Origin of the sequence: Oculatella sp. FACHB-28, from assembly GCF_014696015.1 — a bacterium.
In the GTDB taxonomy this organism is placed as follows: domain Bacteria; phylum Cyanobacteriota; class Cyanobacteriia; order Elainellales; family Elainellaceae; genus JAAUTN01.
The window spans coordinates 115,344-159,228 of record NZ_JACJPJ010000072.1 but is presented as its reverse complement, the minus strand read 5'-3'; the positions used below and the strand labels follow the sequence as shown (position 1 = coordinate 159,228).

The following is a 43,885-nucleotide window of genomic DNA, read 5'->3' as shown; positions in this document are numbered from 1 at the left end:
CACCGTAAAACCTTGTGCTACTCCAAATCCCTTGAGATGTTGAAATGTTCACTCCGTTTGCTGCTTCACTATTTGAAGTATCGAGCTATTCCTCTACCTACTTAACCATTACGGTTTCAGCAACGCCGAAAAAAGTTGCGGAGTTTTTGAATATTATTGCGATCGCCCCTGCCATTGCTTAGGGGTCATGCCAAGCGCACGTTTAAAGCATCGAGTAAAATGACTTTGATCAGCGAAGCCTACCCGAGTTGCGATTTGGGCAATGCTAAGTTCACTGTGCTGCAATAGAGATTTAGCTCTCTCAACCCGACGCTGCAAAATGTATTGATGGGGTGTGAGTGTTGTGCTTTGCTTAAACAGTCGCAGAAAGTGATAAGGACTGAGTTGGGCGATCGCTGCTATCTCACTCAGCTTCAAGTCTTGATGCAACTGTTCGTTGATGTAATCTGTCACCTGCCGCAGCTTTGCTTGGGATAGGCTACCAGAATTGTTAGAAAGGTTAGGTTTTGTGGTGCAATAGTGTCGCAACAGGTGAATTGCCAGTGTAGTTTTGAAACTATCTACCAATAAATGGCTACCTATACCCTCTATTTCTGCTTCTGCTTTTAAGGTAGAAATAATACTTTGAATCAAAGCATCCGATTCAGTTGCAAAACGTGGAATTAATTCAATTTGATCTGGATTAACCTAGTCCTGTCCTACCCGTTGAAGCAATGTAGGCTCTATCGCCAGAACAACAAATTGCACTGGGGTGTCCCAACTACAGCGATGGGCAGTTCCCGCTGGAATAATCGCAATGTCACCTACGTGGCGGGGTTCTTGCTGACGTTTGCCATCCAACCATCTTGATCCCGCTCCGGTTAGTTCATTTTCACGTTCAGCGGAGTATAGATATTACCAGGGGCTACCAACCAGGGTAAATGCTGACCAGTAGTAGGGAGCAGATAAATCGAGGTTTTGAAACTGCTCCAGGTCTTCGGGCAAAGGTAGTATTCCTGCTGAGGTGAAAATTTGTCCATCCTCAATCCTCACATTTCCACTCAGCATAGCAATTTGTGTTCTTCGTAGGGCTTCTGTTTTGGTCGTGACTTCTGGGTTCGCCAACTGCCAATAAAACTCTCGCATTAATGCCAAGGTACCCAGATCGCTCACCTGCCACAGGCTTGCAACGGAAGACTTCACCCCTGCCTGAAACGCCAGTCCGGCAAACCCTAGCTCTGCCTGGCGATCGCCCAAAGCAGTCTGGCAAGCACTTAACACCAGTAGCTCAACGGGCAACTCACTCCAGTCTAACTGGCGCAGTTGATCTAAAGTGAGTTTATCGTTTTGCCAAAGTTGAATGTATGAGTTTTCTGGCGTTCCGGGTCGAAACTGAGCGTGAGTTGCCAGGTGAACGATGCCAAATTCCCCTGATTCAAGCTGTTCAGCCAGATTGTTCAACGTAAACTCTTGATTCAAAAACACTTCACTTTGCCAGATATCTTGTGTGATAGTGGAAAGCTCTAAAGGAACAGCGTGAAGTGTGGGCATTGCCTGAAACTCAGAGGCACCCATTGCCAGTACTTTCTCGTTCCTAAAGTTGCTGTGCTGCTGGTTGATCAGGTTAAAAGCTGGCACCAGTCCAAGATTGTATTTTTCTACTAAGAACTGTTGTCCATCATGGAGGGCTGCGAAGGGAAGCGATCGCAAAATTGCTCCACCGCACACAATTAGAGTATCAATATTTTGGGCTTGAAGCTGCGGTTCCAGAGGCGCAATCAGCCAATCATAAAGCTGTTTTGCAGAAGTTAAGTCCCTTCTTGCACCAGTTGGTCGAGAGACTGCTGTCTTAAATTCATTTGCCACTTCTAACAATTCTTGCTGTCCAGCTTCTGGCACTGTTACCCGCACGGATGGTGTTTCAGGAATGACTAATAACAGCTCTAACTCTTCAGGCTGGGGGAAGGCATAGATCAACGCGAAGTTTTTGTCCGTCTCACTGTTGAGTCGTCCTAACGTTGCTGAAATTTGCTCGGCTGTTAAAGGAGTACCAACAAGCTGATTGCCGAAATAAGTTTCGTACTGTCCGCGCCAAAGCTGCTCAACTTCTGCAATGCGAGCGCCCGCTTCTGGCACGACGGCCACTTCTGTAGAGTAAGCGGGCAGAGATTGGCTGCTAATCCCAACGGTTAAGATAAAGCCGAGTATAAACAGACATATTCTACAGATGGAGGCTTTCATGGTGCAGCGTGAAGTAGCGATCTATATCTACATCCACAGTAGATCACTCCTTCCCCTTGATCTGCATGAAAAAGTAGGAGAAAGTCAGGAGCTATAGAAAAGGTTACAAATAGAAGGGCAAACCACGAGGCGGCTTGCCCTTCTATTTGTAACCTTAATCTCTTGAAATAGATCTGAGAGGGTTAAACGTTATCTGTGCTTACCCATCCATTTTGCAGCAACCGCCCCCAGCGCAGCCCCGACAACGGGGTTACTGAGAAACTTAACGATTGCAGGCTGGTCTGCCAGAACCTCATGGAAAATATCTGGGTGGCTATGGTAGGAAAACGCGATAAGACGACTCACATCATCAGCCGACATCTTGCTGGCGTGGTGAGTTGAGAGTCCCAACTGGCGCTCTAGATCGCGGTCGTGCAAACCACGCTCTTTAAAGTGCTTAAGCAAGTCGCGTGCTACGTCGTCCCGTTCGTTTGGCTTAATCTGGGCGATCGCTTTTTGCAATTCAGGTTCCATCTGGCTAGACGGAACCCGTTCAGAATTAAATGAACGGCTAAACAGTTGCCGTCGCTCATCTCGGGAAGAGCGCTGAGCAAAATCGTCAAAGCTTTGATAATTATCAGCAACTTTTTCAGAGTCACTGTCTAAGGGCTCTACATTGCCCTTCGCCAAATCATTCATGATCTGACGCTTATATTCATTGCTACTTGTCATGCAAATGACCTCTTTTTCAAAACCTGTTTGAACAATTCCTGAAGGATTGCCCTCTCAAATGGGTTGAACTAATGATCAAACCCTTAAACTACTGATACTCAATCTGATGAGATTGATTATCGTACTTTGCAGTTAAGATCAACTGCTTGTCGGGGGCATACATCAAGACCGTCAAATTGCGATTGGGGAAGTTATTGTGGAACCCCTGCGCGAGCGATCGCGCTAAAGTACGAACTTCATTGGGACGAACATCAGACGAAATTACTGCGCCTAGCTTGTCGTTATCCCGCACATAGGCATCTCGAATCAAACCGTGACTGGTTTGGATTACCCAATCCCCAAAGCTCTGACCGGAGGTCGTATTGCCCCGCTCAAGCTGAGAATATGCCACGTTTGGCTGGGTAGCAGATGGGCTTTGGCGGGCTTGAGTTGCTGTTCCGCAGGCTGTCGTAAAAGTAAGTACTAGAGCGAGCACCAAAGCTGTAAAGACTTTCCGACCATGTTGAAGAAAGCTCATCAACATCTCCTATTAAAAACTGACTTCAATGTTGTTGTATGAAATTGCGTAAGAAGCTCAGATGATAGGTTCAGAACTTAATCAGGTTGGGTAGGCAAAGTACCTACCCAACATCCTAAGGGCTAAGCTTCAAACTGATTAAATTCGCGTTTAGTCGATATTGCGCTTAACAGCGTCTTTTACGTCTTCCACGGAGTGGCGAGCTTCGGATTCGGTTTGCTTTGCCTTACCTTCAGCTTGATCTTTGGGGTCGCCACTTATGTTTCCCATTGCTTCTTGGGCTTTACCCTCAATGTTTTTGCCAGTTGCTTTTGCTCTATCTTCTAAACTCATAACATTTCCTCGCTTTTTGTTATTTTGCCTGTGAAGTCAAGAACGCCTGCAATTGAATGCCTGGACATCTGAAACTTCTAGCTTGATTCAAGGCAACTTTGTTTACCTTGTTATTTACTAGCTTATCGGACGCGCTTCGTTTAACCCTCTACCCCAGGCCATAATTCAAAGTTTCAAGTTCTTCAAGAAATTTATTAGATTCAAGTATTTCTAAAGAGCTAATTAAATAGATGGACTTAATTAAAAGTAATTCGTATTAAAAATAGTAGAACCCAGATTGGCAAGGAGCTTCGCACTTCAACCCAATTCACCAAGCTCTTCATATGTTGCAAACTTCTCGTTGAAGAAGGATAACGTGAAAATCAAAAACCAAAAGCCTTTATCTCACAGAAAATTTTGTTTCTCACAAAAAGAAGTTTGAAGAGACTAATAGGTTCCCCTCCTACGTGTAGAGGCATCCTAGCAGAGCAAGAATTATTGATTAATTAAACTGTTATCTCATTAGTTGTAGAGCCAGTTGTAGAGCTGCCGTTTTGGGCGGCAGGCTGGTCTCAAAATGAATTTAACTGAATGCAAATCTACAGATTTGTATGAAAATATTTCTTTCCTGAGAGCGATGAGGGCTCAGCATGAAACTCCTACCCTCTTTAATGAGGAACGGTTGGTAGTGTCTTAAACCCCCATAAAAACAATGTTTTCTACAAAAAAAGGGCAGATCGCTCTCATTTCTGTTCACGGCGATCCTGCTGTGAAGATTGGAAAAGAGGAAGCTGGTGGACAAAATGTCTACGTTAGACAAGTTGGAGAAGCATTAGCTAAACAGGGTTGGCAGGTAGACATGTTTACCCGTCGAGCTGAGCCAACCCAGGAAGCAATTGTTGAGCATAGCCCTGGCTGTCGCACAATTCGCCTGACGGCTGGACCACAGAAATTTGTGGGACGTAATAAGTTATTTGATTATTTACCAGAGTTTGTAGAAGCGTTTTTGAGTTTTCAGCAGCAGGAGGGCATCGTTTATCCGCTGGTTCACACAAACTATTGGCTCTCTTCCTGGGTCGGAATGGAATTAAGGAAGCGGCAACCTATTAAACAGATTCACACTTACCACTCTCTAGGAGCGGTAAAGTATCAGGCTTCCACGACAGTTCCTTTAATTGCCAGCACTCGTTTATCCATTGAGAAAACTTGTCTAGAAACGGTAGATTGCGTGGTGGCAACCAGCCCTCAGGAGCGAGACCACATGCGATCGCTTGTTTCCACCAAAGGCAACATCGACATCATTCCCTGTGGAACAGACATTCGTCGCTTTGGTGCAGTCGATCGCCAAACTGCTCGACAACAGTTAGGCATTTCACCCGAAACCAAAGTAGTGCTTTATGTCGGACGCTTTGATCCGCGCAAAGGCATTGAAACTCTGGTGAGAGCGGTCAATTATCCTGAAGTCCGGCAGCACTCTGATTTCAAACTGATGATTGCAGGTGGCAGTCGCCCCGGACAAAGCGATGGAGATGAGCGGGAACGGATTGAGGGAATTGTGAATGAGTTAAAGTTGGGCGATCGCACTGAGTTTGTCGGTCGCCTTGACCATACTCAACTCCCCACCTACTATGCCGCCGCAGATGTCTGTGTGGTGCCCAGTCACTATGAACCGTTTGGTTTAGTGGCGATCGAGGCAATGGCAAGCGGCACGCCCGTTGTTGCGAGTGACGTGGGTGGGCTACAGTTTACCGTTGTACCAGAGGAAACAGGATTGCTGGCTCCTGCTCAGGATGAAGCTGCGTTTGCAGCGGCGATCGGTCGCATTTTGGCTGACCCAACCTGGCGCGATCAGTTAAGCAAAGCTAGTCGGCAACGGGTCGAGGCGCGCTTTAGCTGGGACGGCGTCGCCAGTCAGTTGAGTGAGCTTTATCTCTCTCATCTCAGTCAGCTTCACAATGAGTTCTTCTCAGCCAGCGTGAGCTAAAAAGCGTAGATGGACTGTAGGGGCACGGCATTGCTGTGCCCCTACGAAAATCATTCGTCAAATATGAAAGGCGCAAATTCGTATCAAGCATCCTTTTATATGCAACAGTGACCTCAGCACCTCATGAACGCTACACAAGAGTGGACAACGCCCATTGGATTATGTTTATCTAATCCTTTGAGTAGTATTCATGTTCTGATTCCGAAGTCGTACTCGTGCCAGACCTGCCTCTTCCTGACCTGACCTCATCGGCTCGCGCCCAATCTGCTCGTGCCAGACAGCCCCAATCACAGGCGATTCGGGCGCTGCGGCGATGGCCCATTCCTCAACAGCGATGGCAGATTGCAGCACAGCAGGCAGAGCAGGCGGCAAGGCTAGCTCAGATGACGCAACTCTCGCCCCTGCTGGCACAGGTTTTAATCAACCGGGGAATTAAGACAGCAGAGGCGGCTCAGACATTTCTCAACCCGGAGGCCCAACTGTTGCCTTCACCGATTGAGGAGTTTCCTGACCTGACGATCGCTCTGGAACTGCTGATGTGGGCGATCGCCACTCAACAAAGAATCGCGATCTGCGGCGACTATGACGCAGACGGAATGACCAGCACGGCACTGCTGATGCGATCGCTCAAATTCCTCGGTGCCGACGTAGACTACGCCATTCCCAGTCGAATGCAGGAAGGCTACGGCATCAACCAGCGCATCGTCGAGGAATTTCACGAGGAAGGGGTGAAGCTGGTTCTCACCGTAGACAACGGCATCGCTGCCTATGAGCCGATCGCTAGAGCCAGAGAACTGGGGCTAATCGTCATCGTCACCGACCACCACGACATTCCAGAACAACTGCCGCCCGCCAACGCTATCCTCAACCCCAAGCTGATCCACGAAGAGTCGCCCTATCGAGGCGTTGCAGGTGTGGGTGTAGCTTATATTCTGGCGGTTTGTCTAGCGCAATGCTTGAAAAAAACGCAGGACTTGACCACGCCACTGATTGAGCTTTTCACCCTGGGCACGATTGCTGACCTAGCTCCGCTAACGGGAGTGAATCGCCGCTGGGTGAAGCGAGGGCTAAAGCTATTGCCCAAATCTAAACTGACGGGCATCCGGGCGCTAATCCAAGTAGCAGGGCTGAGTAATGAGAAGGCGCTGAAGCCAGAAGCGATCGGGTTTCGCTTAGGTCCACGCATCAATGCGGTCGGGCGTATCTCTGATCCCCAGATGGTGATTGAGTTGCTGACTACGGACGATGAGGGGCGATCGCTCGAACTAGCGATGGCGTGTGAGCAGGTCAACCAACTGCGTCAACAGCTATGTGAACAAATTGAGCAGGAGGCGATCGCCTGGTGTGAGCAAAGCCAGTTTGACCCACAGCGCGATCGCGTACTGGTAGTTGTGCAACCGGACTGGCATCACGGCGTAATCGGCATCGTCGCATCACGGCTGGTTGAGCGCTATGGAGTGCCCGTCTTCATTGGCACCTACGAGGATGACGAGCGAGAAAAGATCCGGGGATCAGCCCGCAGCATTCCCGAATTCCATGTGTTTGAGGCGCTTCAGTTTTGTGGAGACGTGCTGGAAAGGTTTGGTGGACATCGGGCAGCAGGTGGCTTTTCCATGAAGGCAGCGAATCTGGACGAGTGGCGATCGCGCCTGCAACTTTATGCCAGCCATCAGCTTCAGCCCGAACATTTGAAGCCGCTAGTCTCTGTTGACGTGCAGGCTGACCTGAGCCAGTTAAACCTGAATTTGTATGAGCAAATTGACGCACTTCACCCGTGCGGCATTGAAAACCCTGACCCGATCTTCTGGACACCCAACTTGCGCGTGGTCGATCAGCAGACAATCGGGCGAGAGCAAGCGCACCTGAAGCTAACGGTTACTCAGGATGGACAAACGCAGGGAAAGAAGATGAAGGCGATCGCCTGGCGCTGGGGCGAATATTATCCACTGCCAGAGCGACTTGATGCCGCTTACCGACTGCGCCTAAATGAGTGGAATGGCGAAAAAAACGTTGAGCTAGAACTGGTTGGAATCAGGCTGCCTGAGGGTTCTGACTTGCCCCCAGTGCTGCCCCATAGAACAGAGGGAAATGGGACAGGGGGAAGTGAAAATGTGGGAAATGGAAATGGGGTGACCTCAGCAGTTTCTCCCGCCCAGGCACTTTCCAGGAAGCTAACCGAAGCTTTTTCTCGAAAGCAACAGCCCCATTCCAACAACCCCGAATCTTTGATTCGCTACACGATTGAGTCTCACATTCACAGGGAAGCCCAATACACGATTGAGCCGCTTGATCCAGCAGTTCCATCAGGTTTTTTTCAACCTGCAAATGAAAATTCTACCGATTTAGATAGTGAGACAGACTCAGAACCAGATGAAGCAGATTCAGCTTTACCCAATCAGGTTGAGTTTTACTACAGCAAGCGCAAATATAGCTGCATCATTTCTCGCACTAGTGACTTCAAAGAGTTAAGAATCAAGAACTCCGAAGGTCAAGTATTAGCCGTTCAACCGCGCCAAAGAATTGGACTGTTAGGCAAAAGACGCGAAGAGGCAAAAGAAGTAGACGTTTCTTTACCGCACTACTTTAACTTAATTAGAGCCGCTCTAAGCGCATTAGAACTATCCGAAAAAAGCCAGTTAATTCAAGGAAAAGATCAGCTTTTGATTGAAAAGAATCGGCAAATCGAAACACTCCATCAGCAGGTCGAATTGCTCAACCAGGAACTTAGCCAGCTTTCCAGCGAGCAGCAGCACCAGTTTCAAACGTTGCAAACCGACTTGCAGGCAAGGGAAGCGGCAATTCAAGCACACGAATCTCACATTGCTCGCTTGCAGACTGAACTGAGCCACTCCACACAGCTTGACCTGGAACACATTCGCCGTCAGGTTAAATCAAAAGTAGGAGAACTGATCTGGTCTTCTCTCGATCAGCGCAGCCAAAAAGATCTCTACTTTGCGTATAAGAATCACGAAATTATTCGCTCAGAAGGCTTCACTGCACAAATTGCCGATTACTCAGAAGCAGGATTGCGATTGGGTTTTGCCGTTGAGCGAGAGATCATTCATCCCTTCTTCAAATCTCTACACCAGTTCCTCTTAACTAATGGTGGCTCAGATGAAATTGGTGGTGTGGTATTGGGTAATCGCAAAAAATACACATTGGGTATGTTACCCCCTCTAATTGCCGCTCAGTGGTACTCCTTTCGAGACGATGCACTAAAGCGCAGTAGTGAGTCTGAAGATGATGACTTGTACTGTATGGTGTCCTTTGGTAAACAAGTGAGTCAAAGCGATCGCCAAAAATTAACAACCTTTCTCACCCGCTGGAAACATCCTTTAGCAGAATGGTTCAATGCCGGATCGATCGCTGCTGCATCCGCCATCGACCAGATCAACAAGTTGAGAAACATTGCTGCTCACGCTGAAAGCTCTCTCTATCAGTGGCAGTTTGAAATCTTGGACGCACTGGTGATCGGCAGCGAAACCAAGAACGGAATTTTTAGAGAGATCTATTCCAAAAACCAGAAGTAGTCGGCGATCGCCACTCCTTCTGCCGAGTCCTCATTCACCAGATCTTCGGGTGGGTGAAGTAGGAGCGATCGCTGGCTAAACTCCGCCCCTGCAAGCCGACGCGCCACCCGATCTGGAATCCCATAGCCGTAAACAATGTGTCCTCGCCCCGCCAACACCACCACCTGATGGTCTGGATTTTCTGCCACAAAGTCGGCAACTCCCTCCGCCATCGTCTCATCCCAAAGCACCTGCGCCAAAAAGAAGTTGTCAAAGCTGCCACCATTGCCGTGCCCATGATGAACGCCTGCAAAAACCTCCTGGAGCATTTGCCGATACTGATCATTGTCCGTCCGAATCTCTGACTCAGGCGGAATCCACTGGCGATCGCTTTCCAACAATCCACCCAAACCTTTGTCTGCCACCCGACGAGTAACTTCGGTAGGCGTATTCAAGGCAATCACAGGCAACCCGTTAGCCTGAGCAAATTCCAGAATTGGCTCATAGTACCCCCAGGAGAACCCCCACCGCTGGTCAAACTCACTCTGCTGCCGCAACTCCTCTGCTGAAATTTCTCCCGCTAGATACTGATCCAGCACCAATTGATAAGGACGCTGAAACATTTCCAGAGCGATCGCCATTCTCGGATTCTGCTCATGCAGCGATTGAATAATCTGCAACTGTGCTTCATGGTCTGCCGCACTATCATGCGTTTCCCCTAGATACACCACGTCTGCCTGAGACAGATCTTGCAAAACCGCCTGCACATCACAAGGCTGTGCCGCCGAAACAATTTCCTCAGATACAAGCTGCGGACTCAAAACCCGCTGAGCATTAGTAGGCACCGCTAGAAACAGCAGCAGTCCCAAAGACCAGACGCAAACAGCAGTTTGTACAGATTGTTCAGTTCTCATGCTCACCATTATGACGAAACTTAGGCAACGGTACTAGATAACCTTCCTCAGATTACCTGTCATTAAGATAAACCCAGTCACACAAACGTTGTGGCTTGAGTAACGAACGTTGTGATGCCTGCAACTTTGATGTTGCTCTATGACAGCAAAGGAAACCATAGACGACTTAAAAGAATGCGCGATCGCACTAAAGGGTTGTCGAAGCAATGGAATGTTTGTGGCGATCGCACTAAAGGTCTGTCTCAGCAAACAAAAGGATTAGCTGCTGACAATAAAGGAGTGCCTCATGACAACAAAGGAGTGTCAGCAAACAGGAAAGGTTGAGCCTGACACAACAAAGCTGTGAAGAGACAACACAGCAAAATCGGTCACAAAATTAAAGGAATCAACATGTGATGACGTTGGAGCAGAAGAATCCAACAGACTATCTGCTCCGATATCCAACGTTAAGCTGCTGTTAGACTGACCTATGGGGAAAGGGGGGCAATCGCACCAAGGGAGGCGAGGCAAATCTACAGAGCCTCGCTGTAAATTCACGGCATTGAGGAAGATAAACAACAACTTTACTGTAGATCAATTGAAATCAATGGATCAATAGCAATGAGTTCGTTGATTCACCTTGATTAGGATGGCTTAACAGCAAAGCTCTATACAAAATTATTAAAACGCTCTACTTCTGTTGGGGTAGGGACTGAAAATTATCTGTGGAGTAAGGCGCAAAGAGGCAGAAATGCTCTATTGAGGCATTGCTTAAAAGTACCCAGAGGAATGTCAGCTTTGATACCAATCTCAAATATTGAAGAAGGCAAGTGAGGCTATAGTTTACTCAGTTCCAACCAAAAATCACCTGCTTCGGGCTTGCTTTTACTGTTAGTTTGCATATCATAAACCTGAATGGTCAAACCAATCTTCCATTAAAGATTGTATTTAACAGAGGTGAATATGAAAAGCGATTCTACCCTTAAACTGACGTTTAATTTTAATGACTCGGATTTAACCTCAGATGAGCGAGATGAGCAAGCTCAACGGCTTATGAAAGAACTCAGAGAGGTAGATGAAGTAGAGTCAGTCAATCGTGTACTTGATCCTAACCCTCCTGAAGGCAACAAAGCATTGGGTGGAATTTTAGTGGGGCTGTTAACAGCAGAAGTGAATGTTGGCAACGCCAAGCAGTTATTTGGATTCTTGAGCGATCGCCTTGGAGGCAAAGCGATCGAATTAGAAGTTGAAGCGAATGGCAAAAAGCTCAAAGTCAAAGCTCAGAGCCGTGAGGAGTTAGAAACGGCTATCAAAGCAGCCCAGGATTTTGTAGCTGCAACAATCTAGTTCTGTGGGTGCATCACACAAAGGAGGCTAAGGTGGCTAAGGTTGCATTGTTGATCGGGGTCAGCGAGTATGGGCAGGGGTTGAATCCGCTTCCTTCAGCAATTAAAGATGTAGAAGCGATGCAGCGAGTGTTACAGAATCCAGAGATTGGTCAGTTTGATCAAGTCAAAACGTTAACGAATCCTGACCCGCAAGCAATTCAGAGAGAAGTGGAGGCTATATTTAGAGACCGCACCAAGAATGACTTGATACTTCTGTTCTTCTCGGGTCATGGCATCAAAGATGACAATGGCAGGCTGTACTTTGCAACCAGCATGACGCACAAAACGCCAGACGGGGAGCTGGCTAAATGGTCCGCAGTTCCTGCCAATTTTGTGCATGACATGATGGCAAACAGCCGTTCTAGGCGGCAGGTTATCCTGCTAGACTGCTGCTTCAGCGGAGCATTTGCAGAAGATATGAGGGCAAAAGATGATGGCTCAGTTGATATCCAAACTCAACTGGGGGGAGAAGGACGGGCAGTTCTGACTTCCTCAAGCTCAACTCAATATTCTTTTGAGCAGCAAGGAGCAGATCTTTCAATTTATACCCGCTTCCTCGTGGAAGGATTGGAGACTGGTGCAGCCGATGTGAATGGCAATGGCGAAATCTCGATTAACGAGTTACACGAGTATGCCTGCCGGAAAGTTCAAGAATCTGCACCTGCGATGAAACCTAAAATCTACGTTGTAGAAGAAGGATTCAGGATTCTTCTAGCGAAAGCGCCTAAAGGTGAACCAAAACTCATCTATCGCAAAGAAGTAGAACGCTCCGCCAGTCGAGGCGAAATCTCATCTGTTGCACGCTACACATTAGGCGTTTTGCAAAGGAAGTTAGGTATTTAACCATCGGAAGCCCAAGACATTGAAGCTCAAGTGCTGAAACCTTACCAGGAGTATAGGCAGAAGTTGCAGCAATATGAAGAAGTATTAGTCAAGGCATTAGAGCACGAGAATCCTTTGAGTGATTACACACACCAAGAGTTGAAGCGATTTCAAGAAGTATTGGGGTTGGAGGATCAGGATGTAGAGACTATTGAAGCCAAGTTACTTTCACCTGGAGCAGGAATCCAAGAAGAAGCTCAATCTCAAGCTGTAAGCTCTCCTGATACATCAAGGACTGTGGTGCCAAATGACCAGCCTCAACTGATTGGGGTGAAGATTAACTTCTTCCAAAGCGTAGCTAATATTCCAAAAGTCTCAACCTCATCACCTCAGTTATCAGAGACTGTAACCTCTAGCGTAGTTAGTTCGCCAAGGAGACCTATTACCTTTGCTGCAATACTAAGAAATCCTAAACTGCTTCTTGGAGGTGGCATTACTGCTTTCCTGCTATTAGCCTTTTTCCTAATTAAAATGCCCCAATCTGGGCAGAACGTGGAACCTGCATCCACTGCTAACCCAACCATATCTTCTGCTACTTCGGTAAGCGCTCAGGGTTTTGATGCTAGAGGAAATGAGAAGTACGATAATGGAGACTATCAGGGTGCAATAGAGGATTACAACCAAGCCATTCAACTTGATCCCAGCTATGCTGAGGCCTACTATGATCGTGCGTGGGCTAAGAAGGACTTAGGAGACAATCAAGGGGCAATCGCCGACTATACCAAAGCGATTGAACTCAAGCCTGACTATGTCGAGGCCTATTATGGTCGCGGGATTGCTAGATATAACTTAGGAGACAATCAAGGGGCGATCGCCGACTATACTAAAGCGATTGAACTTAACCCCAACTATGCGAACGCTTACTACAGTCGTGGGAATGTCAAGTCTAGCTTAGGAGACAATCAAGGGGCAATCGCCGACTATACTAAAGCGATTGAACTTAACCCCAACTATGCGAACGCTTACTACAGTCGTGGGAATGTCAAGTCTAGCTTAGGAGACAATCAAGGGGCGATCGCCGACTATACTAAAGCGATTGAACTTAACCCCAACTATGCCGATGCCTATCAGGGTCGCGGGATTGTTAGATATAACTTAGGAGCCAATCAAGAGGCAATCGCCGACTATACCAAAGTGATTGAACTCAGCCCTGACTATGCGAACGCTTACTATAATCGCGGGAATGCCAAGGCTGCCTCAGGAGATAATCCAGGAGCGATCGCTGATTACCAAAAAGCGGCAGAGATATATCAAGAAGAAGGAAGTACTGAAGACTACCAAGATGCACTGAATCAAATCGAGAAGCTCCAGTAACCGTCAGTGCAACTGCTTGCTAGGTTAAGTTGACGAAGGAAACCCAACAATTCCTTGGTGCGATCGCCATCCTGTAGGGTGCGTCATGACTCATCTTTAAGTTATGTGAAACCATAACCAGAATAATTGTCGAATATTCAAACACTATGAGTTAGTACGTTTGCTGGTAGCAACTCACTTTACATGGGCAGGAACAATCGCATTAGATGGATTACCTCATTACACCAAAGGATTGTCAACGACAGAGAAGGTTGAGCTTGACACAACAAAGATGTAAAGAGACAAAACAACAAAATCGATCGCAAAATTAAAGAAATCAGCATGTGATGACGTTGGAGCAGAAGAATCCAACAGACTATCTGCTGCGATATCAACATTAAGCTGCTGCTGAAATAACCTGATGGGGAGAAGGGGCGATCGCTGCTAAAACTGGAGACAGAAGTATTTCGTACGCTTTCAACGCGGCGGCTATTGCTTTGAACTCGCTGCTTGAAAATCTTTCGATTTTCGGAAGATGGCTTTGCTTTACGTTACCGATAGAAATGAAGCTGCAATAAAACGACACAGAAATTGGTGATTGGGTCGCTGAGTTTGAAGAATCTGGACGCTGCGATCGTTCCATCCCCCTACGACAGATAATGTGGGTGAAAATTCAAGCAAAACGACGTGAGCGATTAACCGCTAGCGATCGTCAGGAACCTGGGAGGGGATGTGGGCGGACAAAAGCGAATTGGTATTTTAACCAGCGGTGGCGACTGTGCTGGATTAAATGCAGTCATTCGAGCAGTGGTGCATCGAGCAATTTCGGCATACGACTGGGAGGTGGTGGGTATTTGCAAAGCCACACAGGGATTGATGCAGCGCCCGCTAGATGTGGTGATGCTAGACATTCCCCAGGTGGATTCGCTGCTGATGGTAGGAGGGACGGTGCTGGGCACTACCAATAAGGGCGACCCGTTTGCTTTTCCCACGTCAGAGGGAACGGTGTGCGATCGATCCGCCGAAATTGTCGAGGGCTATCACGAACTGAGACTGGATGCCATGATTGGCATTGGTGGAGACGGCAGCATGGCGATTTTGCGGCGATTGGCGCAACAGGGCGGCTGGAATTTGGTTGGTATTCCCAAAACTATTGACAATGACCTGGGAATCACAGAGCGCTCGATTGGCTTTGATACAGCGGTGAATATTGCCACAGAAGCGCTCGATCGGCTGCACTTTACTGCAACCAGCCACTCGCGAGTGATGATTCTGGAGGTGATGGGGCGCGATGCTGGACATATTGCAATGAGTGCTGGAATCGCAGGCGGCGCGGATGTGATTCTCATCCCAGAGATTCCCTACAGTATCGAAAGAATTTGCGAAAAGATCCGACAGCGGCAGGTGCGGGGACAAAACTTTTGCCTGATCGTCGTGGCAGAGTCGGTGAAAACAGAGACAGGTGAGCCGGTAACTAAACTAGAGTGCCTGGGGCAAAAGCGATATGGTGGCATTGGGCAATACCTTGCCGATCGCATTTCGGCGGGCAGCAATGCCGAAACCCGCGTAACGGTGCTGGGACATGTACAGCGGGGCGGGGTGCCGTCGCCACTCGATCGTCTGATTGCTGCTGCCTTTGGCGTGGCCGCAGTGGATTTGATCGCCGAGGGCAAATTCGATCACATCGTCACCTGGCAAAATCGTCAGGTAGTCAGCGTGCCCATTCTGGAAGCCATCAGCCAATACGGCACAGTTGATCCCGACGGCACACTGGCGAAGACGGCACGAGGACTAGGAATCTGCCTGGGATCGTGAGAAAAAAGTGTTGGAGTAACGGACTGGCAGGTCTTGGTTTCGGGGTTTCTTCTTCGGCTGAACCGTTATTACTTCTGCTGGTTGATATCGCCTCAATGGAAACGACGGGAACCAGACAAAAGCGTCATGATTGACCGCTTGCTGTTGGAGAAAACTTCTCTGGCAGGCATTGCTCGTGTGCTTCCGTTATCACAATCGGGGTTGCAACACTGCGATCGCCATCTCGTATGATGCATCATGACGCACCTTTAATGATGTGCAGCCATAACTAGAATAATTGTCGAACATTCAAACACTATGAGTTGGTGCATTGACTGTCAGCAATACACTCGCATAAGGGAGGAGCGATCGCATTAGATAACCTTCCTAACCTACTTGCCATAAAGATAAACCCAGTCACATGAATGTTGTGATTCCTGTAACTTTGATGTTGCTCTATGACAGAAAAGGGAACATAGACCACATTAAAGATTGTGCGATCATACTGAAGGTTTGTCGAAGCAAAACAATGTTTGCAGCGATCGCACTAAGGGTTTGCGTCAGCAAACAAAAGGACTCACTCGTCAAAGCAAAGGTGCGAATAAACAACACGACGGAATCAACCGCAAAATTAAAGGATCAGCATGTGATTACTTTGAAACAGAAAAAACCAACAGACCATCTACTGCAATATCAACTGTTAGGCTACTGTCGGACTAACCTGATAGGGAGAAGGGGCGATCGCACTAAGAAGATTTAGACAAATCTACAAAACCTCGCTGTAGATTCACTCGGATTGAGGGAGATAGACAGCAGCCTTACTGTAGATCCAAAGATCCAATTAAAGTCGATTAGAGCTACAGCAATGAATTCGTTGGTCATGAATTCGTTGAGCCAACTGAACTTGAGTGGATCAGTAGCAAAGCTCTGTACAATAAATTGCTAGACCCCAAGTTGTCAACAGGGACGATGTGTTCAGAGTATCTGTTGGTGTCAGACTCTAAATTTTTGTTTTATTGCGATGAAACGGCGATTCAAGGTTGTCTGTTAAAATTCAGCATCAACTTAGACAATGTTCATTTCGTAAAGTCCAAGTGTCATGAACACGACATTGCTATTCATCGAACTGCTGATTACGGGTCTACAGGGTAGCACCTGGGTCTTTTTGCTAGTTCTAAGTATTTCAGGATATGGTTGGTTACAGACTCAACAGCTACAAGACCTTGGTGATTGGTCTGCTTTGCTCACAGTGTTCGTACTTTCCTTTGCTTATGCAATTGGCATAATTATTGATAGACTTGCAGACACTATTTTTAATAAGTGGAATAAACAAATTGGTAAGCAGATACTTCCAGATATAGCTCGTCCTTCTATCAGAAGATTTGCATTGGGTAAGGAAAATGAGTATTTAAACAATCAATTTGAGTACACACGCTCAAGAATAAGAATTGTCAGAGCTTCATCCCTCAATTTTGCTCTCACCGCTATATTCGCGACGGTATTCATCTGGATACAACTTCAATTTCTCAGCATTGGGCAGAAATTGATATATACACTAATTATTTTAGTAGGGGGAGGCTTACTTTCAGGTTTCTCTATATATGCTTGGCTTAAACTAACCCAAACTTACTACCGCTTGATACAGTCAAACTACAAAGAGTTAAGCTGAGGTTTATGCTCTGAGCAGAGGGCTAACATCCTGTTGCACGCCGACTATATCAAGGTTATGGTTGTGCCAAAAAGTTACTAGCAGCGGGTGAACGGGAACATTAAGCGGCTTTCCATTTATGAACGACCATACTCGCAAGTTAAATGGCAGGTTACGCGCTCTCAAGGTGCAGCCTCCTCCTGAACCTTGGGAGCGTGTATCCACTCATGCCGTTAATGGACTCACAGAGGTTGGGTACGCTGAAGGCTCGGACTGGCTGCTTGTGGTTTCTTCTCAAGGTAGAGGTCTGTTCGACTGCCTGAGCGGTGAGCGAACGGATAGGGATTACGCCGAGCCTGCCAGCGACGTTGATTGGTATGATGATGTCCGCTTGGTAGCCTACGGCATCGGCGCTATCGAGAGGCAACTCGTGCGTTTGTCCGGGCTACATGGCGGCGGGCTACCGCGCTGCACGTCCGACAGATGGAGCTTAGAGTTGGTCGCACCGGATTGGCCGATTACCGGCGTTGTCCTTTCGCCTCCGCATCAATCGGTGTACATTGAGTCTCATTCAGCGGGGTGCGTTAAGGTGGCGGAGGACTACGAGATTCGGGCGTACGGGTTTTCTGACACGGGGCGTAGTTTCGCCGTGGCTATGAATCACACCCTAGAAATCTACGCCCGACCAGACGTTAGCCAGCTTAAGTTTCGAATTGAGACGTAATTGCAAAGTTACTTGTCGACATTTAGCAACAAGAAAAATATGAAAAAAGATATGTCAGTTTCAATGAGCCAGGGTAACCGTTATGTCCTAATTTCTGCTTTGCCGTTTGTAGTAGTGCTGTTTGCAATCTATATTTATAGGTGGGGATGGCAGCATTTTCTCATTGGAATTAGTGACCTCTCTAGGCATCCTATTCTTTGCCTTATGAGTTATTTTGCAGGGCTTATCGTACATGAATTGATACACGGATTGACTTGGAGGTTTTTGGGAAATAAGCCTTCAAGTGTAATCAAATATGGTGTCAACTGGAAAGCACTCATGCTATACGCTCATTGTAAAGAGCCGATGGACGTAGGAGCTTATAAGCTAGGAGTAGCTATGCCGGGAGTACTCTTAGGTCTATTACCTGCATTTTTGGGAATATTGACAAGTAATAGTTTGTTCCTGACCTTTGGCTTATTTTTTACGCTGGTAGCGGGTGGAGATATTTTAATATTATGGCTATTAAGAAAAGTAGAAGCTGGGATGCTTGTTGAGGACCATCCAACGCGAATTGGCTGTTATGTTATCAATCCAAATGACCAATAGTAGTTCATATAAGCTAACAAATCGCTAAACCGGAACAGTGCGATCGCTATCTTGTAGGGTGCGTCATGACGCACCTTTAATTATGTGTAGTCATAACCAGGATAATTGTTGAATATTCAAACATGATGAACTAGTGCGTTTGCTTATCCGCAATGCACCCTACCCTAATTTGAATCTCGATTGTTTACCCAACCACCTAAACAGGCGTGTTATACAGGAAGCCCCTGCCTAATAGTAAGTAGCTTGCTGAATTGGCTATGGGACAATCACAGCAAGCTCAGTTGTCAGCATTCAAAGACAGAGTCCTTCCAGGATATGTAGGAGCGATCGCATAATTCAATGCAACATACGATTAAAGGGTGGTTGTTTGAAGATATTCTTCTAGAGTTTTATCGCTATGCTCCGTGTCCTCCAGAGTGGTTGCCGGAACACTGTCACGACGAATACCAGTTTTGCTTGAGTCTTGACTGTCCTGGCGAGTATTACTATCGAGGCACTCACTATTGGGTGCCTACCAATAGTCTTAGCGTGATCCATCCAGGAGAAATGCACACAGGGCGTGACATCGAAGATCGTCAGACTGCTGCTACATTTCGAATGTTGTACATCAGCTCTAATGCTGCCACGTCGATCGCTTCAGACGTGGTAGAAAAGGAAATAAACACCCCCTTTTTCGCAGAGCCCATTATTCTGAATGTCGAGCTTGCACAGCACTATTTAGAGTTTCATAAAGCGACACAAGGGCTGACTTCAAGATTAGAACAGGATTCGTTGCTGCAATCGTTGATAGCGCAATTAGTTGTCAATCATACTAATGCTGCAGTGGAGTTAAGACCGACCGGCAGCGAACGGAAAGCTACCCAGCGAGTGCGCGAATATCTACAAAACCAGTATGGGGAAAATGTCACCCTCAATCGTTTAGCAGAAATTGCAGGTTTAAGTTCGTATTACCTCAGTCGCGTGTTTAAGGCTGAGGTTGGTATCTCTCTAAAACAATATCAGTCTCAAATTCGGATCAACCGTGCCAAGATTCTGATTTCCCAAGGAATTTCACTTCAGCAAGTTGCGACCGATACAGGGTTTGTCGATCAGAGCCACCTGACCCACCACTTTAAGCGTTTCGTTCAAACCACACCAGGGCAATATCGTTTACAAGATCGCAAAAATCTACAAGACAGGTCTGATTAGATTGAGTATCCTGCGAAAGGGAAAGTTTAGAAAAGCTTGGATATCTTGTAAAAATGGCAAACCAGTTTGTGAATTCTGATATTAATGCAGGCGATCGCCACCCAAAATCCACAGAAGGACTGACTCGCCGACAGATAGTAATCGGTGGTGCTGCCATTGCTGGGCTGACAACAGCAGTGGTGAGCGGAAAAGCTCAGGCAAACACACAAACCCCACCTGAACCTGCATCAGCTACCAACCCTAACGGTAGGTTTGCAGGCAAGGTTGTGTTAATTACGGGAGCTACATCAGGAATCGGTGAAGGAACTGCCTATGCCTTTGCTAAAGAAGGTGCCAAAGTCTTCTTTTGTGGTCGGCGTGAGAATCTAGGAACCCAGGTTGAAACCCGCATCAGGGAGTTTGGCGGTGAGGCAACCTACATGCGGGCTGACGTGAGACGTGAGGAAGAAGTTAAAGCCTTTGTTGATAGCTGTGTCCAAACCTACGACCGTTTGGATATTGCATTTAATAACGCAGGCATTGTGAATCCAGAACTCGTTAGGTTGCATGAACAGTCAACCGCAGATTTCTTAGATACGCTGAATACAAATGCGGTTGGGGTATTCTACTCACTCAAATACGAAATTCCTTACATGCTGGAGCAGGGCGGCGGATGTATTATTAACACCGCTTCAGTTTCAGGTCACAAAGGGTTCACAGAAATTGGTCCTTACAGCGTGAGCAAACATGCTTTGCTGGGACTCACAAAAGTAGCAGCCTTAGAATATGCCAGAGACAACATTCGGATCACCTCCATTTCTCCTGGAGGCGTAGATACACCAATGTTGCGCTTTGCAAGAGAACAGCGTGGTATCTCGTTTGAAGAAGGATCAAGAGCAATTCCAATTGGACGCACTAATACGGTAGAAGAAATGTCCCGGGCAGTAATGTTTTTAGCATCTGATGACGCAACTGCATTTCACGGCTCACTGGTTGATGTGACGGGTGGATTCTTAGATTAGTGCGATCGCCTTCCTGCAAGAATATTGCTATCAGCAGTAACGCTTATATTTCTTTAGAGAGTCTCCATAAGTATTAACAGTTGTTACGATTTTGAAGTCGGTGAGTAACGAGCAGCACATGTTCAACCAGGCTTCAACGTCACAATCTCTACTGAGCAATCATCACGTTGATTTGAATGATTGCAGAATTTCCTATACACAAGGTGGGTTAAAGTCGAATTCAACACCCATCGTGTTTTTGCACGGTTGGGGAATCTCCGCTGAGCCTTATCACGAAATTCTACAACTGCTGGCGCAGCAACACGCCGTGATAGCTCCTGACCTGCCTAGTTTTGCCCGCTCATCCTATTCAAAGCTTATTCCAGATTATGACAGCTACGCTCAATTGCTGCTTTCGTTTCTTGACGCCCTAAATCTTCAACAAGTGCATTTAGTAGGACACTCACTTGGAGGAGGAATTTCAATTACTTTATCTACTCTTATTCCCAATCGAGTAAAAAGTTTGGTTCTTGTGGATAGCACAGGTGTTCCCTCTGTATCTATCCTAGAAATCATACCGCGTAGAGCTTTTGAAATGACCGCTCAGTTCCTTCTGCCAAAGCTGGAATTGAAACTGTTTGACATTCCTCAAGTCTTTTCACACAATCTTTTGTTCAATACAGGCAACGTAATTCAAGCATTACTCCTTTCATTACACGGAGATCTCAAACATCTGTTGCCGAAAGTTCAAGCGCCTTGTCTGTTGTTGTGGTCGGAGAAAGACTTAACTACACCACTTGATGTAGCCCGAGAGATGGCTGCAACGATTCCAGATGCCAGCCTCACTGTTGTAGAAGAAGGTTTTCATGAATGGGGACTCTGGTATCCTGAAAAATTTACATCGATTGTGCTTGATTTTATTCATCAGGTTGAGCATAAAGAGGCGATCGCAACTAGCCCTATGTGAAAATTCTCAGCCAACATAGATTGTGTGACAGCAGTGTAGGAGAGACCCCTTAACTAGAATCTTTCTACATCTGGAAACTGCCCTTGCGCCTGTGCCCTTGCCGCTTCGCCACAGGTGCGAGGAGTGGGGAAGATTTTCTCAGGGTTTGCCAGACCTTGCGGGTTAAACACTTGGCGCACCCACTGCATCGTTTCTAAATCTGTTTTACTAAACATATTCGGCATATAGCAGCGCTTGTCGGCTCCGATGCCGTGTTCTCCAGAAATGCTGCCGCCGACTTCTACACAAAGTTTGAGAATGTCACCACCCAGTTCTTCCACCGTTTCTAGTTGACCGGGAATCGAGTTGTTGTAGAGAATCAGTGGATGCAAATTACCATCGCCTGCGTGAAACACGTTTGCCACTTTGTAACCATGTTTCTCACTCAACTCTTCAATTTGCTTTAGCACATACTGTAATTTGGTACGCGGAATGACACCATCCTGAACGTAATAATCAGGGCTGATTTTACCCATCGCAGCGAAAGCGGCTTTGCGCCCTTTCCAGATCGTTAAGCGTTCTGCTGGGTCAGTGGCAGTACGAATGCTGCGGGCTCCGTTGTGGCGGCAGATGGCTTCGACGCGTTCACTGTTTGCGGCAACTTCTACCTCTAACCCATCGATTTCGATTAGCAGAATTGCTTCGGCATCGCGGGGATAGCAGTTTGTGGCGACGACATCTTCTACCGCATTAATGCTGAAGTTGTCCATCATCTCCATGCCAGCGGGAATGATTCCAGCGCTGATGATGTCCGAAACGGCTTGTCCGGCAGCTTCAACACTGGTGAAGTCTGCTAGCAAGACGTGAATGGCTTCGGGTGCTTTGAGAATTCTCAGGGTAATTTCGGTGGCGATGCCTAGTGTGCCTTCGGAGCCAACGAATAGTCCTGTCAGGTCATACCCCGGCATTTCAGGAATTTTGCTGCCCGTATCGATGATGGAGCCGTCAGGCAGGACAACTTTGAGTCCCAGTACATGGTTGGTCGTAACGCCATATTTGAGGCAGTGAACGCCACCAGAATTTTCGGCAACGTTGCCGCCGATTGAGCAAACGATCTGGCTAGAAGGGTCAGGCGCATAGTAAAAGCCGGAGCCGCTAACTGCCTGGGTGACCCAGTTGTTGATCACACCGGGTTGAACGACGACGCGCTGGTTTTCCAGGTCGATGTCGAGAATTTGGCGCATCAGGGCGGTGACGATGAGGACGCAGTTTTCGATGGGCAGAGCGCCGCCCGATAGCCCTGTGCCAGCACCTCGCGCAATGAAGGGAACGTTGTACTGATTGCAGATTTTTACGGCAGCGGCGACTTGCTCGGTAGTGCGAGGCAGGACGACCACGGCAGGGCGCTGGCGATAGCTGGTTAGCCCGTCACATTCGTAGACCAGCAGTTCTTCGCGCTTCTGAATGACACCGCTTTTACCGATCGCCTGCTCAAAGGCTTTAATGATCGGTCGCCAATCTTGAGACGTGACTTGAGTAACCATGACCTACACCTCTAGAGGATCTGACAGCTTTTCAGGTCCCTATTCAGATTGTAGGCTTACATTTGCGCCTAATTCATATCGTTTAACGCGATCGCCCCATCGCAGCGATACCAATTCCAGCCCAAATGCCGCCTAACAGCATCCAGGTGCCGTCAAACCCGACATTGATTCGATGAGTGTTTGCTCGATGCGCTGCGACAAACAATTCTTCCTAAGTAGCTGATTGACGAACCAGCCGGTCGAACTGCTGGTTTGCTTCCGTCAAAGCTATAAAATCGTTAACGCCCCACCAAGCCCCCAGACCAAAGCTGGCAACTCCAGGAACGACCAGAAGCAGAAGCAACAGCAAGTTTCGGACATTCACGCGATCGCTCTCCATTGAAAAAGCCCCCGGACGTCTTGCCATGTTTCGACTCCAGGGGCTTCGTCATTCAGTTCACTCCTCACAGTTACTAATATAGAACCCTGCTACGGGGAGAATGGCGATCGCGTGACACTTTGTTCAAGTGTCCCTTAAGCGATGACACTTGAAAGACACACACTGTCGCCGCAAAGCCATATTGCAGTAGGAGAAACAGCAGATTTGCCTCAGAGCTGTCACATTGTTTTCACACCTGCGGACTAAGCTCTGGGAATGGTTGAGGGGCAAAAAGGTTTAGAAATTCTGCTCAATCACCCGATCAGATGAGACGGAGGAGGGAGGTGCGATTGCCCTTACCCCATTTAATCTGATAACATCCTGCACTCCGACTCAGGGAGTCGAGCTAAAGCGATGAAACCGACGTTGCGAAACCGATTGATTCAGTTCCTCCAGGAAGAGTTGGCAATTCCTGCGAATGGAATTGCGATCGCGCTGCGCCACGACGAGGAAATCCCTAACCTGTTGCCAATGGTGCTGTGGCAATATGGGCTAGTGACGCTAGAACAGCTCGACAAAATTTTTGATTGGCTAGAGACAGCGTCGACGACGGTGTAGGGAGTCAGGGGCACTCATCCTTTTGAAAGCCGCTGCAATTCGCTAATCTGCTGAAGATCGACATTGCCACCGCTGATAATTACGCCAATGCGAGAATCTTTTGCTTTGACAATGCCTTCTAACAGAGCAGTGGCGGCTAAGGCTCCGGTGGGTTCGATGACGATTTTGAGCCGTTCCCAAAGGAAAAACATAGTTCGTAGGAGCGCTTCGTCAGGCACAGAAACGATATCGTGAACGTAGCGCATCACTAGCGGAAAGGTAATTTTGCCGAGGGAAGGAGTTCTTGCTCCGTCCGCGATCGTGGCGGGGTTGTGAACAGTTTGCAAGGTTTTGCTGTGAAAGGAACGGACGGCATCGTCGCCCAAGGCTGGTTCAACCCCAATCACTCGACAGTTAGGGGAGAGGGTATGAGCAGCGATCGCCGATCCCGACAGCAAGCCACCTCCCCCACAGCAGACCAGTAGCAGATCCAGATCGCCAACGGTTTCAAGCAATTCTTTGGTGGCAGTGCCCTGCCCAGCAACAACATGGGGATGGTCAAAGGGAGGAATAATGGTGAGTTGGCGATCGCCTGCTATTTGCTGAGACAGCACCTCTCGTGTTGTTTCATTTCGGTCGTAGAGAATTACTTCTGCACCATAGCCACGAGTAGCAGCTTGCTTCACGGCAGGAGCATCCTGAGGCATCACGATAGTTGTGGGAATTCCCAGAAGTTTGCCAGAGAGGGCGATCGCTTGAGCATGGTTGCCAGATGAGTAGGCTAGAACCCCTCGCTGCTGTTGCTCTGCGGGAAGCTGCGACAGAGCCGTGTAGGCTCCCCGAAACTTAAAAGAACCCGTCCGCTGGAAGTTTTCGCACTTAAAGAAAACTTGATTTCCGGTAAGTTGGTTAACTGTTCTAGAAGTTAGCACGGGAGTTTTATTGGCTGTGCCCTGCAAACAACTGGAAGCCTTTTCGATATTGGCGTAAGAAACTTCACTGATATCTGGCATTTCAATCACGATCCTCAAAATGAGTGGTCGGCTTATCGAATTTGTGACAACACACTTTCAGGAATTAATACCTGATCGATGACGTGGATGACTCCGTTAGAGGCTTCAATATCTGCCTCAATGACATCAACGCCGTTCACTGAAAGGCTGCGTCCTCTTCTGCTCACGGTGATTTCGCTGCGTTCCAATGTTCTAAGTGACTGTGAGCCAGAGAAGTCATCTACAGAATAAGGCTCTCTTTCTGCTACAACGTGATAAGCCAAAACCTGTGCCAACAGTTCGCGATCGCCTGCCAATGCTTGCAAAACGTCATCAGGAATTGCCTCAAAGGCAGCATCGGTGGGCGCAAACACAGTGAATCGTCCGTAGCCTCTTAAATCTTCTGCCATGCCCAGTTCTGTCAGCAATCCTATTAAGGTGCTAAACGAACCGCTAGCTGTAGCTACATCAACAATGTCATTGCTAGACTGAGCTACTTGTATTTCAGACTGAAGTGTAATCTCAGAATAGTGATCGGGTTGGGGAGAGTGGGCGATCGCTGGGGTCACCAGCGCTACACTTATTCCGGCAAACCCAACTAGACCGATCGCACCCATACAAAACCTGCGATTGTTGGCTTTCATCACATTCCCTCTGTTGAAGTTGCAAAACCTGCCTCATTCAATCAGATATTTCTGTCGCTAGACCTCCTCCAATTGGGGCTATAGCAATCTGTTGAAATAAAAAATCAGCCGTATTCATAACCGAATAAGCTACTTTTTCTTTTTACCTTTTTTGTTAGATTTTGCCTGCCCAAATCCCTGAACTGGTTTAGCGCTTAGTTTTGGCACTTCTAAAAATCCCTCACCGAATTTAGCAGGTGCTTCCGATGGAACTCCCCAATTTACAGAGGCTCTCGATGGAACTGCGTCCTCATAAGAGTCGTATTCAGGATTCCGAATTAAGGCAGCCGCGTGCATGTTTTTGACAAATTGAGGACGAAACTCCTCCTCTGAGAAGTCTGCTTCTAACTTCAGTCCCAGATCGACCTGCACAGTCGCCCAGGTGCCTGCTACCATGTCGTCAACTTTCTTGTTTGCATAGACCTGCTCCATTAAAGGAGCCGCTTCTACTGCCTTTAACTCAACCAATGCCGACACTAACATTCCATTCAAGTGGGGACCGTTATCAGCATACTGTTCGAGTTGTTTAACCAACACATCAATACAGTTCTCCCGGCATTCGGGGTAATGTTCCGCAATATGCCCGATTCCTTCAGCGATAGCAAACCGAGTCCACTCCTGATATGCATCATCGGCTAAAGATTCTGCCAACTTGGGTAATGCTGCTTCACCTATGAGTTCAAATACTTTGGGTGCATCAATGTGTAACCAATCGTCATCCTCATATTTCTCCAATAAGGATAGAAAAGGGGCAATCGCCTCTACTGCCTTAAGCTGCGCCAATGCCCGCCAAGCATGAGCAACACCCCAAGACTCGAAACCCTCAAAGTCGCTCTCCCAAAGTTCATCATCTGTCATCATCCGAATCAGTTCGGCAATGTGGGTTTCAGTTAATCCGAGGTCTGTCACATAATCTGCCCAGGGCTGATTGGCTGGTTTGAGTTCCCCATAGCTAAGCAAATTGGCAACAGGGGATTGGTAAACGCTGGCGGTTTTCTCTGGCATAGCGGTAACGATAACTCTCCTGACTTCAGCCTATAACAACATACAAAGCTAAGGCTGAGCAATTGATGATGGAATGGGATCAGGAGGTGCAACCTGAAGCAGCGATCGCATTCTCCGAAAGCCAATCCCAGAAGTCAAAACCAGCCCTACAGATACAGCAGCCATGCTGCTATAGATTTTTGAGCTATTGCGATCGCCCCTGGTCCACAAAACACCTCTACAAAAATGGTTATTTTACTGCCTCTGCCATATTGTGCTCGTCACTACTTTCGAGCGTAGTGCAGTCTCACTCTTTGGCGGGATAACTGCCTGAAACTACAGACAGACCGCAACTATAAAACGCCTGACTAGGATGAGAAGCATAACAAGCTATGAAAGAGGTCATTGGTCATTGGTTGCGGGTCAATGGCTATTGGTTATGAGTTAACGACCGATAGTTCTTGATGTGACAGATGACTTGTGTTTCAACTTATGTTTCAACAATCTGAAATCACTCATTTAATCGTTAACCTGTCTTTAGCACAGGTGGTTACTCCAGATGAGTACTCGGCGCTCACATTTCTTTCAGGACCACAGTTTTTCATTGCCCTGATTGCAGGCGTGGTCATGGCGTTTGCCTTTCAATTTTTGCTCAGCAACCTCTCTATTGCGGCTGGGATCTCTGCTGGCATCAATCCAGCGGATACAGACGACGATCAGAAAAGTTGGGGAAAGAAGATTCGCAAAGTTGAGGCAAAGGTTGGCAGCGCCACAGTTTTTATTGTCAATACAGCTCTGTTTGCTGCCTGCTTTTTAGCGGTGAAGCTGACGCTCATTCATCAAGCAGGGTTAGGGGCGATCGTTGCAGTGGTGATCTGGTCGGTCTACTTTTTACTGCTGCTGTGGTTGAGTTCGCAGGCGATCGCCTCCCTCTTAGGAACTGTGGGAAACACTGCCAGTGCGGGTGTACAGGGTGTAATGGCAACTGTGGCGACTGCCTTGAGTGGTCAGGCGGCGAGTAGTCAGATCACGAATACAGTACAAGCCTCGGTCGATGCCGTTAGCAAGGAGTTGCGATCGACCCTGTCTTCCAATCAGCTACGCGAAAACTTGGAGAACTATATCTCGACATTACAGCTACCTCAGACCAATCTGAAGAACCCACCCAATCAGGCATTGAGTTTATTAGGTGGCTCAGGTTTGTTATCTGGTGCGAGTTCAGAATTGGTTGATTTAATCCAATCGGCAAGCTCAGAAGACTTGGCATCAGGTAAGTTGCGCGATCGCCTGACACAGATTCTAGGACTCAAACCTGCCGAAAACGGCAATGGACACCAGAGTGATGAATCAACCTCTGAGCAACAGTCTCATGGAAATGAGCAACCTGAAACTCAACAAGGTGCTCAGCAAGGTGTAGGCTTACGGGAACGCACTTTAGAACTGGGAATGAGTGCGTTGGTAACAATGCTGACGGGACGAGGTGGTGTTTCGGGTCTGAGTTCTGAAGCCTTGAAGAAGTCGCTGAGTTCTCTCAGTCAGCAGGTGGGCAATCAAGCTCAGCAGGTAGCTGCTCGAGTGACTCAATCGACCCCTTCCTTGGTGATCCGGTCAGATGTGGAACACTACTTGCTTCATTCTCCAACCTGGTATCTCCAGCCGGACAGCCTCGATCGCGGTTTCCGAGAAGTGTTGTTTGATCCAGAGGCAGATGCAGAACTGGTGCATCAACAGCTTGCTCAACTCAACCGCCCTTACTTTGTGGAAGTGTTGAATCGTCGAGAAGAGCTAATTCCTGAGCAAATCAATAGCATTGCTGATGGGCTAGAACTAATTCGCCGAGAAGTTTTGGATCAGGTTCAGGTAGTAGAAGAACAGGAGCGATCGCAAGCATTGCGCCATCAGGTTGAAACCTATCTTAGTTCTGCACCTAAAGAAGCGCTGAACTCAGATCAGATTCAGCAGGACTTTACAGCACTGTTGGCAGATCCAGATGCAACTTATGAAATGCTTGGCAATCGGCTGCTTCAGTTTGACCGAGATACACTAACACAACTGTTGTTAGCAAATCGGCAAGATCTGGATCCAGACGAAACTGAACAGATTCTAAATAACCTGGAAGGGGCGCGCGATCGCTTCTTAAATCAATCTCAAGAAACCTGGAATCAGCTGCAAGTGCAAGCCAGTGAGTTTCGCCAACAGGTTGAGTCTTATCTGCGAGAAACTAATTCAGCAGAGTTATCTCCTGAGTCCATTCAGCAAACATTCCAGATGTTACTGGAATCTCCTGGTGGTGGTTTGCTAGCCCTGCGAACCGGACTGAGACAGCTTGATCGCAGTTCGTTAGAGCAGATCCTTTCTCAGCGACAAGACCTGAATCCACAACAGGTCAACCAACTGGTCGATCAGGTTGAAACCATTCGAGATGGCATTCTCCACGCTCCACAAGCGCTAACTGAGCAAGCAAGAAAACAGGTTGATCACATTACTCATCAACTTGCGGATTACTTGCGCGGCGTTTCGCAAAATACAGGTCTAGGAGAACTCGACCCAGAACAGCTACAGCAGCAGCTACAGCAGCTTTTGGACGATCCGCAGGCAGGAATCTCAGCCTTAAGAACCTGGCTTTCTCACTTTGACCGAGAGACATTGGTGAGACTGCTCAGCCAGCAGCAAGGAGTGAGTGAAGAGCAAATTGATAGAAGGATTGATCAAGTCCTGAATGGAGTGCGAGGGCTCGCCCGTTCTCCACGTGAACTCGTCAATCGTGCTCGCGATCGCGTTCAGGATGTATCTCGTGATGTTTCTGACAGTACTCGAAATTATCTCAACTCACTAGAGCAGCCAGAGCTCAACTATGAGGGAATCCAGCGCGATATTCGCAAATTGTTTGACGACCCCGAAGCAGGACTAGAAGCACTGCGCGATCGCCTCAGCCAGTTTGATCGCGACACACTGGTTGCTCTGCTCAGTTCCCGACGAGATATCTCTGAGGAAAAGGCTAACAAAATTGTTGACCAGATTGAGGCGGCACGAGATAGCGCACTGAGCCGGGCTGAACAAGTGCAAACAAAAGTTCAAGAGCGAATCAGTGCTCTCAAACATCAGGCAAAAGAACAGGCAGAAGAAGTCCAAAAAACAACGGCTGCCGCCGCCTGGTGGGTGTTTGGTACTGCCATTACCTCTGTCGCAACAGCGGCGATCGCAGGCGTCATTGCCTCCAGCGGATTTCACCTGATCGATTAATTCACCATTTGGCTACGTGGGATGCGTCACGCGATCGCTAACGCATCCCCCATTTCTCCAAACCCAAGCAAACTTATCATTAACAAACCATTAACAAGGCAAAGTAAATCATGGAACCACAACAGCTTAGTAAAGAACTGCGTGAAGGAACCAGCCCCGACCTGGAGCGCCGTCGCTGGATCGTTGGACTCTCAATGATGGGAGGCACAATGGCCCAAATCGTCACCCTCTATCAGAGTGGCGTACTGAAAGAACTCCCCGATCTGCCCATTCCATTTGTGGATTCCGATCGCGTTGATGCTTCCAACTACGCCTACAGTCGGCTAAACACTCCCGACGGTCCACTCATGATGATTAACTACGGCATCACAGCTTGGTTAGCTACAACTGGTGGCGAAAACCGTGCCAAAGAAAACCCACTGGTGCCGATCGCCATGGGTGCCAAAATCCTGGTTGATGCGATCGCATCGGCTGAGTTAGCGCGTGAAGAATGGAGTGAAAACAAAGCCTTCTGTGAGTATTGCCAGATTGCAACCCTCTGCTCATTTGCTTCTCTAGCACTAGCCATGCCTGAAATAACAACCGCTGTTCAGACATTGATGGGGCAACCTGAAATAGAGCCATCTAAATAGCTTGCTACTAAAGTCCGGTTACATCATATCTTGTGCATTGCTAAAGGCATTGCTGAATGCGGATATGATTCACAAATCTCAATCCCCTCGGTAGGGGCATGGCAATGCCATGCCCCTACCGAGGGGAACTGCTATCCAACCTTAGCAGCTTCAGACTGACCATAAAGTTCAACGTAGAAGTTCTGAGACTGGGCGATCGCCCACCTTATCCCTGAACCGCTATTGGTTGAATTGGCTGACCTAAAATCTGCTCAATCATTTTGGGCTGCATCGTTTGCAGATATTGAGGTTCAAACCCTGGCGGCAAAAACTCAAACAGGATGCGATTCTCTACCCAAAACTCGACTAGCCGGAAAGGCCCATCTCCTTGCTCACGAGTCAAAACGCGCCATCCTTCCCGTTGCCCAATCTGCTCAATCTGCTGCTGGGTTGTAGGAACTGAGATCGCAGCATGGATAGCGACCAAATCGGTAGACACAGCGGGGAGCAGGTGAGCCGACTGAGTATCAGCACCAGGAACCCATACCGTTCCTTTGGGGAACACCACAATTCCTGTACCGTAGTGATCGCAGGGCATCACGTGATAACTGTTGGGATAAAAGAATTGATAGGCTTTGCCATTCCAGATTTCTGCAAGAACACTAGCAACCCGTAATGGATTGTGAGCATCAATCGAAATATGGTGAATCATGAAAGTTACTCCGTTAAATTAAACAATCAACTAAACAGTGGGTGAGAATGCCTGCATCAGCATCATGAGTGTGAGAAAGGCAGAACCCATGATGCTAAAGGTGCGGGGCCAGTTATAGCGGATTAATTCTTGGATCACTTCCTCCTGTTTGCCACCTTTTTCCAGGCGATCGTGACGCGGTATTTCTAATGCCACTGTTACAACGAGGGATAGCAGCCCGCAAGCGACATTAGCTAAAGCAATTTCTAGTGATGTAGACTCAGGACGATAGAAAACTAGGGCGATCGGCAACAGAAAGTTAGCGAATCCTGGAAGAATCACCGGAAGCGGTATTTGACGTGAGTAAAACGTATGGTAGGTGATATATTCTTCTGCACCGACTTTAGCAAAGAGAGGATAAACTACAATTTGCCCAAACCAAGTTATACCAAGGTTGTAGAAGCCGAGCAGGGTACAAAGCAATAACAATCCGTGAGCAAAGTCCATAAATGTGATGCCCATTCTCAACGAATTTTTGAGATTTCCTATTTAGCAGCGAGGATAGCCTGCAAGTTTTCTGGACGGGTTGCAGTCAGGTATTGCTCACTCATGGTTGGCGGCAGTAGCTCCAACAAAACTTCGTTTTCCAACCAAAATTCAATGAGTTCAAAATCGTCAGATCGTTTGCAGCGAACAGCGCGCCAGCCTTCTCGCTCGGCGATCGCATAAATTTGCGCCTCACTGATTGGCACCATAAGGTTTGCATGGGTTGCAGTGTGAACTGGCACCTCGGAGGACAGATCAGCGAACTGTACACCTTTACCAACTGAATTCGGCTGGAGAACAGTCTTTTTGGGTAAAAACTCAATCAAACTACCAAAGGAATCCATCGCAAAGGTAATGTAATAGCCAGGGTGATTGGGGAATGGAACCGCTTGCCCCTGCCATAATTCTGCAACGACTTCAGCAACGTGAGAGGGATTGTTAACTGCAAGTGAGATGTGATTAATCATGTTGGAAATTCCTCAAAGATATGATTCTGAACGTATTCAAGCTGACGAACAATTTCTCCTAAATGATAGGAATATCTGCACTCTGTTAATGAGTGGTTCAACTATCATCGCTAGTAAGTGATAATCGATTGATACAAAGAACTCAGTTGTCTTTACCTATCACTAGAATAAATAGTGATTCCAAGATCGCCAGCAAGAAAAAGTCAGAAAAAGTCTGAGACTAACACCAATTCTTTTTAAGGTCACACAGATTGAAGCATGTCCCACTTACGCAAGATACGCTTCAATCTGTGCAGTTTCCTATAGAAACGATATAAGTTAGAAAAGATTTAGAGCCGGCGATCGCCCTTACATCAAGCTGCTTCAGCCTTTTCTTTCAAAGGTCTTAACTACAATTGCAGCGATGTGTCGAGCATTGTCTGCTATATCCATTTGGTTAAACACACTAACCATTCTTCAAGAGTCTAGTTGTAATAATAAATTATGAGAGGCGCACCCTGAAGGGTGCGCCTCTCATAATTTTGTTTAGATTGCCACATCTACAAGGATTCTGGTTCTTGCCCAGCTACGACGGGGGCGATCGCATTCAACTTTAACTCTGGATGTTCGCCCTCAACCTGCTGACAGTTCCACTCATTGCGGAACAGCAGCACCGGACGACCCCAACTGTCTTTTACCGTCACCGTGTTGAAGAGGCGACCGACTTTTTGCAGTGCTTCCCAACCGCCATCTACCCAACGGGCAACGCTGTATGGCAACAGTTCTATCGTGGTTTCTACACCATACTCATTCTGTAGGCGAAATTGGACGACTTCAAATTGCAGTTGCCCTACCGCTGCTAATATTGGGTCACGTTTGGCTTCGTCCGCCGAGTACATGATTTGCACTGCGCCTTCTTCGCGTAGCTCCGTTACACCCTTGCGAAACTGCTTGAACTTGGAAGGGTTAGGATTTCTCAAATAAGCAAACAGCTCTGGCGAAAAGCAGGGAATGCCTTCATATTCCAGCTTTTGACCGTTGTAGATCGTGTCACCGATCGCAAATACGCCAGGGTTGTTCAAACCAATCACATCACCAGGGAAGGCTTCGGTCATCGACTCGCGCCCCTGCCCAAACAGCTTTTGCGGGTGCGAAAGTCGCACGGTCTTACCAGAACGGGCATGGCTCACCACCATGTCTTTCTCAAATTTGCCAGAGCAGACGCGGATAAAGGCAACGCGATCGCGATGCTTTGGGTCCATGTTCGCCTGTAGCTTAAACACGAATCCAGAAAACTCTGGATGGGTTGGGTCGATGTCTCCCTGGGTGCTGCGCCGCGCCCCAGGCTTAAGCGCATAGTCCAGAAACGCATCCAAAAACGGCTCTACGCCAAAGTTGGTCATGGCGCTGCCAAAGAAAACTGGGGTCATTTTTCCCTGATGCACCAGATCCAGGTCAAGCTCAGTGCCAACGCCTTCCAGCAGTTCTAGGTCTTCCTTGAGCTGGTAGTACAAATCCTGGTCGAGCAGGTCTTCGATGCGCGGGTCGCCGAGTTCCACAACCGTATCGAGGGCTTCGCGACTACCATGAGCGCTGCGCTCAAACAGGTGAATTTGCCGTTTGCGGCGATCGAATACGCCTTTGAAGCGATCGCCCATGCCAATCGGCCAGTTCACCGGGTAGGTCTGTAAACCCAATTCCTGCTCAATTTCGTCCAAAAGCTCCAGTGGGTCGCGTCCCGGTCGGTCGAGCTTGTTAAAGAAGGTGAAAATCGGAATGCCGCGCATCCGGCAAACCTCAAACAGTTTGCGCGTCTGCGGTTCTAGACCTTTTGCCGCGTCTTCCAGCATCACCGCATTGTCTGCGGCTGCCAGCGTGCGGTAGGTGTCTTCACTAAAATCTTGGTGCCCCGGCGTGTCGAGCAGGTTAATCCAGTAATCGTCGTACTCAAACTGCAAGACCGTCGAGGTAATGGAGATGCCCCGCTGTTGCTCCATTGCCATCCAGTCCGAAGTGGCGTGACGCTGTGCCCGTCGCGCCTTGACCGCACCTGCCTCGTGAATTGCGCCTCCGTACAGCAACAGCTTTTCGGTTAGCGTCGTCTTACCCGCGTCCGGGTGCGAAATAATCGCGAAATTCCGTCGCTTTTCAACCGCTGTTTGCAATTCTGCTTGAATTTCTGTGGACATGCGAGGATTTGGTGAATAGTCTCAGTATTCTATGGTAACGGGTATTGGGGGTTGGGGGTTGCGGGAAATACCCGATTCTAGAGTCTGATTCCCGTACTGCTTCACGAAAGCTTCCTGGCTCCTAAGCTGCCCCTACGAAAACCATTCGTCAAATGTACAACGCCTAGCTAACGTTCTAGAAATTCTTAAATGAAGCTTGCTGTGGAAATCTGAATTTCCATAGTTTTAAAGCCTTAAAGAAAAACTTGAACCTGTTTGGAGTTACTCCTCGCTGGCAAGCGAATACTAAAAACACTGCCTTTGCCCATTTCACTCTGTACCTGAATTGTGCCTTGATGAGATTGCACAATTGCCTGTGCGATCGCTAAACCTAAACCTGCTCCTCCAGTTTGACGAGAGCGATCGCTATTGACGCGATAGAAGCGATCGAAGATACGCGCTTGTTCTTTCAGTGGAATACCAATTCCTGTATCTTCGACCTGAATCAGTGCATGATGATCGTCTCGCTTAAGATGAACGATGACCTTGCCGCCACTAGGAGTGTATTGAATGGCATTCGTGATGAGATTCGCAACGAGGCGATAAAGTTGCTCCTCACTGCCGAATACCGTAATCGGTGTGTTTGTCTGAACGTCTGCAATGAGTGAGATATGTGAAGCAAGCGCGAGTGCCGAGAACTCTTCCACTAAATCATTCACTAAATCATTGAGATTACAAGGCTCCTGTTTAGCAGAAAATCCTTGTAAATCCATACGCGAGAGGAGCAACAGATCATGAACAAGCCCAGATAAGCGATTGTTTTGGCGTTCAACAGTACGCAGCGTATCCCAGGCATCCGCATCGATTGCATCGGGTGTGAGAGTTGATTCTAAATTCGCCTGAATTGCCGCTAGTGGTGTTCGGAGTTCATGGGCAGCATCGGCGGTGAACTGCTGCATTTGACGGTAAGACCGATAGACGGGTTGCATCGCTTGTCCAGCAATCCACCAACTGGCAACAACAACGAGAAACATCGCACTGGGCAAGCCAATTAGCAGAATCAACCGAACCCAAACCATATGTCCATCAATGTCAGAGAGCGATCGCCCGACCTGCATATATCCCCATGCATCTTGGTTAGCCGTCTTCAGCAGCAAAGATAATTGCTTATAGCGAGTCCCGTCAGAAGCTTCTAATGTTTGCCAGGGTTCCGTTTCAACGCGCACAGGTAAGTCAGTTGTGATCTCACCGGCACTGGCTAACAACTGCCCAGATAGGGTGACAAAGCGAATGTAATATCCATGTTCTTGAAAGACCCCTAAATAGTGAACGGCTGTGGATTCATAGGCACAAGTTGTTCCAGCAATACAAAGCGATGGAATAAACTTTTGCACAATCGGTTCTAGCTTGCCCGGTTGTTGTAATGAAGCTTCTAGCCCATCATGCAGTGTGCCAGCTACCGACTCAATTCGGTGGCTTAACTCAGAGACATGGCTATGTGCCATCGCTTCGTAAAAGCCAATCGCACATAGTGTGAGAATAAATCCCATCGTTCCGGCATACAGCCCTGCTAAGCGCAGTCGAGTGGTATGAAAAACTCGGCTATGTTTCATAAGTGTTGAGCTTGTAGCCCATGCCGTAGACGGTTTCAATTAGGTGATCGTAACCATACTCGGTTAACTTTCGTCGCAGTAGACGCATTTGAGCCGCGACTACATTACTGTTAAAGTCTGCTTCTGTTTGCCAGATACGGCTAATAATCCGGTCACGCGAAAGAATTTGGTTGGGGTGCTGCATAAAGTATTCCAATAGTTGAAATTCTTTGGCAGTGAGAGGAATGTTTTGCAGTTTTCCTATGTTTGTAGAATTTGTAGAAATTGAAACCGTTGATGTGGCGTAATCAAGAAGGAGATTGCCAACCTGAAGTTGAGGAGGTTGGATCTGAAGCGATCGCCGCTGCAATGCCCTGAGCCGTGCTAATAATTCTGCTATGCCAAAAGGTTTGATCAAATAATCATCGGCTCCGGCATCCAGTCCTATTACCCGATCTTCCATACGATCTCTTGCTGTGAGCATTAGCACAGGCAAAGGATTTTGTTTTGCTCTGAGCCGTTGACAAAGTTCGATGCCTGATAGACCTGGAAGTAGCCAGTCAAAAATTGCAACAGTGTATTGATTCCAGGAATTTTCAAGGAATTGCCACGCTTCTGTGCCATCCTTCACCCAATCCACGACGTATTTTTCGCGCTTGAGCGATCGCTCCAAGGCTGCACCTAAATCGGGTTCATCTTCAACTAATAGAACGCGCATGAGGTGTCACTTCTTCTGAGGCAACGGGTTGAACAGACTGCGATGGATGCGATTTGGGCATTAGCATCTTACCGAATCGGGCATAGAGAGCGGGCAGCACAACCAGCGTCAGGGCAGTAGAGGTGAACAACCCACCTAAAACGACGATCGAGAGAGGCTGCAAAATTTCTTTTCCGGGTCCTCCTGCAATGACGAGCGGCAGTAATCCTAATGCTGAAGTAAAGGCAGTCATGAGGATTGCGTTCAATCGCTCCATTGAGCCTTTAACCAATGCTTGTCGGAAGGGCACTCCTTGAGCAAATTTGTTGTTGTAGTTATCGACTAACAACAAGCCATTGCGCGTCGCAACGCCAAACAGAGTGACGAATCCGACCAATGAAGCGACAGAAATAACCCCACCTGTTAACGCAACAGAGAAGACTCCACCCACCAGTGCCAGGGGCAGGTTAATCATGATCATGGCAGTGGAAGCGACGGATTTCACCGAAAGGTACATGATGACCGTGATGACTACGAAGGCGATCGCACTAAATACCAAAATGTTTTGCGTCGCCCGTTGTTCTGCCTCAAACTGCCCACCATAGTTTGGGAAATATCCAGCAGGAAACTGAACTTGCTCTGCCACTTTCGAGCGGATTTCATTGACCACCGATCGCACATCTCGCCCATCCGTATTAGCGGCAACCACGATCAGTCGAGACACGTTCTCTCGATTGATCGTATTTGGTCCTGTTCCTGTGCGAATTTGAGCGACCTGCGCCAAAGGGATTTTCTGCCCTGTAGGGGTGTCAATAAGTAAATTGCTGATCGTATCAAGATTGTTCCTGGCTTCTGGTTCCAGCCAAACCACCAGATCGAAGGTTTGTTGCTGCTCTAAGACCTGGGAAACGACTTTGCCGTTGAGTGCTGTTTCGATCGTATTGGAGAGTTCACCCACAGTTAGCCCATAGCGGCCCGCAGCAGCGCGATCGAACTGAATTTGAATTTGCTCGATGGGAATTTGGGGTTCCAATTGCAGATCCACCACTCCCTCAACGGTTTGCATGATCTGCTCTACCTCTTGTCCAAGGGCATGGAGTTGCTGCAAGTCGGAACCAAAGATTTTGACGGCGATCGCACTCCGAACTCCCGACAGGACTTCATCCATCCGGTGTGAAATAAAGCCACCAATATTTGGAGCAACTCCCGGCAATTTAGCAAACTCTTCCCGCAGTTTCTCAATACTGCCCTCTCGGTCTTTTAGCCCTTCCTCACTTAAATCCACATCCAGGTGAGCTGTATTCACCGCAGCCGCATCACTGTCTCCGGGGGCACGTCCCGATCGCAACTGCACATACCGAAAGCGAGGATCGTCTTTGAGAGCATCTTGAATCGCAAACCCGGCACTATTGGTTACCTGCAAGGATGAACCGGGATAGAGCATCAACGTGTTGACCAGATTTTCTTCCTGAAACTCTGGCAAAAACTCTCGTCCTAGCGAGGGTACGATGACCAATGCCGCAACGAGAGTCGCCGCCGCGACGGTCAGAATCAGGCTAGAACGACGTAGGGAGAAGTCGATCAACGGTTGATAAATCCGCTTAAAAAAACGGGCTACCCAGGGTTCTGTTTCTGGTAAACGACCGTAGGGCAGCAAAATCGCACACAAGGCAGGCGTAACGGTGAGGGCAGTCACGCTAGATGCCAACACTGCCACCATGTAGCCCAATCCCATCGGGATAAAAATGCTGCCTTCCACACCGCCTAGCGCAAACACAGGAGAGAAAACAACAATGGTAATGATCGTCGCTCCGAAAACGGAGTCCCGAACTTCCTGGCACCCTTCCAGAACAACCTCTAACACTGGACGGGGATGGGCAGAATGCTTGTTTTCTCGTAAAGCACGGTAGACGTTTTCTGCATCAACGATCGCATCATCCACAGCAGACCCGATCGCAACGGCTAGTCCACCTAGTGTCATGGTGTTAAGTCCCTGACCTAACCAATTCAACGCTAGTACACCGATCAGCAGAGACAGTGGTAGTGCCACCAGACATACCAGCAAATTCCGCCAGTTCATCAAGAAGGGAATCAGAATCAGGGCAACAATGATGCTGCCTTCAATCAGTGCGGCTCGAACATTTTCGATCGACGCATCAATGTATTTGTCCTGACTAAAAGTGATATCCGCTTTGATATCTTGGGGCAACCCTGCCTGAATCTCCTGCATTGCAGACTCAATTCCGCGAGCAACGGTGGGGGTATCGGCAAGCGGCTGTTTGTTCACCACTATAACGACAGCCGGTTTACCATTCAGACTGCTATCACCCCGTTGGAGGGCTGCCCCAATCTGCACCGTTGCCACATCTGACAATCGAATCGGTGTACCATTGCGAGCCGTGATCACAGATTGCCCCAAATCATCAATGGTTTCTAACCGTCCAATGCCCCGAATCAGGGTTTCTTTGTCTGGTGTGGTCAGGAATCCTCCAGGTGCGTTGACGTTCGCTGCTTCAACGGCTTCTGTCACGTCTTGCAACGACACATCAAATGCTTGCAGCCTTTTGGGATCAACTAACACCTGATATTGCTGTACCTCGCCGCCATACACAACGACCTGAGACACACCAGGAACTGCCAATAGCCGATTTGTAACTTGCCAATCTGCAATTCGTCGCAATTCCATTAAAGAAGTGCGGGATTCCTCTGGTGCTGTTTCATCCACCGTCTCGTCCACTGTAAAGGCAACCATCATCACGGTGCTAATCGGTGATGTGATTGGAGAAATTTGAGGCGTTTCAACGTTTTCAGGAATTTTGTCCTGCGCCTGCTGCAAGCGTTCAGTTACAAGCTGTCGTGCTTGGTAGATGTCGGTATTCCAGGTAAAGATGACTTTGACAACCGAAATTCCAGCGGCAGAGGCAGAGCGAACATCAGTCACGCCAGGAGTGCCATTAATTGCGCTTTCAATCGGCAGCGTCACCAGAGATTCCACTTCCTCTGGAGCTAATCCAGGCGCTTCGGTTTGAATTTCGACCTGGGGTGGAGCAAAGCTGGGAAACACATCCAGCGGCATCTGCATCACGGTACGAACGATCCAAATCGTTAGCACCATTGCGCCTAAGATGACTAGCCACCGACGCGCGATCGCCCACTTGATAATGGCATTGAGCATAGCAGTTTAATTTTTAATAGCGGTAGCAACCATCAATCCCCACACCCATCCAAATCGCAGTTTCTTTGCAGCCTGAATGTTGAATTGGGATGAGGTGAGAAAGTTGTGAAACTCTTGTTGCGTGTAACACTGTTTGTGGGCTGGATCAAACACCTTCAGTGCAACATCACAAAAGCGACACAGCAGAAAGTCTTTGCACCAATCTAGGATGATTAATTTGCCCCCTGGTTTGAGAACTCGGTTCATTTCTGCTAGCGCATCTAAGGGAGCGTCAAAATAGTGGAAAGAACTGGCACAAACGACAACATCAAAGGATTCGTTAGCTGAGGGAATCGCTGTTGCGCTGCCCTGATGAAAGGAAACAGAAGAATAAGATTGGAGCTTTCTTTTGGCAATGGCTAGCATTGCTGCTGAAATATCGATTCCCACAATCTGCTGATTTGGGTGATCTTGTAGCAGCAATCGCTCAAACTCCCCTGTTCCACACGCTACATCAAGAACGATCGCCTGCGGAGAAATCTGCGCCCACTGCTTTAAGAAATTGAGAGTGTTTGTAACGTAGCCACGCCAACGTTGATCATAGATTTTGGCAAGGTGATCATATTGCTGCTGAACAACTGCTTCAATCATGTCATTCGTTCCTGTTTAACTGGCGATCGCCTCTCTAGCCCAACTATTGATTGAAGTTGAAACGCCCGTTTACCTTTTCACCATTGATATCCGTCAAAACGGCAACGTTGTACTCTCCAGGTGCTGTATCAGGCAAGGTCGCAACGTAATGTTGTCCCGCAGCATCGTATTCAAACTCAACTGTTTTTTGTGTTCCATCGGGTAGTTGAACCTGTCCCGTTACAGTCGCATCTGGAATCGCTTCGTGAGTATCTCCCTTTTGTAAATAGAAATCGAGATGTACGCCACTGGATTCTTTTAGAGTGACCAGTTCCAGGTGATACGGACCTGCTTCAACCACCTGTCCACCTTGTGAAGCACTTGTATCGTGAGCGGTGTCAGCTTGAGCCGTTGTTGTAGGGCTGGAGGATTCAGCAGCAGGAGACGTTTCTGGGGAAGCAGCAGGACTCTCTGAAGTTGTCGTTTGCTCTCCGCCACTGGCACAAGCTCCTAGGACTAATCCCAGGCTAATTAGAGCGATCGCAAGAGATTTGTTGAGTTTCACGGTTTGATTCCTCTCAAATAATTGGTTGGTGAAATAGAAGGCGACTTAATGATGCTGGTGCGGCGGTGCAGGTACTTCAGCATCTCGATAGTGTGGGTCTGCCGAATGCAGCAGTGCAGACTGGTTGTCAGGTGTGGCATGATGCCCGTTGTGGGAATTTTCTAGATGTTCCAGGGCAGTGATTGTCGATGGGAGTTGTCTGCAGTTTCGCCGATTTGACCAAAAAGCTCCTGCAGCAAAGGTGCCGATCGCCAGCAATCCCCCTGCCGGCACAACAACCCACCAGGGTAATGCTCCACCTGTAGCACTGGCTTCTGTAACTTCCGTTGCTACTGCCTCCTCTGTTGCACCTCCTCCACGCAACGATTGAGCATAGAGTTGATTGGCCCGTTGAGTGACGACGCGATCGCCTTCAAACAATCCACTTTTGACTTCGACTAAATCCCCGGCTTGCCGACCCAACACGACCTCAACAGGTTGAAATGTATTGCCATTTTGGACAAAAACAAGTTGCTGTCCGTTTGCCTCAACAAGTGCTGACTGAGGAATCACAACAACGGGTTCTGGGGTGCGATCGGTTAGGACTTCCAGTTCGGCAAACATTCCCGGTTTGAGTGTTCCATCCCCATTGTCTAGCTCTGCTTTAACAGGCACGACTCGGCTCTCTCCTTCCACAACTGAGCCAATGGTAATGATGCGTCCTTCAAAGACTTGCTCCGGAAGGCTCGATATCGTCACCCGTACTCGCTGACCCTGAGAAACCTGACTCAAATCTTTTTCATAAATGTTGGCAGTTGCGAGGACGGTGCGATCGTCCACAATGGTCATCAGGGTTGCCCCTGCGTCTTCAGCCGATTGCCCTAATGTGACTTCGCGATCGGCGATCGTTCCTGCGATGGGAGCCTTGATAGTAATCGTGCCGTCTGAATTAGGAGATGCTCCTAGCTGTTGCAATCGAGTTCTGTACGTTCCTGCACTGAGTTGAGCGCGAGATTGAGCCACTTGAAGAGCAGTTTGGGTACGCTCTACTTCGGTTCGAGCCTCCAACACTTCTAAGCGACTTTCGGCTTCGGTTAAGGCTTGTCGTGCCGATGCTAAATGTGCTTCTGACTCTAAGAACTCTCGTCTGGGGATGGCTCCTTGCTCTGTCAGTTCTTGATCGCGATCGTATTGCTCCTGAGCAACTCTCAGTTCGGTTCTTGCCTGATCGATGGCAGTCTGGGCAATCTGCTGCTGGCGATCGTAGCTTTGTTGAGCCAAGCGTAAATTGGCTTGAGCCTGCTGCACATCTCCCTGTCGCTCTGCGGAATTTTCTAACGCTGTAACGCGCAATTCTGCCAGTTCACCGCTTGTAATCACTGCCAGAGGTTGTCCTGCTTCAACCGTATCTCCTGGCTCTACAAGTAGCTTGACAACTGTTCCACCCACAGGATTCGTGACCTCTACTCTGCGGCTCGGAGAGGCTTCAATTTGCCCAGTTGCTTGCACACCAAATGATAGAGATTGACGAGCGACAGGCTCTACTTTCAGCTCGATCCGTTCTGCGGTTGCATTATCGACCTCGATCGCACCTGCGGATTGAGCCGACTGATTTTGGTGGAACTCGTCACCATGACCTGTATGAGCCAATACTTCGGCTGGGGTCATTAGCAACAGCAGTCCAAGGCACGTTCCAGCGATGCGGTCTCTTGTTAATCGGTTAGAGCATTTCAAAGTAAGAGCCATCGATAGTTCCGGGGCAGGGATAATGGTGCAGGTCTAAGACTTAACAAAAGTTGAAGAGCAGTATTGCAGGCAAATATAAAATGAGGATGAAATTTCAGCGCAAAACTCCCCCTGCTAGCGGTTAGCCTGAGGTATAGCGCCTTTTATTTCTCGCTAGATTCAGATTTAGACTGAGATCAACAGAGCGATTCAAGAATAGCGAAACGTAAGACAAGCCTCATTTCTATTTCACTTTTGGGTATCGTCAACTTAACCTTTTCAGGATTGGCAAGAGATTATTGGGTTGAAACCTGCCGCATAATCTGAGCAACCCTCACTGCACAGGCATTAGTTGTGCTTATTGTTTCATCTGCTGTTTTAAGTCGACAGTACCGTTGACAACATCTGATTTACCTGCCGTGAAAATTCCTGGTGTTTATTCTTTGCCTGAACTGGTACAGGCGATCGCCCTTCACCCCGACCATTGGCGGCCGCTGGTGTTTACCAATGGCTGCTTTGACCTGATTCATCCGGGGCACGTGCGCTATTTGCGGGCAGCGAAAGAGTTGGGGCGATCGCTCGTCGTTGGCTTGAACAGCGATCAGTCAGTCAGAGCAATTAAACCCCAGACTCCAGGGCGACCTGCCCGTCCAATTGTGCCAGAAATGCAGCGGGCAGAAGTGCTGGCTGCGCTCAAACCCGTGGATGGCGTGGTAATCTTTGCTGAAACAACTGCCTGTCAATTGATTCAGACCCTTCAACCTGACATCTACGTCAAAGGTGGCGACTACAATTTAGAAACTTTGCCCGAAGTGCCTGACGTTTGGGACTATGGAGGAGACGTTAAACTGATCACGATCGAAATTTCAAGCTCCACGACTGCCATCATTCAAAGCATTTTGCAATCTGTCTGGGAGTAGAATAGTTCTGATGGATGAACCGCAGCCGCTAACATGAGTCGCTCAACTACCGATCCCACTTCCGCTCCACTACCCGGTTCAAACCTTGTGACTGATCTGCGTCGTCTCAACACTGAGTCGGAGAAAACCCAATTGCAATTGGTTCAACAACTGGCTGATTCAGGTGATTCAGGCTTAGAGACG

At 48.1% G+C, this 43,885-nt stretch carries 39 protein-coding genes and 3 pseudogenes (1 of these 42 running past the window's edge); 20 read left to right on the top strand and 22 right to left on the bottom strand.

Features of this window, described 5'->3' with window-relative positions; all coding sequences use genetic code 11:
* Positions 1-105, top strand: a pseudogene (locus tag H6F88_RS16660) (IS1 family transposase); the annotation flags it as partial.
* A 48-nt stretch (positions 106-153) separates the two neighbouring features.
* Here H6F88_RS16660 and H6F88_RS16655 read toward each other — a convergent pair.
* From H6F88_RS16655 to H6F88_RS16635, 5 genes and pseudogenes are all read right to left on the bottom strand, one after another.
* Positions 154-855, bottom strand: a pseudogene (locus tag H6F88_RS16655) (AraC family transcriptional regulator); the annotation flags it as partial.
* A 39-nt stretch (positions 856-894) separates the two neighbouring features.
* Positions 895-2,220 (bottom strand): CHAT domain-containing protein, encoded by a 1,326-nt coding sequence (locus H6F88_RS16650; RefSeq protein WP_190643867.1) that lies wholly within the window; start codon positions 2,218-2,220, stop codon positions 895-897.
* Positions 2,221-2,409: 189 nt separating this feature from the next.
* Positions 2,410-2,931 carry a hypothetical protein gene (locus tag H6F88_RS16645; protein ID WP_190643866.1) on the bottom strand — a complete coding sequence of 174 codons (522 nt, stop codon included), beginning with the start codon at positions 2,929-2,931 and terminating at the stop codon, positions 2,410-2,412.
* Between the two features lie 88 nt (positions 2,932-3,019).
* A complete protein-coding gene (locus H6F88_RS16640) occupies positions 3,020-3,448 on the bottom strand; it encodes a hypothetical protein (protein WP_190643865.1) in 429 nt (142 codons plus the stop codon).
* 150 nt (positions 3,449-3,598) lie between these two features.
* The gene (locus H6F88_RS16635) at positions 3,599-3,781 is read right to left on the bottom strand and encodes a CsbD family protein (RefSeq protein WP_190643864.1); all 183 of its coding nucleotides are present in this window, start codon (positions 3,779-3,781) and stop codon (positions 3,599-3,601) included.
* A 691-nt stretch (positions 3,782-4,472) separates the two neighbouring features.
* Between H6F88_RS16635 and H6F88_RS16630 the strand changes: the two genes are divergently transcribed.
* On the top strand, positions 4,473-5,744 hold the full coding sequence (locus tag H6F88_RS16630) for a glycosyltransferase family 1 protein (RefSeq protein WP_190643863.1): 1,272 nt from the start codon (positions 4,473-4,475) through the stop codon (positions 5,742-5,744).
* Between the two features lie 296 nt (positions 5,745-6,040).
* Positions 6,041-7,786: pseudogene (gene recJ / locus H6F88_RS34530) on the top strand (single-stranded-DNA-specific exonuclease RecJ); the annotation flags it as partial.
* Positions 7,787-9,252: 1,466 nt separating this feature from the next.
* Here the strand turns inward: recJ and H6F88_RS16620 are convergent.
* Entirely contained in the window at positions 9,253-10,167 is a 915-nt protein-coding gene (locus H6F88_RS16620; protein WP_190643862.1) for a ChaN family lipoprotein, read from the bottom strand.
* A gap of 114 nt (positions 10,168-10,281) precedes the next feature.
* Between H6F88_RS16620 and H6F88_RS16615 the strand changes: the two genes are divergently transcribed.
* The 12 genes from H6F88_RS16615 (at position 10,282) to H6F88_RS16560 (ending at position 21,598) form a co-directional block, all read left to right on the top strand.
* On the top strand, positions 10,282-10,491 hold the full coding sequence (locus H6F88_RS16615) for a hypothetical protein (protein ID WP_190643861.1): 210 nt from the start codon (positions 10,282-10,284) through the stop codon (positions 10,489-10,491).
* Between the two features lie 618 nt (positions 10,492-11,109).
* Positions 11,110-11,493, top strand: coding sequence for a hypothetical protein (locus tag H6F88_RS16610; protein WP_190643860.1), 384 nt, complete (start codon positions 11,110-11,112; stop codon positions 11,491-11,493).
* Positions 11,494-11,525: 32 nt separating this feature from the next.
* Complete coding sequence (locus H6F88_RS16605) at positions 11,526-12,377, top strand: caspase family protein (RefSeq protein ID WP_190643859.1); 852 nt, start codon at positions 11,526-11,528, stop codon at positions 12,375-12,377.
* A 30-nt stretch (positions 12,378-12,407) separates the two neighbouring features.
* Positions 12,408-13,730, top strand: a complete 1,323-nt coding sequence (locus tag H6F88_RS33420) for a tetratricopeptide repeat protein (RefSeq protein ID WP_347277707.1) — start codon at positions 12,408-12,410, stop codon at positions 13,728-13,730.
* A gap of 711 nt (positions 13,731-14,441) precedes the next feature.
* Positions 14,442-15,524: an ATP-dependent 6-phosphofructokinase gene (locus tag H6F88_RS16595; protein ID WP_190643858.1), complete on the top strand. Its 1,083-nt coding sequence runs from the start codon at positions 14,442-14,444 to the stop codon at positions 15,522-15,524.
* A 508-nt stretch (positions 15,525-16,032) separates the two neighbouring features.
* Positions 16,033-16,263, top strand: a complete 231-nt coding sequence (locus tag H6F88_RS16590; RefSeq protein WP_190643857.1) for a hypothetical protein — start codon at positions 16,033-16,035, stop codon at positions 16,261-16,263.
* Positions 16,264-16,602: 339 nt separating this feature from the next.
* Complete coding sequence (locus H6F88_RS16585) at positions 16,603-17,172, top strand: hypothetical protein (RefSeq protein ID WP_190643856.1); 570 nt, start codon at positions 16,603-16,605, stop codon at positions 17,170-17,172.
* 118 nt (positions 17,173-17,290) lie between these two features.
* Positions 17,291-17,875 carry a hypothetical protein gene (locus H6F88_RS16580; RefSeq protein ID WP_190643855.1) on the top strand — a complete coding sequence of 195 codons (585 nt, stop codon included), beginning with the start codon at positions 17,291-17,293 and terminating at the stop codon, positions 17,873-17,875.
* 39 nt (positions 17,876-17,914) lie between these two features.
* A complete protein-coding gene (locus H6F88_RS16575; RefSeq protein WP_190643854.1) occupies positions 17,915-18,463 on the top strand; it encodes a DUF3267 domain-containing protein in 549 nt (182 codons plus the stop codon).
* Between the two features lie 339 nt (positions 18,464-18,802).
* A complete protein-coding gene (locus H6F88_RS16570) occupies positions 18,803-19,651 on the top strand; it encodes an AraC family transcriptional regulator (protein WP_190643853.1) in 849 nt (282 codons plus the stop codon).
* A gap of 53 nt (positions 19,652-19,704) precedes the next feature.
* Entirely contained in the window at positions 19,705-20,652 is a 948-nt protein-coding gene (locus tag H6F88_RS16565; RefSeq protein ID WP_190643852.1) for an SDR family oxidoreductase, read from the top strand.
* 100 nt (positions 20,653-20,752) lie between these two features.
* Entirely contained in the window at positions 20,753-21,598 is an 846-nt protein-coding gene (locus H6F88_RS16560; RefSeq protein ID WP_199333645.1) for an alpha/beta hydrolase, read from the top strand.
* 53 nt (positions 21,599-21,651) lie between these two features.
* On the opposite strand, the gene glcD is transcribed toward H6F88_RS16560, so the two are convergent.
* From glcD to H6F88_RS16550, 3 genes are all read right to left on the bottom strand, one after another.
* On the bottom strand, positions 21,652-23,121 hold the full coding sequence (gene glcD / locus H6F88_RS16555) for a glycolate oxidase subunit GlcD (protein ID WP_190643851.1): 1,470 nt from the start codon (positions 23,119-23,121) through the stop codon (positions 21,652-21,654).
* A gap of 82 nt (positions 23,122-23,203) precedes the next feature.
* Entirely contained in the window at positions 23,204-23,326 is a 123-nt protein-coding gene (locus tag H6F88_RS34035) for a hypothetical protein (protein WP_277882187.1), read from the bottom strand.
* A 6-nt stretch (positions 23,327-23,332) separates the two neighbouring features.
* On the bottom strand, positions 23,333-23,527 hold the full coding sequence (locus H6F88_RS16550) for a hypothetical protein (protein ID WP_190643850.1): 195 nt from the start codon (positions 23,525-23,527) through the stop codon (positions 23,333-23,335).
* A 366-nt stretch (positions 23,528-23,893) separates the two neighbouring features.
* Between H6F88_RS16550 and H6F88_RS16545 the strand changes: the two genes are divergently transcribed.
* Positions 23,894-24,097: a DUF2949 domain-containing protein gene (locus H6F88_RS16545; protein ID WP_190643849.1), complete on the top strand. Its 204-nt coding sequence runs from the start codon at positions 23,894-23,896 to the stop codon at positions 24,095-24,097.
* A 14-nt stretch (positions 24,098-24,111) separates the two neighbouring features.
* On the opposite strand, the gene H6F88_RS16540 is transcribed toward H6F88_RS16545, so the two are convergent.
* The 3 genes from H6F88_RS16540 to H6F88_RS16530 form a co-directional block, all read right to left on the bottom strand.
* Positions 24,112-25,089, bottom strand: coding sequence for a threo-3-hydroxy-L-aspartate ammonia-lyase (locus tag H6F88_RS16540; protein ID WP_190643848.1), 978 nt, complete (start codon positions 25,087-25,089; stop codon positions 24,112-24,114).
* A 32-nt stretch (positions 25,090-25,121) separates the two neighbouring features.
* Positions 25,122-25,712, bottom strand: coding sequence for a fasciclin domain-containing protein (locus H6F88_RS16535; RefSeq protein ID WP_190643847.1), 591 nt, complete (start codon positions 25,710-25,712; stop codon positions 25,122-25,124).
* Positions 25,713-25,841: 129 nt separating this feature from the next.
* Positions 25,842-26,756, bottom strand: coding sequence for a hypothetical protein (locus H6F88_RS16530; protein ID WP_190643846.1), 915 nt, complete (start codon positions 26,754-26,756; stop codon positions 25,842-25,844).
* 471 nt (positions 26,757-27,227) lie between these two features.
* On the opposite strand from H6F88_RS16530, the gene H6F88_RS16525 reads away from it, so the two are divergent.
* Both H6F88_RS16525 and H6F88_RS16520 read left to right on the top strand, forming a co-directional pair.
* Positions 27,228-29,978 carry an MFS transporter gene (locus tag H6F88_RS16525; protein ID WP_190643845.1) on the top strand — a complete coding sequence of 917 codons (2,751 nt, stop codon included), beginning with the start codon at positions 27,228-27,230 and terminating at the stop codon, positions 29,976-29,978.
* Between the two features lie 110 nt (positions 29,979-30,088).
* Positions 30,089-30,610: a vitamin K epoxide reductase family protein gene (locus H6F88_RS16520; protein ID WP_190643844.1), complete on the top strand. Its 522-nt coding sequence runs from the start codon at positions 30,089-30,091 to the stop codon at positions 30,608-30,610.
* 205 nt (positions 30,611-30,815) lie between these two features.
* On the opposite strand, the gene H6F88_RS16515 is transcribed toward H6F88_RS16520, so the two are convergent.
* The 10 genes from H6F88_RS16515 to H6F88_RS16470 form a co-directional block, all read right to left on the bottom strand.
* A complete protein-coding gene (locus H6F88_RS16515; RefSeq protein ID WP_190643843.1) occupies positions 30,816-31,301 on the bottom strand; it encodes a hypothetical protein in 486 nt (161 codons plus the stop codon).
* Positions 31,302-31,331: 30 nt separating this feature from the next.
* Entirely contained in the window at positions 31,332-31,802 is a 471-nt protein-coding gene (locus tag H6F88_RS16510) for a hypothetical protein (RefSeq protein ID WP_199333644.1), read from the bottom strand.
* A gap of 23 nt (positions 31,803-31,825) precedes the next feature.
* Positions 31,826-32,293, bottom strand: a complete 468-nt coding sequence (locus H6F88_RS16505) for a hypothetical protein (protein WP_190643842.1) — start codon at positions 32,291-32,293, stop codon at positions 31,826-31,828.
* Between the two features lie 539 nt (positions 32,294-32,832).
* Positions 32,833-34,461 carry a peptide chain release factor 3 gene (gene prfC / locus H6F88_RS16500; protein ID WP_190643841.1) on the bottom strand — a complete coding sequence of 543 codons (1,629 nt, stop codon included), beginning with the start codon at positions 34,459-34,461 and terminating at the stop codon, positions 32,833-32,835.
* A 233-nt stretch (positions 34,462-34,694) separates the two neighbouring features.
* Entirely contained in the window at positions 34,695-36,053 is a 1,359-nt protein-coding gene (gene rppB, locus H6F88_RS16495; RefSeq protein ID WP_190643840.1) for a two-component system sensor histidine kinase RppB, read from the bottom strand.
* Positions 36,043-36,750, bottom strand: a complete 708-nt coding sequence (gene rppA, locus H6F88_RS16490; RefSeq protein WP_190643839.1) for a two-component system response regulator RppA — start codon at positions 36,748-36,750, stop codon at positions 36,043-36,045. The genes rppB and rppA overlap by 11 nt, the downstream gene beginning before the upstream one ends.
* Positions 36,731-39,904 carry an efflux RND transporter permease subunit gene (locus H6F88_RS16485; RefSeq protein WP_190643838.1) on the bottom strand — a complete coding sequence of 1,058 codons (3,174 nt, stop codon included), beginning with the start codon at positions 39,902-39,904 and terminating at the stop codon, positions 36,731-36,733. Before H6F88_RS16485 ends, rppA begins: the two co-directional genes overlap by 20 nt.
* Positions 39,905-39,910: 6 nt before the next feature.
* On the bottom strand, positions 39,911-40,534 hold the full coding sequence (locus H6F88_RS16480; RefSeq protein ID WP_190643837.1) for a class I SAM-dependent methyltransferase: 624 nt from the start codon (positions 40,532-40,534) through the stop codon (positions 39,911-39,913).
* Between the two features lie 43 nt (positions 40,535-40,577).
* A complete protein-coding gene (locus H6F88_RS16475; RefSeq protein ID WP_190643836.1) occupies positions 40,578-41,078 on the bottom strand; it encodes a hypothetical protein in 501 nt (166 codons plus the stop codon).
* A gap of 45 nt (positions 41,079-41,123) precedes the next feature.
* Positions 41,124-42,725: an efflux RND transporter periplasmic adaptor subunit gene (locus tag H6F88_RS16470; RefSeq protein ID WP_242050578.1), complete on the bottom strand. Its 1,602-nt coding sequence runs from the start codon at positions 42,723-42,725 to the stop codon at positions 41,124-41,126.
* A 482-nt stretch (positions 42,726-43,207) separates the two neighbouring features.
* Here H6F88_RS16470 and H6F88_RS16465 point away from each other — a divergent pair, with 482 nt between their 5' ends.
* Positions 43,208-43,702 carry an adenylyltransferase/cytidyltransferase family protein gene (locus H6F88_RS16465; protein ID WP_190643874.1) on the top strand — a complete coding sequence of 165 codons (495 nt, stop codon included), beginning with the start codon at positions 43,208-43,210 and terminating at the stop codon, positions 43,700-43,702.
* A 33-nt stretch (positions 43,703-43,735) separates the two neighbouring features.
* Positions 43,736-43,885, top strand: the 5' portion of a protein-coding gene (locus H6F88_RS16460) for a GUN4 domain-containing protein (protein ID WP_190643834.1). The gene runs 579 nt beyond the window's last position; 150 of the gene's 729 nt are visible here — the first part of the coding sequence; its start codon is at positions 43,736-43,738; its stop codon lies beyond the right edge, outside the window.

Coding starts and splice junctions, on each gene's coding strand:
- H6F88_RS16640 (WP_190643865.1), bottom strand. CDS start 3,448: ATGAGCTTTCTTCAACATGGTCGGAAAGTCTTTACAGCTTTGGTGCTC.
- H6F88_RS16565 (WP_190643852.1), top strand. CDS start 19,705: ATGGCAAACCAGTTTGTGAATTCTGATATTAATGCAGGCGATCGCCAC.
- H6F88_RS16585 (WP_190643856.1), top strand. CDS start 16,603: ATGAACACGACATTGCTATTCATCGAACTGCTGATTACGGGTCTACAG.
- H6F88_RS16485 (WP_190643838.1), bottom strand. CDS start 39,904: ATGCTCAATGCCATTATCAAGTGGGCGATCGCGCGTCGGTGGCTAGTC.
- H6F88_RS16580 (WP_190643855.1), top strand. CDS start 17,291: ATGAACGACCATACTCGCAAGTTAAATGGCAGGTTACGCGCTCTCAAG.
- H6F88_RS16470 (WP_242050578.1), bottom strand. CDS start 42,725: ATGACCCCAGCCGAAGTATTGGCTCATACAGGTCATGGTGACGAGTTC.
- H6F88_RS16615 (WP_190643861.1), top strand. CDS start 10,282: ATGCCTGCAACTTTGATGTTGCTCTATGACAGCAAAGGAAACCATAGA.
- rppB (WP_190643840.1), bottom strand. CDS start 36,053: ATGAAACATAGCCGAGTTTTTCATACCACTCGACTGCGCTTAGCAGGG.
- H6F88_RS16540 (WP_190643848.1), bottom strand. CDS start 25,089: ATGCCAGATATCAGTGAAGTTTCTTACGCCAATATCGAAAAGGCTTCC.
- H6F88_RS16480 (WP_190643837.1), bottom strand. CDS start 40,534: ATGATTGAAGCAGTTGTTCAGCAGCAATATGATCACCTTGCCAAAATC.
- rppA (WP_190643839.1), bottom strand. CDS start 36,750: ATGCGCGTTCTATTAGTTGAAGATGAACCCGATTTAGGTGCAGCCTTG.
- H6F88_RS16505 (WP_190643842.1), bottom strand. CDS start 32,293: ATGATTAATCACATCTCACTTGCAGTTAACAATCCCTCTCACGTTGCT.
- H6F88_RS16525 (WP_190643845.1), top strand. CDS start 27,228: ATGTTTCAACAATCTGAAATCACTCATTTAATCGTTAACCTGTCTTTA.
- H6F88_RS16575 (WP_190643854.1), top strand. CDS start 17,915: ATGAAAAAAGATATGTCAGTTTCAATGAGCCAGGGTAACCGTTATGTC.
- H6F88_RS16570 (WP_190643853.1), top strand. CDS start 18,803: ATGCAACATACGATTAAAGGGTGGTTGTTTGAAGATATTCTTCTAGAG.
- H6F88_RS16650 (WP_190643867.1), bottom strand. CDS start 2,220: ATGAAAGCCTCCATCTGTAGAATATGTCTGTTTATACTCGGCTTTATC.
- H6F88_RS16530 (WP_190643846.1), bottom strand. CDS start 26,756: ATGCCAGAGAAAACCGCCAGCGTTTACCAATCCCCTGTTGCCAATTTG.
- prfC (WP_190643841.1), bottom strand. CDS start 34,461: ATGTCCACAGAAATTCAAGCAGAATTGCAAACAGCGGTTGAAAAGCGA.
- H6F88_RS16635 (WP_190643864.1), bottom strand. CDS start 3,781: ATGAGTTTAGAAGATAGAGCAAAAGCAACTGGCAAAAACATTGAGGGT.
- H6F88_RS16590 (WP_190643857.1), top strand. CDS start 16,033: ATGTTTGCAGCGATCGCACTAAGGGTTTGCGTCAGCAAACAAAAGGAC.
- H6F88_RS16550 (WP_190643850.1), bottom strand. CDS start 23,527: ATGGCAAGACGTCCGGGGGCTTTTTCAATGGAGAGCGATCGCGTGAAT.
- H6F88_RS16610 (WP_190643860.1), top strand. CDS start 11,110: ATGAAAAGCGATTCTACCCTTAAACTGACGTTTAATTTTAATGACTCG.
- H6F88_RS16645 (WP_190643866.1), bottom strand. CDS start 2,931: ATGACAAGTAGCAATGAATATAAGCGTCAGATCATGAATGATTTGGCG.
- glcD (WP_190643851.1), bottom strand. CDS start 23,121: ATGGTTACTCAAGTCACGTCTCAAGATTGGCGACCGATCATTAAAGCC.
- H6F88_RS16535 (WP_190643847.1), bottom strand. CDS start 25,712: ATGAAAGCCAACAATCGCAGGTTTTGTATGGGTGCGATCGGTCTAGTT.
- H6F88_RS16545 (WP_190643849.1), top strand. CDS start 23,894: ATGAAACCGACGTTGCGAAACCGATTGATTCAGTTCCTCCAGGAAGAG.
- H6F88_RS16520 (WP_190643844.1), top strand. CDS start 30,089: ATGGAACCACAACAGCTTAGTAAAGAACTGCGTGAAGGAACCAGCCCC.
- H6F88_RS16630 (WP_190643863.1), top strand. CDS start 4,473: ATGTTTTCTACAAAAAAAGGGCAGATCGCTCTCATTTCTGTTCACGGC.
- H6F88_RS16620 (WP_190643862.1), bottom strand. CDS start 10,167: ATGAGAACTGAACAATCTGTACAAACTGCTGTTTGCGTCTGGTCTTTG.
- H6F88_RS16515 (WP_190643843.1), bottom strand. CDS start 31,301: ATGATTCACCATATTTCGATTGATGCTCACAATCCATTACGGGTTGCT.
- H6F88_RS16510 (WP_199333644.1), bottom strand. CDS start 31,802: ATGGGCATCACATTTATGGACTTTGCTCACGGATTGTTATTGCTTTGT.